The organism is Bacillus sp. MMSF_3328 (genome assembly GCF_030733525.1).
Classification (GTDB): domain Bacteria; phylum Bacillota; class Bacilli; order Bacillales; family Cytobacillaceae; genus Bacillus_AB; species Bacillus_AB infantis.
In genome coordinates this window covers 1-57,671 of sequence record NZ_JASHIV010000019.1, presented here as the reverse complement: position 1 = coordinate 57,671, position 57,671 = coordinate 1, and the positions used below count along the sequence as shown (strand labels likewise).

54 protein-coding genes are annotated in these 57,671 nt (G+C 46.9%); 45 read left to right on the top strand and 9 right to left on the bottom strand.

Annotated features, from left to right (window positions below):
- The first annotated feature begins 68 nt into the window (after nt 1-68).
- Nucleotides 69-995 carry an EamA family transporter RarD gene (rarD, locus tag RBB45_RS21580; protein ID WP_009795338.1) on the top strand — a complete coding sequence of 309 codons (927 nt, stop codon included), beginning with the start codon at nt 69-71 and terminating at the stop codon, nt 993-995.
- A gap of 235 nt (nt 996-1,230) precedes the next feature.
- Here rarD and RBB45_RS21575 read toward each other — a convergent pair whose 3' ends face one another.
- A complete protein-coding gene (locus RBB45_RS21575) occupies nt 1,231-2,034 on the bottom strand; it encodes an NAD kinase (RefSeq protein ID WP_035403221.1) in 804 nt (267 codons plus the stop codon).
- 144 nt (nt 2,035-2,178) lie between these two features.
- On the opposite strand from RBB45_RS21575, the gene sppA reads away from it, so the two are divergent.
- From sppA to RBB45_RS21530, 9 genes are all read left to right on the top strand, one after another.
- Nucleotides 2,179-3,186, top strand: a complete 1,008-nt coding sequence (gene sppA / locus RBB45_RS21570; RefSeq protein ID WP_022544277.1) for a signal peptide peptidase SppA — start codon at nt 2,179-2,181, stop codon at nt 3,184-3,186.
- A 13-nt stretch (nt 3,187-3,199) separates the two neighbouring features.
- Nucleotides 3,200-3,703, top strand: a complete 504-nt coding sequence (locus RBB45_RS21565) for an RDD family protein (protein ID WP_306010327.1) — start codon at nt 3,200-3,202, stop codon at nt 3,701-3,703.
- 146 nt (nt 3,704-3,849) lie between these two features.
- Complete coding sequence (locus RBB45_RS21560) at nt 3,850-4,551, top strand: DUF2953 domain-containing protein (RefSeq protein ID WP_009795334.1); 702 nt, start codon at nt 3,850-3,852, stop codon at nt 4,549-4,551.
- Between the two features lie 18 nt (nt 4,552-4,569).
- Entirely contained in the window at nt 4,570-5,058 is a 489-nt protein-coding gene (gene ytfJ, locus RBB45_RS21555) for a GerW family sporulation protein (RefSeq protein ID WP_022544276.1), read from the top strand.
- A gap of 141 nt (nt 5,059-5,199) precedes the next feature.
- Nucleotides 5,200-5,700, top strand: coding sequence for a thiol peroxidase (gene tpx / locus RBB45_RS21550; protein WP_009795332.1), 501 nt, complete (start codon nt 5,200-5,202; stop codon nt 5,698-5,700).
- Nucleotides 5,701-5,854: 154 nt separating this feature from the next.
- The gene (locus tag RBB45_RS21545) at nt 5,855-6,841 is read left to right on the top strand and encodes a class I SAM-dependent methyltransferase (RefSeq protein ID WP_022544275.1); all 987 of its coding nucleotides are present in this window, start codon (nt 5,855-5,857) and stop codon (nt 6,839-6,841) included.
- A 494-nt stretch (nt 6,842-7,335) separates the two neighbouring features.
- Nucleotides 7,336-8,523, top strand: a complete 1,188-nt coding sequence (locus RBB45_RS21540) for an acetate kinase (RefSeq protein WP_009795330.1) — start codon at nt 7,336-7,338, stop codon at nt 8,521-8,523.
- Nucleotides 8,524-8,661: 138 nt separating this feature from the next.
- Nucleotides 8,662-9,501 (top strand): EcsC family protein, encoded by an 840-nt coding sequence (locus RBB45_RS21535; protein WP_009795328.1) that lies wholly within the window; start codon nt 8,662-8,664, stop codon nt 9,499-9,501.
- Nucleotides 9,501-10,016, top strand: coding sequence for a MogA/MoaB family molybdenum cofactor biosynthesis protein (locus RBB45_RS21530; RefSeq protein ID WP_306010325.1), 516 nt, complete (start codon nt 9,501-9,503; stop codon nt 10,014-10,016). The genes RBB45_RS21535 and RBB45_RS21530 overlap by 1 nt, the downstream gene beginning before the upstream one ends.
- Before the next feature lie 73 nt (nt 10,017-10,089).
- Here RBB45_RS21530 and RBB45_RS21525 read toward each other — a convergent pair whose 3' ends face one another.
- Entirely contained in the window at nt 10,090-10,404 is a 315-nt protein-coding gene (locus tag RBB45_RS21525; RefSeq protein ID WP_094766899.1) for a hypothetical protein, read from the bottom strand.
- Nucleotides 10,405-10,629: 225 nt separating this feature from the next.
- Here RBB45_RS21525 and RBB45_RS21520 point away from each other — a divergent pair, with 225 nt between their 5' ends.
- Both RBB45_RS21520 and argH read left to right on the top strand, forming a co-directional pair.
- Complete coding sequence (locus RBB45_RS21520) at nt 10,630-11,835, top strand: argininosuccinate synthase (protein WP_009791717.1); 1,206 nt, start codon at nt 10,630-10,632, stop codon at nt 11,833-11,835.
- Complete coding sequence (gene argH / locus RBB45_RS21515) at nt 11,832-13,220, top strand: argininosuccinate lyase (protein ID WP_009791718.1); 1,389 nt, start codon at nt 11,832-11,834, stop codon at nt 13,218-13,220. Before RBB45_RS21520 ends, argH begins: the two co-directional genes overlap by 4 nt.
- A gap of 40 nt (nt 13,221-13,260) precedes the next feature.
- On the opposite strand, the gene RBB45_RS21510 is transcribed toward argH, so the two are convergent.
- Nucleotides 13,261-13,713, bottom strand: a complete 453-nt coding sequence (locus tag RBB45_RS21510) for a universal stress protein (protein WP_009791719.1) — start codon at nt 13,711-13,713, stop codon at nt 13,261-13,263.
- Between the two features lie 107 nt (nt 13,714-13,820).
- Between RBB45_RS21510 and RBB45_RS21505 the strand changes: the two genes are divergently transcribed.
- Nucleotides 13,821-13,976 (top strand): hypothetical protein, encoded by a 156-nt coding sequence (locus RBB45_RS21505; RefSeq protein WP_022544273.1) that lies wholly within the window; start codon nt 13,821-13,823, stop codon nt 13,974-13,976.
- A gap of 41 nt (nt 13,977-14,017) precedes the next feature.
- On the opposite strand, the gene RBB45_RS21500 is transcribed toward RBB45_RS21505, so the two are convergent.
- Nucleotides 14,018-15,343, bottom strand: a complete 1,326-nt coding sequence (locus RBB45_RS21500; RefSeq protein WP_009791721.1) for a purine-cytosine permease family protein — start codon at nt 15,341-15,343, stop codon at nt 14,018-14,020.
- A gap of 248 nt (nt 15,344-15,591) precedes the next feature.
- On the opposite strand from RBB45_RS21500, the gene ald reads away from it, so the two are divergent.
- The gene (gene ald, locus RBB45_RS21495; protein WP_022544272.1) at nt 15,592-16,713 is read left to right on the top strand and encodes an alanine dehydrogenase; all 1,122 of its coding nucleotides are present in this window, start codon (nt 15,592-15,594) and stop codon (nt 16,711-16,713) included.
- Between the two features lie 44 nt (nt 16,714-16,757).
- Here ald and RBB45_RS21490 read toward each other — a convergent pair whose 3' ends face one another.
- Nucleotides 16,758-17,852 carry a M24 family metallopeptidase gene (locus tag RBB45_RS21490; RefSeq protein WP_009795445.1) on the bottom strand — a complete coding sequence of 365 codons (1,095 nt, stop codon included), beginning with the start codon at nt 17,850-17,852 and terminating at the stop codon, nt 16,758-16,760.
- Nucleotides 17,853-18,010: 158 nt separating this feature from the next.
- On the opposite strand from RBB45_RS21490, the gene RBB45_RS21485 reads away from it, so the two are divergent.
- From RBB45_RS21485 to RBB45_RS21475, 3 genes are all read left to right on the top strand, one after another.
- Entirely contained in the window at nt 18,011-18,691 is a 681-nt protein-coding gene (locus RBB45_RS21485) for a metal-dependent hydrolase (protein WP_009795444.1), read from the top strand.
- 108 nt (nt 18,692-18,799) lie between these two features.
- Nucleotides 18,800-19,051, top strand: coding sequence for a hypothetical protein (locus RBB45_RS21480; protein WP_022544271.1), 252 nt, complete (start codon nt 18,800-18,802; stop codon nt 19,049-19,051).
- A gap of 131 nt (nt 19,052-19,182) precedes the next feature.
- Nucleotides 19,183-20,502 (top strand): CBS domain-containing protein, encoded by a 1,320-nt coding sequence (locus RBB45_RS21475; RefSeq protein WP_009791760.1) that lies wholly within the window; start codon nt 19,183-19,185, stop codon nt 20,500-20,502.
- Between the two features lie 315 nt (nt 20,503-20,817).
- Here RBB45_RS21475 and RBB45_RS21470 read toward each other — a convergent pair whose 3' ends face one another.
- A complete protein-coding gene (locus RBB45_RS21470; protein WP_022544270.1) occupies nt 20,818-21,129 on the bottom strand; it encodes a YtpI family protein in 312 nt (103 codons plus the stop codon).
- 180 nt (nt 21,130-21,309) lie between these two features.
- Between RBB45_RS21470 and RBB45_RS21465 the strand changes: the two genes are divergently transcribed.
- A complete protein-coding gene (locus RBB45_RS21465) occupies nt 21,310-22,242 on the top strand; it encodes a DHH family phosphoesterase (RefSeq protein ID WP_094766909.1) in 933 nt (310 codons plus the stop codon).
- Nucleotides 22,243-22,280: 38 nt separating this feature from the next.
- Here the strand turns inward: RBB45_RS21465 and ytrI are convergent, their stop codons facing one another.
- Nucleotides 22,281-22,784 (bottom strand): sporulation membrane protein YtrI, encoded by a 504-nt coding sequence (gene ytrI, locus RBB45_RS21460; RefSeq protein WP_009791342.1) that lies wholly within the window; start codon nt 22,782-22,784, stop codon nt 22,281-22,283.
- Nucleotides 22,781-23,116: a sporulation membrane protein YtrH gene (gene ytrH / locus RBB45_RS21455; protein ID WP_009791343.1), complete on the bottom strand. Its 336-nt coding sequence runs from the start codon at nt 23,114-23,116 to the stop codon at nt 22,781-22,783. The genes ytrI and ytrH overlap by 4 nt, the downstream gene beginning before the upstream one ends.
- A 411-nt stretch (nt 23,117-23,527) precedes the next feature.
- Between ytrH and dnaE the strand changes: the two genes are divergently transcribed.
- From dnaE to RBB45_RS21415, 8 genes are all read left to right on the top strand, one after another.
- Nucleotides 23,528-26,887, top strand: coding sequence for a DNA polymerase III subunit alpha (dnaE, locus tag RBB45_RS21450; protein WP_009791345.1), 3,360 nt, complete (start codon nt 23,528-23,530; stop codon nt 26,885-26,887).
- 243 nt (nt 26,888-27,130) lie between these two features.
- Nucleotides 27,131-28,369, top strand: a complete 1,239-nt coding sequence (gene ystJ / locus RBB45_RS21445) for an NADP-dependent malic enzyme (protein ID WP_022544269.1) — start codon at nt 27,131-27,133, stop codon at nt 28,367-28,369.
- 66 nt (nt 28,370-28,435) lie between these two features.
- Nucleotides 28,436-29,002: a FadR/GntR family transcriptional regulator gene (locus RBB45_RS21440; protein WP_263625677.1), complete on the top strand. Its 567-nt coding sequence runs from the start codon at nt 28,436-28,438 to the stop codon at nt 29,000-29,002.
- Nucleotides 29,003-29,200: 198 nt separating this feature from the next.
- Nucleotides 29,201-30,067 (top strand): acetyl-CoA carboxylase, carboxyltransferase subunit beta, encoded by an 867-nt coding sequence (gene accD / locus RBB45_RS21435; RefSeq protein WP_009791348.1) that lies wholly within the window; start codon nt 29,201-29,203, stop codon nt 30,065-30,067.
- Nucleotides 30,061-31,038, top strand: a complete 978-nt coding sequence (gene accA, locus RBB45_RS21430; protein WP_009791349.1) for an acetyl-CoA carboxylase carboxyl transferase subunit alpha — start codon at nt 30,061-30,063, stop codon at nt 31,036-31,038. Before accD ends, accA begins: the two co-directional genes overlap by 7 nt.
- 270 nt (nt 31,039-31,308) lie before the next feature.
- Nucleotides 31,309-32,268 carry a 6-phosphofructokinase gene (pfkA, locus tag RBB45_RS21425; protein ID WP_009791350.1) on the top strand — a complete coding sequence of 320 codons (960 nt, stop codon included), beginning with the start codon at nt 31,309-31,311 and terminating at the stop codon, nt 32,266-32,268.
- A gap of 173 nt (nt 32,269-32,441) precedes the next feature.
- Nucleotides 32,442-34,202: a pyruvate kinase gene (gene pyk / locus RBB45_RS21420; protein ID WP_009791352.1), complete on the top strand. Its 1,761-nt coding sequence runs from the start codon at nt 32,442-32,444 to the stop codon at nt 34,200-34,202.
- 185 nt (nt 34,203-34,387) lie between these two features.
- Nucleotides 34,388-34,774 carry an FxsA family protein gene (locus tag RBB45_RS21415; protein WP_022544267.1) on the top strand — a complete coding sequence of 129 codons (387 nt, stop codon included), beginning with the start codon at nt 34,388-34,390 and terminating at the stop codon, nt 34,772-34,774.
- Between the two features lie 80 nt (nt 34,775-34,854).
- On the opposite strand, the gene ytvI is transcribed toward RBB45_RS21415, so the two are convergent.
- Nucleotides 34,855-35,982: a sporulation integral membrane protein YtvI gene (gene ytvI, locus RBB45_RS21410; protein WP_009791355.1), complete on the bottom strand. Its 1,128-nt coding sequence runs from the start codon at nt 35,980-35,982 to the stop codon at nt 34,855-34,857.
- A 383-nt stretch (nt 35,983-36,365) separates the two neighbouring features.
- Here ytvI and RBB45_RS21405 point away from each other — a divergent pair, with 383 nt between their 5' ends.
- The 19 genes from RBB45_RS21405 to dnaI all read left to right on the top strand — a co-directional run bounded on the left by RBB45_RS21405 (nt 36,366) and on the right by dnaI (nt 57,554).
- Nucleotides 36,366-36,824, top strand: a complete 459-nt coding sequence (locus tag RBB45_RS21405; protein ID WP_009791357.1) for a DUF441 domain-containing protein — start codon at nt 36,366-36,368, stop codon at nt 36,822-36,824.
- A gap of 369 nt (nt 36,825-37,193) precedes the next feature.
- Nucleotides 37,194-38,312, top strand: a complete 1,119-nt coding sequence (gene citZ / locus RBB45_RS21400) for a citrate synthase (RefSeq protein ID WP_009791359.1) — start codon at nt 37,194-37,196, stop codon at nt 38,310-38,312.
- A 240-nt stretch (nt 38,313-38,552) separates the two neighbouring features.
- Nucleotides 38,553-39,821, top strand: a complete 1,269-nt coding sequence (gene icd, locus RBB45_RS21395) for an NADP-dependent isocitrate dehydrogenase (protein WP_224951650.1) — start codon at nt 38,553-38,555, stop codon at nt 39,819-39,821.
- 129 nt (nt 39,822-39,950) lie between these two features.
- On the top strand, nt 39,951-40,889 hold the full coding sequence (gene mdh, locus RBB45_RS21390) for a malate dehydrogenase (RefSeq protein ID WP_009791361.1): 939 nt from the start codon (nt 39,951-39,953) through the stop codon (nt 40,887-40,889).
- A gap of 104 nt (nt 40,890-40,993) precedes the next feature.
- Nucleotides 40,994-41,470 (top strand): MaoC family dehydratase, encoded by a 477-nt coding sequence (locus RBB45_RS21385; protein ID WP_094766914.1) that lies wholly within the window; start codon nt 40,994-40,996, stop codon nt 41,468-41,470.
- A 221-nt stretch (nt 41,471-41,691) separates the two neighbouring features.
- A complete protein-coding gene (locus RBB45_RS21380; protein ID WP_009791363.1) occupies nt 41,692-42,405 on the top strand; it encodes a response regulator transcription factor in 714 nt (237 codons plus the stop codon).
- Nucleotides 42,405-44,168, top strand: coding sequence for a two-component system histidine kinase PnpS (pnpS, locus tag RBB45_RS21375; RefSeq protein WP_009791364.1), 1,764 nt, complete (start codon nt 42,405-42,407; stop codon nt 44,166-44,168). The genes RBB45_RS21380 and pnpS overlap by 1 nt, the downstream gene beginning before the upstream one ends.
- A 242-nt stretch (nt 44,169-44,410) precedes the next feature.
- Nucleotides 44,411-45,379: an FtsH protease activity modulator HflK gene (gene hflK, locus RBB45_RS21370; protein ID WP_022544265.1), complete on the top strand. Its 969-nt coding sequence runs from the start codon at nt 44,411-44,413 to the stop codon at nt 45,377-45,379.
- Nucleotides 45,372-46,307 (top strand): protease modulator HflC, encoded by a 936-nt coding sequence (gene hflC / locus RBB45_RS21365; RefSeq protein WP_009791366.1) that lies wholly within the window; start codon nt 45,372-45,374, stop codon nt 46,305-46,307. Before hflK ends, hflC begins: the two co-directional genes overlap by 8 nt.
- Nucleotides 46,308-46,504: 197 nt before the next feature.
- A complete protein-coding gene (polA, locus tag RBB45_RS21360; protein WP_094766915.1) occupies nt 46,505-49,138 on the top strand; it encodes a DNA polymerase I in 2,634 nt (877 codons plus the stop codon).
- Between the two features lie 87 nt (nt 49,139-49,225).
- Nucleotides 49,226-50,053, top strand: a complete 828-nt coding sequence (gene mutM / locus RBB45_RS21355) for a DNA-formamidopyrimidine glycosylase (protein ID WP_306010324.1) — start codon at nt 49,226-49,228, stop codon at nt 50,051-50,053.
- 336 nt (nt 50,054-50,389) lie between these two features.
- The gene (ytaF, locus tag RBB45_RS21350) at nt 50,390-51,025 is read left to right on the top strand and encodes a sporulation membrane protein YtaF (RefSeq protein ID WP_022544264.1); all 636 of its coding nucleotides are present in this window, start codon (nt 50,390-50,392) and stop codon (nt 51,023-51,025) included.
- A 21-nt stretch (nt 51,026-51,046) separates the two neighbouring features.
- Nucleotides 51,047-51,661: a dephospho-CoA kinase gene (coaE, locus tag RBB45_RS21345; protein ID WP_094766917.1), complete on the top strand. Its 615-nt coding sequence runs from the start codon at nt 51,047-51,049 to the stop codon at nt 51,659-51,661.
- A gap of 235 nt (nt 51,662-51,896) precedes the next feature.
- Nucleotides 51,897-52,928, top strand: coding sequence for a glyceraldehyde-3-phosphate dehydrogenase (locus RBB45_RS21340; protein WP_009791373.1), 1,032 nt, complete (start codon nt 51,897-51,899; stop codon nt 52,926-52,928).
- Between the two features lie 576 nt (nt 52,929-53,504).
- Nucleotides 53,505-53,885, top strand: a complete 381-nt coding sequence (speD, locus tag RBB45_RS21335; RefSeq protein WP_009791374.1) for an adenosylmethionine decarboxylase — start codon at nt 53,505-53,507, stop codon at nt 53,883-53,885.
- 259 nt (nt 53,886-54,144) lie between these two features.
- On the top strand, nt 54,145-54,546 hold the full coding sequence (locus RBB45_RS21330) for a hypothetical protein (RefSeq protein ID WP_009791375.1): 402 nt from the start codon (nt 54,145-54,147) through the stop codon (nt 54,544-54,546).
- A gap of 105 nt (nt 54,547-54,651) precedes the next feature.
- Nucleotides 54,652-55,110: a transcriptional regulator NrdR gene (gene nrdR, locus RBB45_RS21325; protein WP_009791377.1), complete on the top strand. Its 459-nt coding sequence runs from the start codon at nt 54,652-54,654 to the stop codon at nt 55,108-55,110.
- Between the two features lie 107 nt (nt 55,111-55,217).
- Nucleotides 55,218-56,615: a replication initiation and membrane attachment family protein gene (locus RBB45_RS21320; protein WP_035401185.1), complete on the top strand. Its 1,398-nt coding sequence runs from the start codon at nt 55,218-55,220 to the stop codon at nt 56,613-56,615.
- Between the two features lie 12 nt (nt 56,616-56,627).
- Nucleotides 56,628-57,554 carry a primosomal protein DnaI gene (gene dnaI, locus RBB45_RS21315; RefSeq protein ID WP_009791379.1) on the top strand — a complete coding sequence of 309 codons (927 nt, stop codon included), beginning with the start codon at nt 56,628-56,630 and terminating at the stop codon, nt 57,552-57,554.
- The last annotated feature ends 117 nt before the right edge of the window (nt 57,555-57,671 follow it).

Here is a 57,671-nt window from a genome sequence, read left to right as displayed (position 1 = left end):
GGTTGCCAGTTTTTTTCTTTTGGCTTTATAATTATTTCGATATTAGAAAGAATCGAGGCTAACCAACAATGACAGATACTGAAGTAAAACAAGGGGCCCTGTACGCAGGGCTGTCTTATTTGATATGGGGCATCCTGCCGATCTACTGGAAGCTTCTCAATCATGTGAGTGCTGATGAAATCCTGGCCAGCCGGGTTTTCTGGTCCTTCATCTTTATGCTGGCTGTACTTGTCCTGACCAGGAAATGGCCGGATTTTGTCCGGACATTGAGAGGAATACGGAACAACAAGAAGCAAATGCTCGCTCTGACAATTGCTTCCTTGCTCATAAGCTGCAACTGGTTCATATACATTTGGGCAGTCAATTCCGGCCAAATGATTGAAGCAAGCCTTGGCTACTATATCAACCCGCTGGTCAGTGTCCTTCTGGGAATAGTTGTTTTAAAAGAAAAGCTTTCCTCTGTGCAGGCAGTATCTTTCCTGCTGGCTGCAGCGGGTGTGCTTATCATGACCCTCTCTTATGGACGTTTTCCATGGATTGCGGTTGTGCTTGCTTTATCTTTTGGCCTTTACGGTTTGGCAAAGAAACTGATCAAGGTGGAATCTGCCATTGGACTGACGCTCGAAACGATGGTTGTCATGCCATTGGCACTTGGATATCTGATTTATTTATTTGCAGCCGGAAAGCAGTCCTTCCTGGCCATTTCCACAGGAACGGATCTCCTGCTGATCGGTGCAGGAGCAGCCACTGCGATCCCGCTTCTGTATTTTGCCAAAGGGGCACAGAAAATACCGCTTTCCATGCTGGGTTATCTGCAGTATATCGCCCCGACATTGACACTGCTGCTCGGCATTTTCGTATATGGTGAAGAATTCACAAAGACCCATCTGGTTGCATTCTTGTTCATTTGGCTTGCTTTGACCGTCTACTCGCTGTCCAGAACGAAATTATTTGCCAATATGAAATGGAAGCATGGAAAAGGGCTGGGGATGTAAAAAGGAAGAGGCAGCGGCCTCTTCCTTTTTCTAATTTGAACATCCCTCGGCAGGAGCGGCCAAAGAGCCTTTTTGGCTGTGGGACGAACTGTATTTTGATGTTATGGGCTGGAGAAAAAAAGAAAGTCATGTATTCCATCAGGCACCTGGGATACATAAGTGTGAAAAAAAAAGGAAGTCATGTATTCCAACCGGCTCCTGGGATACATGACTTGTTCAGACAATCTTGGCCTTTTTATAGAAAACTCCTCTTTACCTTTTCCCAGAAGGAGTTGTCCTTAAGTTTGACAGTCTTGATTTGTTTGCCGCTCAGTTTGGCTTCAATTTTTTCGACATGCTGGATGCTTAGTGCTTCGTTGTCCATTCCCATTGTCGGATGGTCATTGCCGTCCTGGATGACTCTGAGGGTCAGGCTGCGGCCGCTGCTCAGGATGAATGAAGAACCCAGTGTCCTGTAGCGGTTATTGTTCAGGGATGCCAGTTCGCTGACCTGGAGGCAAGGGAGCATAGGGTCAACGATGGCGCCATTGACCGATTTATTATAGGCTGTACTGCCTGTCGGAGTTGCGACAATCATCCCGTCGCCCCTGAAGGTTTCGAAATGGAGATTATCGATAAATACATCCATAACAAATGTTTTGATGATCGCAGACCGGATGCTGAATTCATTCAGGCAATAGAAGGAGGATTCATCATCCACCTTTATCTCCATCGTCGGGTATCTTCTGACTTCAATCTGCTCATTGGCCATCGCTTCAACCATCTTGGATGTGTCATCAATATGGAAATCGCAGTACATGCTTAATGTGCCGGTCGTAGAGATGCCCGCGTACAGGCAGTCCTCGCGGAAGCCGGTCTTGCGGACCGCCTGAAGAAATGTCCCGTCACCGCCAATGCTCACAATGATATTAGCCTGTTTAAAGTCATTGACTATGGTAAAGCCGTATTTTTCGGCAAGCTCATAAAGATGGCCTGCTTTTTCCATCATTTCAGAATCTTTCTTATGGTAAAAATATAAGTTTCGGCGCGTCACTTTCATTCCTCCCATTCAAAATGATAATATTTGCGTATGATTGGTATTTTGCGGCAATAACGTTTATTGTCATCAGTGTACATGTTTTTGAAACATTTTAAAAGTTATTGCGTATTAACACTTGGAAAAGGAAAAAAAGGAGGAGAAGATATGAATGGGAAAAGATGGGCGGCTCTTGGAATAGCCGCTGCACTGCTGTTTTTCTCCATTATTACTAGTGTGCTGTCGACTTTCGCATTTAGAAATGCCGAAAGCACATTTGCGGATATGTTTCCAGTTGATGAAGCATTTTCTGAAGAAATCATTGAACCGGGCAGCAGTTCAAAGAAAATTGCCGTCCTGAATGTAGATGGGACCATCCAGGATGCAGGAGATGCCAGCTCACTGTTTGCCAGTCCCGGCTATAACCACAAATCTTTCATGAAAAAGCTGGACCATGTTAAAGAGGATGATAGTGTGAAAGCGGTCATTCTTCGCGTGAATTCCCCGGGTGGCGGTGTAGTGGAAAGCTCTGAGATCCATGATAAGATCGTGGAAATCCAGAAGGAAGCGAAAAAGCCTGTGTACATATCAATGGGGTCCATGGCTGCTTCCGGCGGCTATTATATTTCAGCACCTGCTGAAAAAATCTATGCCAGTCCTGAAACCCTGACAGGCTCCCTGGGTGTCATCATGCAGGGATATAATTATGCAGGGCTTGCCGAAAAGTATGGCGTAGAATTTGTCACGATCAAGAGTGGACCTTACAAAGATATTATGAGCCCTTCAAGGGAGATGACGGAAGAAGAACGGGAGATCCTCCAGTCTATGATCGACAATTCTTATGAGGGCTTTGTTAAAGTCATTTCAGAAGGAAGGGGCATCCCGGCAGATCAGGTGAGGAAAATCGCCGACGGACGGATCTATGACGGCCGCCAGGCAAAAGAGCTCAATCTGATTGATGGTTTCGGCTTCTTTGAAGATGTTGTAGATGAACTGGAGAAAGACCATAAGCTTAAGGGTGCACAGGTAGTCAGCTATTCGGAAAATATGGGCTTTGGCTCCTTGTTCAGCATGGGTGCGCGGAAAGTGATGGGCGATGATATTGAAATGGCCGGCATGATGAAGCTGTTGTCACAGCCGAATGCCCCGCGGCTGATGTACATGTATTCAGAATGAGGAGGGATGGCAAATGACCACATTAGACAGCCATTTGGACAAGGATTTGCCTGCTGACAATCATTCACCAGCCAGCCCGTCATATGAAGATCATGCGGCATCAGTCCGTTTTGCCGGTTTCTGGATGAGGTTCTGGGCGTATCTGGCCGATCTCATTGTCATAGGCAGCATTAACCGCATTATCGTGCATCCGATTTTTCGGGCGGCGGATCTTCCCCTTGCCGATTCCGGGATTTTCACTCCCGCAAATATCGTAACAAGCATCATTTTTTATGCCTATTTTGTCCTGATGACAAAGTATTTCAGGCAGACGCTCGGGAAAATGATATTTGGGCTGAAAGTAGTCAGTCTTAAAGATGAAGAAGTGTCCTGGAGCACCATATTGTTCAGGGAGTGGATCGGTCGTTTCATTTCAGCCACTATTTATATTGGCTATGTCATTGTCGCTTTTCTGCCGAAAAAACAGGGGCTTCATGACCTGTTTGCCGATACAAGCGTTATTCACGAAAGAAAATAAGGAATAATTGAAAGAATCGCCTGCCGGCCTGCTGCCGGCAGGTTTATTTTTTTTCCCAAAAGGAAAGCCTAGATTTAGCGTCTGGATATCTTTAGCAGGAGACTAATGCGAAAAAATACACCAGCCTGTTAATAGGGGGTGATCGGATGTGGTGGCTGATCCTTGGAGCAGCAGCGGCAGTCATTCTGCTTTTGCTCATTATTCTTCTTTTCTCAAAGCTAACAGTTTACTTTAACTTTTATCATGGCCAGGACAATGACCATATATCAATAAAGTTCCGGGCCTGGTTGGGGCTTATCCGCTATAACATACAGGTTCCGCTGATAAAAATCGATGATGACTCCCCTTCCATTGTGGTTGAAGAGAAAGTGGAAGCCGGCCGGGAGGAGGAGAAGAAGCAGGAAGACCGGAAAAAGTTCACGCCGGAGGACTTCCTGAACAGTATCAAGGATGCTGAGGAGCTGATACGCCATGTATTTGGCCTCCACACGATCATCCGGCGATTTCTGAAAAAGGTGGCAATCAGGGATATCGAATGGCATACATTGGCCGGAATCGGTGATGCGGCGCACACTGCTGTCCTTGCAGGGATAATCTGGTCTGCAAAAGGAAGCCTGGTCGGCATTCTCAGCCACTATATGAGGATGAGGGACATGCCCGTTTTGTCGGTGACCCCCCATTTTCAGGCTGCAGTTTCCCAAACCCGTTTTTCATGTATGTTTCAATTCCGCATCGGGCAAGCTATGTTGGCAGGAATTAAACTGATTAAATATTGGAAAGGCGGAATGCCGGACTTTAGGACAAAGCCGTTATCCGTGCTATCTGATAATAAAACAAAATCCGTTTAGATGAGGAGGAAGTTTATTATGTCTGATCATCCGATACAAGGCTTGATGACGACCGCAATGGAAAATTTGAAAGAAATGATTGATGTGAATACAATCATCGGGGACCCGGTTGAAACTCCTGATGGAAGTGTGATCCTTACCGTATCAAAGGTCGGTTTCGGCTTTGCAGCAGGCGGCAGTGAGTTCATGCTTGAAGGTTCAGGCCGCGAGGGAGAAGGCAAACCGAAGCATCCGTTTGGCGGAGGAAGCGGCGGCGGAGTTTCCATAACGCCGATTGCTTTTTTAATCGTAAGTTCCCACGGAGTTAAAATGGTCCATCTGGACGAGAGCACACATCTATATGAAAAAATCCTTGATTTGGCCCCTCAGGCTGTTGATAAGATCCAGCAGATGATGTCAAAAAATAACGGATCAGGGAACAGCAGCCAGGATGGAAAGAGCGAAGGCCAAAGCAGCCAGAACCGCTCGAACGAATACAATGGACCAAAGCATGACCTGGACTTCTAAAATGGATGTTTGAAAAGGCTGGTCTTCTTCCCCGGAGACAGCCTTTTCTATTGCCGGAATAAATGGCTTTTCATTGCAAAATGATTTTCCAGGAAGTATGATTGCACTGTACATATATGAAAAATAAGGAGGAAGAAACCAATGGCATCAATTACTTTTAAAGGAAATCCGGTTACTTTGCTGGGGAATGAAGTGAAAGCAGGAGACCAGGCTCCGGAATTCAAAGTGCTTGCCAATGACTTATCTGAGGTAACGCTTGCGGATTCCAAGGGCCAGGTAAGACTGATTAGTGTTGTTCCCTCTATTGATACAGGCGTTTGCGACGCTCAGACGCGCCGATTCAATGAAGAAGCATCAAAGCTTGATAATGTAAAAGTTCTTACAGTCAGCGTAGATCTTCCTTTCGCACAGAAGCGCTGGTGCGCAGCTGCCGGCATTGAAAATGTGCAGACAGTTTCAGACCACCGCGACCTTTCTTTCGGTGAAGCTTACGGAGTAGCAATAAAGGAGCTCCGCCTTCTTGCACGGGCAGTATTTGTTGTTGATTCCAATGACAAAGTGGTTTATGCCCAATATGTGAGCGAAGCAACTGACCATCCTGACTACGAAGCTGCAGTGGAAGCTGCAAGGCAAGCTGAATAAACTTCGAAGAACCCCGGGCAATCGGGGTTTTTGTATGCCTTAAGAATGCCCAGGCTGTATTCCTTAATCTCCTGAATGGCAGGCGGCGGGCTTGTGATCCTGCCGGAACCCCGTTACAATAAGACAATAATATTTTAGCAGGAGGAATGAATTAGTGAGTATCACTCCCGTAGAAGAACTGTTCTCAGTCTTTAATGAAACAGCTATGATCTTGCAGGAAGAGCTGCAATGTACATATTTAGAGGCGCTTGCAGAAACAGGCGATAATATTTTTCAAGAGTCCATTCTCCAGGACGGACTCAGTGAGCTTAATGTAAAAAGGCTGAAAAAAAGCTATGAGTCGCTGAATCTTGACCTATATACAAGCGAGAATATCAGAAAGTCGTTTCAGCTGGCCATTTTAAAGGGCATGAAGGAAAATGTGCAGCCAAACCACCAGATGACACCGGATGCTGTCGGAATGCTGACAGGTTATCTGGTGAATAAATTTGTCGGGGCGAAATCTTTCCGCCTTCTGGATCCAGCGGTCGGGACAGGCAATCTCCTTACGACTGTCATCAATCAGCAGGAAGGAAAAAGCATTGAAGCAGTCGGGTCAGATGTGGACGACCTCCTCATTAAGCTTGCCTACATCAATGCCAACCTCCAGAAGCACCCCATCCAATTCTATAACCAGGACAGCCTTGAGCCGCTGTTCATTGAAAGCGTGGATGCAGTCATCAGCGACCTTCCAGTGGGGTATTATCCAAACGACATAAGGGCGCAGGACTATGAGCTGAAGGCAGACGAGGGCCATTCTTATGCCCATCACCTTTTCCTGGAACAGAGCATGCGCCATGTTAAGGAAGGCGGCTATCTGTTCCTGATTGTGCCAAATGGCCTGTTTGAAAGCGAACAGGCGGACAAACTGAAGGCGTATATAAGCAAGACAAGCATCATCCAGGGCCTGCTCCAGCTCCCGGAAACATTGTTTAAAAATAAAAATGCCGCAAAAAGCGTCTTTATCCTCCAGAAAAAGGGTGAAGGGGTCACAGCTCCAAAGCAAGCCCTGCTTGTAAACATGCCGAGCCTTTCAAAAACGGAACAGGTCGAGAGAATCCTTAAGCAGGTGGATGCCTGGTTCAGGGAAAATAAGATATAGAGTGCAAAAAGCATGGTCCCAAACTGGATCATGCTTTTTCTATTTGAATGAGAAGAAAATATTAATGGAGCTGTCCAGACTTAAAACCTGCTGGCATAAGTCTTCCGGAGAGTGTTAAGAGGATGCTGCCGCATTTAGTCTGGAGTCTTTAATTGGAAGTTCTGTTTTAGCTGAAGAGCCGCAGGGGTAATGGAAAATATGAAACGGAAATCACCGAAATGTCGGAATACATTTAATTTTAACTGTAAACGATACCAATTTTGAATGTTCCTTGAAATCATGCAAGCACAGTGATTAAATGGGGAATTGAGAGATAAAATGATGCCAGTTGCACACAATAAATGTGTACCACATCAGGCATTAGATTAGCATCGGTGTTATATAAAGGCTGGCATCCTGGAGGGAAAAGAGATACATATTTCCCCATGGTCCCCATTGCACTGGTTAAACATACAGGACGTATGCGAGTCCGCATTTAAAAGGAGCGACATATCGTGGCAAAAATTATTGCAATTAATGCTGGAAGTTCTTCATTGAAATTTCAATTATTTGAAATGCCAAGCGAAGAAGTAATCACAAAAGGTCTTATTGAACGAATCGGTCTGAACGATGCAGTTTTCAGTATTTCTGTTAACGGAGAGAAGCAGACGGAAGTAACGGAAATCCCTGATCATGAGGTTGCAGTCAAGCTTCTGCTCAATAAGCTGACTGATCTGAAGATCATCGAATCACTGGATGAAATTGAAGGAATCGGCCACCGTGTAGTACACGGTGGAGAAGAGTTTGCAGATTCTGCGGTTATCACGGAAGAGGTACTGAGCAAAATCGATGCACTTTCCGAGCTGGCACCTCTTCACAACCCTGCAAATATTACAGGAATCAAGGCATTCCAGCAGGTGCTTCCAAATGTACCGGCAGTAGCTGTCTTTGATACTGCGTTCCATCAGACTATGCCTGAAAGCTCATTCCTGTACAGCCTTCCTTATGAGTATTATGAGAAGTTCGGCATCCGTAAATACGGCTTCCACGGAACTTCACATAAATATGTATCAGAGCGTGCAGCAGAGCTTCTTGGCCGTCCGCTTGAGCAGCTTCGCCTGCTTTCCTGCCACCTGGGGAACGGTGCAAGCATCGCGGCCATTGAAGGCGGAAAATCAATTGATACATCCATGGGCTTCACACCTCTTGCCGGTGTGACAATGGGTACCCGTTCAGGGAATATTGACCCTGCTTTGATTCCATTCATCATGGAGAAAACAGGCAAGTCAGCTGACGAAGTGCTTAATGTACTGAATAAAGAGAGCGGAATGCTTGGAGTTTCTGGCTTCTCAAGCGACCTTCGCGACATCGAGGTACAAGCGTCTGAAGGAAACGAAAGAGCAGAGCTTGCTCTCGAAGTGTTTGCAAACCGGATCCACAAATATATCGGCTCTTATGCTTCACGCATGTACGGAGTTGATGCCATTATCTTTACAGCAGGCATCGGCGAAAACAGTGCTGAAATCCGCGAGCGTGTCCTTCAGGGACTGGAATTCATGGGCGTATATTGGGACCCTGCATTGAACAAGGTCCGCGGTGAGGAAACGTTTGTCAACTATCCTCACTCACCGGTCAAGGTTATCATTATTCCGACAAATGAAGAAGTTATGATTGCCAGGGATGTTGTAAGGCTTGCGAAATAATATTTGAATGATTGAAAGGACAAAGAAGCCAAGGCTTTTTTGTCCTTTTGTTTTTCTGCCTTCTCCATCCAATGAAACAGGATTTGCCTGAATCAATATGCTATACTGAACAAAAACACCGGCAAGGAGGATGAAGATATGGCACTAAACGGACGGGAAGAACAGGCTTTATCTGAGATCGCACAATGGGAAGACAAGCTGGCACAGTATGAATCCAATGATTTGGAGCTGACCTATGACAAATATTTAGAAAAGGCGTTCCTGCTGCTTCCCGAGAAAACTCAGCAGCAATTTTTTGCTTCCCTGGATAACTGGCTGTTCCATCTCCATGCCTTGATCCAAAGCTCACAGCTCCAGCTGGATGCAAAGGAACGAATCCTATCTGCAGGCCGCATCTTTGATGCCGGCATTGAAACAGTGGAAGATCTGGCTTCATTGGACATCAATCAGCTGCAATACATAGCCAATCAGCAGATTGCCCGCCACCGCCTTTACTCATTTGCACAGGGAGGGGCATCGGGGACCGGCGGTGTGCTGCTGCTTGGATCCGATCTTCCTGCCATGGCTGTCATCAATTTGCGTGCAGTCCAGCTCATCGCGATGACATATGGGATTGAAGTGAACACACCTTATGAGATGATGGCTTCTTTAAAGGTGTTTTGTGCATCGATCCTGCCGCCGCGGCTTCAGGGGCAGGCCTGGGACCAGCTTCTGGCCGAACTGGAGAATGCGGAAGAAGCTTATTTTTATGAGGGCCAGGAGGAACTGACGGACATTGCCTGGATGGGCCAGCCAATCAAACAGCTGTTTAAAGGCCTGGCTATAACGGCTTTCAAAAAGAAATCCATCCAGGGCATCCCGCTTGTCAGCATGGCCATAGGAGCAGGGGCAAACTATCAGTTTACAAGGAAGGTCACTGATTTTGCCCATAAATATTATCAGTACAGGTATCTGCTGAAGAAACAGGGTGAAGTTTGATGTGCAGCGAGGAACACAAAAAAGAAGCCCCCAAAACAGTCAGATGCAAAATTATTACCATCAGTGATACAAGAAATTCGGAGACCGATAAAAGCGGGAGGCTGATGAAGGAACTTCTTGAAGCAGAGGGCCACAGGGTAAGTTCCTACCAGATTGTCGCCGATGAAAAAGAAAAGATCCGTCAGGCGGTCCTGGAGGGATGTTCAGATCCGGATATCGATGCAGTCCTTACCAATGGCGGGACAGGAATCGCTTTAAGGGATGTAACCATTGAAACGGTGAGTGCACTTTATCAAAAGGAAATTAGCGGCTTCGGGGAATTATTCCGTATGCTGAGCTACCAGGAGGACATCGGCTCTGCTGCAATTCTCTCCCGCGCTTCTGCGGGCATCATCGAGAATACAGCTGTCTTTTCCACACCGGGATCTTCAGGTGCAGTAAGGCTGGCCATGAATAAATTGATCATCCCGGAGCTGGGGCATGTTATAAGGGAAGTAAAGAAAGATCTTGTATAAAAAGGGGGCGGGGCGCCATCATGGCGCCCCGCCTTTTTGCTTTGCCTGAATAATATTCTCTATAGAGCTTAAATCAGCGATGCAGCTTTCCCCCGATTTCCTGATTAGCCCTGTACCACAGCCAAAGATCGTTGATGATGGAAGCAAGATCAGCGATCTCACTGTTCAATTTGCATGAAAGCTCAAAATTCTCTTCATCTGCGAGCTGGTCCTGTCTGCGGTTTATCTGCGTCTCAAGCTCTGATATCCTGTCCGGGATCCCCCCGCGTATCTTCTCCCATGTATACAGAATTTCCTGGCGCTCTTCCTGCGGGTACTCTTCCCACTCGCCATCCAGCACAGGAACAGCAATCCCCAGGCGCTTATCCAAAATGAAAACATCCTCCATCTCATCCGTCCCCCAAAAATAGGCTGCTTTTATTGTACATGGTGACAGGCACCTATACCAGTCGGCCGGACTGGTACAGGTGCCTGTCACCATAAAAATTTATACATTTTAACGAATAACTATTGAATTAATCCTGGAATATTGTTAGAGTATTAACTAGTTAATTGTATAAAAACATAATTTAAATGAATATTTATTCGTTCATCTATAGAGGAGGAAATTTTCATGTCAAATCAAAAAGTTGTTTTAGCATACTCAGGCGGACTGGATACTTCTGTGGCGATCAAATGGCTTGGCGACCAGGGATACTCAGTGGTTGCGTGCTGCCTTGACGTTGGGGAAGGCAAGGATTTGAAGTTCATCCAGGAAAAGGCGCTTAAAGTGGGAGCAGTCCAGTCATATGTACTGGATGTGAAAGAAGAGTTTGCGAATGAATATGCACTTGCTGCCCTTCAGGCGCATGCTCTTTATGAAGGCAAATACCCGCTTGTATCTGCTCTTTCCAGGCCTCTTATTGCTAAAAAGCTTGTTGAAGTGGCTGAAAAGGAAGGCGCCGCTGCTGTTGCGCATGGCTGTACAGGAAAAGGAAATGACCAGGTAAGATTCGAGGTATCGATCCAGGCACTTAATCCAGACCTCAAGGTGCTCGCGCCTGTAAGGGAATGGAAATGGTCCAGAGAAGAAGAAATCCAATATGCAAAGGATAATAATATCCCGATTCCGATCAATCTGGATTCTCCGTTCTCAATAGACCAGAACCTTTGGGGCCGCAGCAATGAGTGCGGGATTCTGGAAGATCCGTGGGCGGCTCCGCCTGAAGAGGCCTACGACCTGACAACAAGCCTTGAGTATACGCCTGACACACCTGATATCGTAGAAATCGAATTCAGCAAAGGGGTGCCGGTAAGCCTGAACGGCAAAGCTTATCCGTTATCCGAGTTGATTCTGGAGCTGAATCTGATGGCAGGCAAGCATGGAGTCGGGCGCATTGACCATGTTGAGAACAGACTTGTCGGCATTAAATCAAGGGAAGTCTATGAGTGTCCGGGAGCCATGACGCTGATCAAAGCGCATAAAGAGCTTGAAGACCTCACGCTTGTTAAAGAGCTTGCCCATTTCAAGCCTGTCATCGAGAAAAAACTGACTGAGCTGATCTATGAAGGGCTTTGGTTCTCGCCATTGAAAAAGGCTTTAACGGCTTTCCTTGAGGAAACGCAAAAGCATGTGACAGGAACTGTAAGGGTGAAATTGTTCAAGGGGCACAGCATCGTCGAAGGCAGAAAATCTCCTTTTTCCCTTTATGATGAAAAATTGGCCACATATACATCTGAAGATGAATTCGACCATAATGCCGCGGTTGGTTTTATCCAGTTATGGGGCCTGCCGACCAAGGTTCAAAGCATTGTCCAGAATAAGAAGGTGACAGTGTGAAAAAGCTTTGGGGAGGAAGATTCACGAAATCGGCAGAAGAATGGGTCGATGAATTCGGAGCCTCCATCTCCTTTGACCAGGAGCTTGTTGAGGAAGATATAGAGGGAAGCCTTGCACACGTGGAAATGCTGTCCCGCTGCGGGATTATTGAACAGGAGGAAGCAGCTCAGATCCAGAAGGGACTCAAGCTGTTAAAGGAAAAGTCCCAGGAGGAAGGGCTTCCTTTCTCTGTAAAGCTGGAGGATATACATCTGAACCTGGAAAGCTTGCTTACGGACGAAATCGGGCCTGTCGGCGGCAAGCTTCATACAGGCAGAAGCAGGAATGATCAGGTAGCAACAGATATGCACTTGTATTTAAAGAAACAGGCAGCACATGTTATCAAGCTGATTGAAGAGCTCCAGGCAGCTCTGCTTTCCCAGGCAGAGGAGAATGTGGAAACCCTCATGCCGGGCTATACTCATCTTCAGAGAGCACAGCCCATTTCATTTGCGCATCACTTGATGGCTTATTTCTGGATGCTGGAAAGGGATAAGGAGAGATACAGCGAGAATCTGAAAAGGATCAATGTTTCTCCTCTTGGTGCAGGCGCCCTTGCCGGTACAACCTTTCCAATCGACCGCGAGCTGACAGCCAGTCTGCTTGGGTTTGATGACATCTATGAAAACAGCATGGATGCTGTAAGCGACAGGGACTTTATCCTTGAATTCCTTTCAGCAAGCAGCATTCTGATGATGCATCTGTCCCGTTTCAGCGAGGAAATCATTCTCTGGTCGAGCCAGGAATTCCGGTTCATCGAGCTCGATGACAGTTTTGCTACAGGAAGCAGCATTATGCCGCAAAAGAAAAACCCAGACATGGCAGAACTGATACGCGGAAAAACCGGCCGCGTCTACGGCAACCTTGTCGGCCTGCTCACAGTGCTGAAGGGGCTGCCTCTTGCTTATAACAAAGATATGCAGGAAGATAAAGAGGGAATGTTTGATACAGTTAAAACGGTTATTGGCTCACTTAAAATTTTTTCCGGCATGGTTGGGTCCATGACGGTTAACAGTGAAGTAATGGAAAAGGCCACGAAAAGCGATTTTTCCAATGCGACAGAACTGGCTGACTATCTTTCCGGTAAAGGCTTGCCATTCAGGGAAGCCCACGAAATTGTCGGGAAGCTTGTCCTTGATTGTGTGAACAGAGGCTGCTTCCTTTCCGGCCTGCCGATGGAAGTGTATAAGGAGGCAAGCACCCTTTTTGAGGAGGATATTTACGAGGTCCTTGACCCGCGGGCGGCTGTTGCAAGAAGGAACAGCCAGGGCGGAACAGGGTTTGCCCAAATAAAGAAGGCGCTGGAAAAAGCAAAAGGGCGCCTGAAGGATAAAGCCTACTCATAACAATAAAGGCCGCTGCAGGGAAGCAGCGGCCTTTTAACTATTATTCCGGGTCCTTTTCGGTCCTGACCACAAGCACATCACATGGGGCATAGCGGGTGATATGTTCGGAAACGCTGCCGATCAGGAAGCGTTCAACTGCATTCAAACCAGTTGCCCCGCAGACAATGAGATCTGCATGCTGGACCTTGGCAATTTCCTTGGGTATCTTTACTTTCGGAGAACCATAATCTGTCACATATTCCACATTTTCTACTCCAGCCTCCACTGCTTCCTGCTGATATTTTTTAAGCAGCTCGGCTGCAAACATGTCAGCCCTTTCAGCAATCGTCCTGTCATAGGCTTCGACAGTTGCGAAGGTGCGCGTATCGATAATGTGGGCAAGGGTCAGCCTGGCTTTGTTCCTGACTGCGATCCCGACCGCCTTCTTGAAGGCCCATTCCGCTTCCTTGGAACCGTCTACTGCTACTAAAATATTTTTGTACGTGAGCGTCATTTGCATCTCCTCCTTTACCTTTATTATACATTACCCCAAAATGCATAACTGTTACAGAAATTCGAAAGATAGTATAGATGAAAAAAATCGATAAGGGGGAAATGAAGATGCCAAAAGAGCCGAAAGGGCAGTCTCATTATATCTATGACGACCAGGGACACAGCCAGGTAAGTGCACAAATCATGGATTCGTACAACAGCGGTGTCATCGATCAGGAAAATGGAAGAGTCGACACTTACAGCAGCGAAGAGGAAACAAAATAAAACATTGAAAAAAGTGCAGGGCGCTGTCCTGCACTTTCTCGTTATTGCCTTCCTTTTCGCAGCTGAAGACAAATGTAAAGGGAAGCGGTGGCTATAAATGAAACAAAACCTGGAGAAGCATTTTCAGGCAGGAGGCTGTAAGAGATGATCCCGAAAGCCATGCTGATGATTGCCTGCTTATTGACAAAACCAGGCTCCCGCAGGACCAGCAGATCTGCCTCAGTCAGCTTCCGCCTTTTTATGAAAAGAAAATCTGCTGCAATAACCGCAGAAATGGGAATGACAAAGGTGCCGAGCAGAGAGATGTATTTCTGCGCTGATTCAACGATATCAGGAAAGCAGCTCAGAATGACCGCAGCGAGCCCGAACAGGCATGCACTCTTTATCCTGCCGAGCCCCTGGAATGTATTCAGCAGACTGAATCCGCCTGTATAGGCGTTGTTCAGGTTGATGGAAATCATCGACATCATGGCACAGGCGAAAATCAGCACCAGTACGGAAACAGAAGATGTGAGGGTGCTTGCCGACACAAATGGATTCAGCTCTCCCAGGAGGCTTGCAGACAATGCCCCTAAAACGGCTGTGATGGCAAAGCCGGCTGTGTTCCCGGAAAAAAGCCCCCAGAAAGCGCCGCGTTCAGACTTCGCGTACCTTGCCATATCAGAAGAAGCACTTAATCCTGAAACGTATTGGACAAAAGCCAGGCTTGAATAGAACAGGAATGAAGAAAACTCCCAGCTGCCATGGGTTAAGATTGTGCTGTGATCAGTCTGATTCGCTTTTTGGATCAGCAGGACAAACAGTGCAGCCTGGCCGATCAGCAGAAATGGCATAAAATAGCGGGTTGCTTTTTTCACCGCATCAAAGCCGACAAGCGCTAATATGGCCATGATCAGGGCCAGGCAGACCGACACTGCCAGAAAAGGCAGCCTGACAGAAAAAAGCCTGCTGCCCAGCTCGGTCAGTACAGCAGTTCCGCCGATCGTCTGGACAGCAAACCAGTATAATGAGGTCAAAGTACGGATCGGAGACGAAATATATCTTGCCGCCCCTGTGCCAAGCATGCTTCTGATCGCATATTGGGCAGGCAGCCCGTAGCGGGATCCGGGCAGCGTCAAGAAGGACACAAACAGAAAGGCGAAAGCCGCCCCGATCATGGTGGATGCTGCGGCAGCATAAAAAGAAAGGCCCCCTGAAATCACGGCAAGTGCAGGGACAAGGAAATTCCCCGAATTTACCGAAAAGGCCATCTGCAGAATCATGAAATCATACCAGGGTGTCTGTTTAAGATGGGAGGGAACGGCCTCCAGCCCAAGCTGCTCAATTTTACCCCGGCTGTCTTTTTGTATGTTGGCAGTTGACGCCATACTTGCATCAGCTCTCTTTCTAAATACATTTTACAATAATCGGTGGAACTGAAGGATATTTTTTTGTCCCGGGCATGGAAAGCAGTCATCTTAACCGAATAACTCAGCATTTTAACAAAGAGCGTATCATCACGGCAATGTAAGGGTTTGCAGGCGATAAAAAAATTTTACTTTCTTCTTTTCCTATAAAGGTGTTATAGTAGTATCGGTTCTATCCTATTTACTATATTTTGCAGGAGGTATGCAGCATGCGTATCGGAATACCCAGAGAGATAAAAAACAATGAAAATCGTGTCGCAATGACACCGGCTGGCGTTGTCAATTTGCTGAACTTTGGTCATGAAGTATTTATTGAAACCCAGGCTGGCATGGGATCCGGTTTCACTGATGAAGATTATACAGCTGCTGGCGCGAAAATTTTAAACAGTGCAGAGGAAGCATGGTCCATGGAAATGGTCATGAAGGTAAAAGAGCCCCTGCCTAGTGAATATGCTTATTTCCGTGAAGGCCTGATTTTATTTACATACTTGCATTTAGCTCCAGAGCCGGAGCTGACGAAGGCTCTGATTGATCATAAAGTGGTTGGGATCGCTTATGAAACGGTCCAGCTTGCCAATCATGCATTGCCTCTCTTGACCCCAATGAGCGAGGTTGCCGGAAGGATGGCTTCCCAGATCGGGGCGCAGTTCCTGGAGAAGGTCCATGGCGGCAAAGGGATCCTGTTATCCGGTGTGCCTGGCGTGCAGCGCGGAAAAGTAACAATCATCGGCGGCGGTGTAGCCGGTACGAATGCAGCTAAAATGGCAGTAGGACTTGGTGCAAAGGTGACAATCATCGACCTGAGCCCGGAACGCCTGCGCCAGCTTGATGATATCTTCGGCAATGATGTGACAACATTGATGTCCAATCCTTATAATATTGCAGAAGCGGTCAAAGATTCTGATCTAGTGATCGGTGCCGTTCTCATTCCGGGAGCAAAAGCGCCAAAGCTTGTGACAGAAGAAATGATCATGAGCATGAACCCAGGCTCAGTCGTGGTTGATATTGCGATCGACCAGGGAGGGATTTTTGAGACAACTGACAGAATCACTACCCATGACAACCCGACTTACGAAAAACACGGTGTAGTCCATTACGCGGTTGCCAATATGCCTGGCGCCGTGCCGCGCACTTCAACGATTGCCCTGACGAACGTGACTGTGCCGTATGCAGTCCAGATCGCCAATAAAGGGTATAAGCAGGCTTGCGCTGATAATGAAGCTCTGCTGAAGGGAATCAATACTCTTAACGGCTATGTTACGTATAAAGCTGTAGCCGAGGCACATGGCCTTGACTATTCTGATACAGCGACGCTGCTTGAGCAGCAGTAAATAGAAAAGATCCGGAGCCGCTGCTCCGGATCTTTTTCCTTCAATCAGACAAATTGAAGTTCCTTCGGGAATTTCGTTAAAATCTCAACACCGTTTTCTGTTACGGCCAGATCATCCTCTATCCGGACGCCTGCCACACCAGGAACATAAATGCCAGGCTCAATGGTAAATACCATGCCTTTCTCAAGCTGAAGGGAGTTGGCTGAAGTCAACGAAGGATACTCATGTACACTTACTCCGAGACCATGGCCGAGGCGGTGAGGGAAGTATTCCCCGTAGCCGGCCTCTGCAATGATATTCCTTGCCGTCATATCTATTTCAGAGCAGGCAGCCCCCGGCTTTGATGCGTCCACGGCGGCCAGCTGCGCTTTAAGGACTGTATCATATATTTCTCTCTGCTTCTCGCTGATCTCACCGTATGCGACAGTGCGGGTGATGTCTGAGCAGTAGCCGTCGACTACGACACCTAAATCAAAAAGGACAAGATCGCCTTTCTTGATTTTGGTCATTCCCGGTGTCCCGTGGGGGGAAGCGCCGTTTGCGCCGGTCAAGACCATCGTGGAGAAGGACATTTCATTGATGCCCTTTTTCTTCAAGGCATACTCGACCGCAGCGAGGACATCCATCTCGGTCTTTCCTTCCTTAATTTCTTCACAGCCAGTCTGGATGGCAAAGTCGGCCAGGGCGCATGCTTCACGGATGATTTTCAGCTCCTTGTCATCCTTCACCATCCTGAGCTTTCTCAGCTTTTCTTCTGCAGGAACGAATGCCGCGCTGGAGAATAAAGCAGAAATTGCTTCATAACGCTCTACATTCATATGTTCTTTTTCAACTGCAGCCCTGCTGACTTTTTGATTTCTTTTCTGGATGGCCGAAGAGATGAATTCCCATGGATTATCCGTATCGCTGTAGCCGATGATTTCATAATTCCATCCGGCATTCTTAGCATCATTTTTTTCCATCCCGGGGCAGACAAGGAAAGGCTCTTCATCCTGGAAAACGCCAAGGCCAAGGAGGCGTTCATGCGGATCGCTTAGGAACCCGCTTAAGTAAAAGACATTATCGGGAGAAGTGATAAAGCTGAAGTCAATATCCTCTTCCTTCATCCATTGTGATAACTTGCTGATTCTGCTGTCCATGCAAAAACCTCCTAAATCGTATGTAAGTGCAATTTGCTTCATGTTAATTGTAAACTTTTAATTGTGAATTAGAAAGGGTATAGGACTATATCAGGGAGGAAATCCTGTATTTTTGTTGAACATTGAATTACATAAGAGTTTGAAGGGAGAAGATAGCGATGAAGGTTTCATACCATGGGCATGCTGTCGTAAAAATTGAAACAAAAGGCAAAGTGATTTTATTCGATCCATTCATCACAGGGAATGAACTGACAGACCTGAAGGCAGAGGACGTCAAACCGGATGTCATCATCCTGACACACGGCCACAGCGACCATCTTGGGGATACAGTGGAATTGGCAAGGAAGAATGATTCTCTTGTTATTGCAAATGCCGAGCTTGCTGCTTATCTTGGCTGGCAGGGCATCAGGACGCATGCGATGAGCATCGGAGGCGCTTATGAGTTCGACTTTGGAAAGGTAAAGCTCACACCTGCCATTCATGGCACCGGGCTGATGACAGAAAATAAAGAGATTATCTATCTTGGCATGCCGGCCGGCGTCCTTTTCACGGCTGAGGGAAAAACGGTTTATCATGCAGGAGATACTGCATTATTTTCAGATATGAAGCTGATCGGCGAGCGCCATCCGATTGATGTTGCATTCCTGCCGATTGGCGATAACTTCACAATGGGGCCTGAAGATGCCGCATATGCAGCTGAGCTGCTGAAGGCAGGGGTGACAGTACCGATCCATTTTAATACTTTCCCCCCGATCAAACAGGATCCGCAGAAATTTATTGAAATGCTTCCTTCAGGCAAAGGCAAGGTGCTTGAAGCAGGGGAGTCCATCGAACTATAAGTGCAGCTGCGGCTGCACTTCTTTTTTTCTGCAGCCGCCCCCTCCTTATCTAAAGGTCTTTTTCAGGCATGTCCGCATAGATATAAAATAGAAAAAGGAGGAGTTGCAATGAAAAACAATCGGTATTTACTGTGTATCCTGCTGTGCGGGATGATGCTGTACTATGCGGTCCCCAAGCTGTCGATTGAAAGCCCGGGGGCGGAAGGCATCTTTGCCGGGGCCTGGCTGCTGCTGGCCCTGTTTGTGGTGGCCGGCAATCTATCCGGCCTGCTGTTTTCGCAGGCCAAAGCGAAGGCAAGGCTTTCTGCGGGAGCAGCAGCCAGAAGGAAAAAGAGGCCGGCCAGGAGCTTCAGCAAATAACCTGAGGGCTCCTGTCCTGCGGATATGTGTTATAACATCAATCGTAAATTGAATCGGCCGGGAATTCACCTTATAATAAAATAAGAAAAATTTACAAGACGAACAGCAATTTTAAATAAAGGGTGAAGGTTTTGGCTACTAAGCATGAACAAATTCTGCAATATATAGATGAGCTTCCGATCGGCGAGAAAATATCTGTCAGGCAGATAGCAAAGGCCTTGTCGGTCAGTGAGGGAACGGCTTACCGTGCAATCAAGGATGCTGAAAATAAAGGATATGTTAGCACGATTGAAAGAGTCGGCACCATCAGGATCGAAAGGAAGAAAAAAGAGAATATTGAAAAGCTGACATTCGCTGAAGTGGTCAACATTGTAGATGGGACTGTCCTTGGAGGCCGCGACGGCCTCCATAAAACCCTTAATAAATTCGTGATCGGCGCCATGAAGCTGGAAGCCATGATGCGCTATACAGGCGCCGGGAACCTGCTGATCATAGGAAACAGGACACGCGCCCATGAGCTTGCACTTAAAGCAGAGGCGGCGGTCCTGATTACAGGCGGATTCGATACGGATGATGAGGTCAAAAAGCTGGCAGATGACCTTCAGCTGCCGATCATCTCGACTAGCTATGATACGTTTACTGTTGCCACGATGATCAACAGGGCCATCTATGATCAGCTGATCAAAAAAGAGATTGTCATGGTAGAGGATATTTTGACCCCACTGCAGGAAACGGTGTTCCTTTATTCCTCTGAAACTGTTTCAGAATGGCATGGCCGCAACAGGGAAACCCTTCACAGCCGCTTCCCTGTCGTGGATCAGAATATGAAAATACAGGGCATGATCACTTCAAAGGATATAATGGGACATGCTCCGGAATCAGCTATCGATAAGCTGATGACCAAAAGCCCGATGACTGTAAACGGGAAGACAAGTGTAGCATCAGCCGCCCATATGATGGTCTGGGAAGGCATCGAGGTTCTTCCAGTTGCCGATGAAGCCAATCGGCTCCAGGGGATCATCAGCAGGCAGGATGTACTCAAGGCGCTGCAGATGATCCAGAGGCAGCCGCAGGTGGGAGAGACAATTGATGATACTGTAACAAGCCAGCTGGTCCTGTCGCGCGGAAAGGCGAGGGGAGAAGATGTATACCGCTGCGAGGTCAGCCCCCAGATGACCAATCCCCTCGGCACAATCTCTTACGGCGTGTTCACAACCATTGTCACCGAAGCAGCCAACAGAGTCCTGAGAAGCTATAAAAAAGGGGATCTTGTTGTTGAGAATATGACTATCTACTTCCTGAAGCCTGTCCAGATCGACAGCGTACTCGAAATCGTTCCAAAAATACTTGAAGCCGGTCGCAAATTCGGCAAAGTAGACGTCGAAGTTTTCAGTGAAGGCATTCTCGTAGGAAAAGCCATGATGATGTGCCAGCTCATTGACCGGCATTAAGAAATGCAGAAAAGCTTTGCTATATTAAAGAACGCAGGCTAAGAACGCCACGTCCTGTGGCAACGCCTGCATGACCCACATCCTGTGGGCCCAGCATAAGACAAGAAGGGTGGAAGGTTGTTCTTTAACCTTCTGGCCTGATTAGCTTATGACTCGAGGGGCTAGCGCCCGGAACTGGACTGTTTTCCAAGACCGAAGAGGAATAACTATAAATGATAAAAGCGGAGGCGGCTTGCCCATTAGGCAGCTTCCGCATCTTGAACCAAGCCATAAATAAAAGCCGCTTCCATAAGGAACGGCTTTTTGAAAAAGGCTTTAATTTTGCTGTTTGCGGAGATCTTCTGCTTCCTTAGCGGCATAAGGAAGATAATGCTGGTAGGCTTTAAAACCTGCCCAGACATTGATTCCGCCGAGAATAATAAAGACGGCAGCGACAATATAGGTGACAGTTGTGCTGTAAAGGAAAAGCTGGTTGATGCCGAATAAGGCGACAAACAGTCCCAGCGCGATGCTTGACTTGGCAGACAGCCACTTTTTTTCCGCAGGCCTCCGGCTTCTCACAGTCTTTATTTTATAGAATACATAGAATGCAATGGAAATAACAATCAGTATGACTAAAACAGGCATTTGAATTCCTCCGGGCATCATTCTCTTGGGATTAATATAAGTGTCAGCCTGATTATGAGCCGGCACCTATATTATTTTAACGATAATCAGGAGGAAAAGCCATAAAAAGAGCAGGCCGTTTCTTTTTCTTTTGATTCTTTTATGCTAATAATTAGATATTCTTTCTAAAAGGAGACCACAATGAAATCAAAAATTCTTGATGAAATAAAAAAATATGATACCATCATCATCCACCGCCATGTAAGGCCTGATCCTGATGCATACGGCTCCCAGGGCGGGCTGGCGGAAATCATTAAAACATCTTTCCCGGAAAAAACGGTATATACGGTCGGGAAGGAGGAAGAGTCGCTGAACTTTATGAGGCGGCTTGACAGCATCCCGGATGAAGCCTATAAAGGGGCTTTGGTCATTGTGTGCGACACAGCCAATCAGGAGCGGGTCTGTGACCAGCGATATACGATGGGCGATAAGCTCATTAAAATCGACCATCACCCGAACGAAGATCCTTATGGCGACATTATGTGGGTTGAAACCGATGCCAGCTCTGTCAGTGAAATGATCTATGAGTTCTACCTGGAGGGGAAGGATGCAGGATTAAAGATGTCTGATGAGGCAGCCAGGCTGATATACGGGGGAATTGTCGGGGATACGGGACGATTCCTGTTTCCGAGCACAACGGAAAAAACCTTTGAAATTGCTGGTGAATTGATCCGCTATAATTTTTCACGGACAGATCTTTACGACAAAATGTATGAGCTGAAGCCGAATGTCGTCAAACTGAACGGATATGTTCTGCAGAATTTCGAGGTTCTTGCCAACGGCGCAGCATCTGTGACAATCAGCAGGGAGCTTCAGGAGCAATATGGACTTAAGGCTTCAGATGCATCCCTTCTTGTAGGGGTACTTGGCAATGTCCAGGGAATCAAAGCATGGGTATTCTTTATCGAGGAAGAAGATCAGATCAGGGTCCGCCTCCGTTCAAAGGGGCCGGTCATCAATGGCCTGGCCAAGAAGTATAAAGGCGGGGGACATCCCCTGGCAGCAGGAGCTTCCATCCATTCATGGGAAGAAAAGAAGGATGTTATCAAAGATTTGGAGGAAATCTGCCTGTAACAGGCTGAAAGGGCGCCGGTATAATGGGCGCCCTTTCCTTAGTCTTCAAAAGATATCTTCAAGGAAATCGTCAATGTTGTAAAAATGACCATTTCACTTACTTCCAGGCGGTATCTTTTATCATTGATGCGGAATGTCCGGTTTTCAATGACCTTCCTGATCAGTCCTGTGCTTTTCGATACGCTTTCCATATCCTTTGCCACCAGAATTCTTATATCCTCCTTGACGCTGTCCTCGACCTGAAGCACACTCAATGTATCAAGCTTATATTTATCGGCGTTGGTTATTTTTACTTTTATGTCCTGTACAGTCATCTGTTTAAGGCTTTTCTTATTCTGTTCCTTGAAGCTCTCCTGCCAGAGCTTGATATCATTTCTTAGCCCTGCAATTGTTTCTTCCTGTTTTTCTATCTTAAAACTGTAGTCCTCCTGCCATACGCCAAAAATGAACAAAAAGATGAACCAGCTGACGGCGCCGCCAATGGCCATGCCGGCAAACAGCTGCTGCCATGCCGGCTTCCTGTAATAAGGAGGGATCCTCATGATATATGCTCCTGTGTGAGCCAGCTGATGATCAGTGCCCCCGTTTGTGCTCCGCCCAGCGCGGAAAGAATGAGCATGAACTGTTTGAAAATATCTTTTGTCTCTCCCTGGAACAGCCCTCTTTCAAAGCTGTATACAGCATCGAAAGTGCCCCCGATCGCGGCGACGATCGCCCAGATCCTGATCATATTGGAGAGGCGGAACACCTCAGTCAGAGGCGGCTTGCCGGTCAGGAAAGCTGCAAGCCCCCCGATAATCGATCCGCCAATCAAAACACCCAGTGCAATAAAATAGCTTTCCATCATTGAAGCAAAAAATGGCTGGTGTTTCATAGTGTAATCCTTCCTTATCGAGATAGTCGCTCGTTTAAAAGATTCATAAATTTCCCCTATTCCATCTTATGGACAAACTTCAGCTATTATGTTCAGGATCAGGAAAGTTTGGAGGGATTTTTAAGGCAGATGAGCAAGGCTTTTCCGCATTTCGTATTGTCCAGCTCCAGCGGCTAGAGACTCGAGTCATAAGCCAATCAGGCCAGAAGGTTAAAGAACAACCTTCCGTCCTGCTCGTCTTATGCTTGTCGTCTCTGGGCAAGCCGCTTCCGCATTTCTTATTTTCTTTTTGGAAACGGACGTTCTATAATTGATATTATAAAAGTTTCTTTCTAGTGCGGGGCCGGCGGGAGAGGTTGAAGACCCCTGCCAGGCTTTGTGCCCGGAACGACGGATTAAGGGTGTGAGTTAATGTCATTTATTCACCTTCATGTATATAGTGCATACAGCCTGCTGACAAGTACGGTTTCGGTTGAACAGCTTGTTGCGCGGGCAAAGCAGAAAGGCTTCAGCGCCATTGCCTTGACAGACCGGAATGTAATGTATGGTACGGTTCAGTTTTACAAGGAATGTCTCAAGCATTCTATTAAACCGATCATCGGCCTTTGTGCAGATATTGAATCCGCGGGAGGGGAAAAGGGGCCGAGCCCTTTAGTGCTCCTGGCCCAAAACCAGGACGGCTTCCAGAACCTCCTGAAAATATCGAGCACTCTTCAAACGAAAGCGGACGGGGGGATCCCGGTAAAATGGCTGAAGCATTATTCCTCAGGGCTTATTGCCCTTACACCGGGCCTGGAAGGAGAAATCGAACAGTATATTGCCGGCGGTGAAGAAGAGAAGGCGCTTGAAGCCATTCGCCTCTATACAGAGATTTTCGGAAAAGACCGGTTTTATCTGGCCTATCAGGATCATGGCCTTCCGGAAGAAAAGAAGATAAACAGAAAGCTGAAGGAATTGTCTGTAAACCATGGCTTTCAGACCGCTGCGGCAAACCAGGTGTTTTATGCCGAAAAAGAAGATGCTTTTGCCCAGGAATGCCTTCTGGCCATTAAAAATGGCGATAAACTCCAGGACGAAAACCGCTTCCGTCTTCAAAGCGATGAATATTATCTTAAGACAGCAGAAGAAATGTCAGAGGTTTTTACAGAAAGCACTGAAGCACTGGAGAACACCATTAAAATTATGGAGCAGTGCAATGTCATGCTGGAGCTTGATAAGAAGCATCTGCCAAAATACCCTGTCCCGGAGGGGGATGCGGATACACTGCTGGAAGAGCTGTGCTGGAAGGGATTTGCGGAGCGCTATCCCGAGGCTTCGGAAGTCCATCGCCAACGCCTTCTATATGAGTTAGGCATCATTAAAAAAATGAAGTTCAGCGATTATTTTCTGATTGTCTGGGATTTCATCAAATTCTCCAGAGAAAACGGCATCCTAACTGGCCCCGGCCGGGGATCTGCGGCCGGATCCATGGTGTCTTACGTCCTTTATATAACCGATGCTGACCCAATTGAGCATGAGCTCCTGTTTGAGCGCTTTCTTAATCCGGAGCGGATATCCATGCCAGATATTGATATAGACTTTCCGGACCATAGAAGGGATGAGGTCATCAGATACGTCGCAAAAAAATACGGAGAGCTCCATGTGGCCCAGATTATCACTTTCGGCACGCTGGCAGCCAAAGCGGCAATGCGGGATACCGGAAGGGTATTCGGCCTGAATGCAAAAGAGCTTGAGCAGGTTTCTCGCCTGATCCCGTCCCGACCAGGCACAAACCTGAAAACAGCCTACAAAGAATCAGAACAGCTGCGGGCGTTTACGGCTGAATCCAGCCTGAATAAGAGGTTATTTGAAACAGCGCTGAAAATCGAAGGGCTTCCAAGGCATACATCCACACACGCTGCAGGTGTGGTTATCAGCGAATTTCCCCTTGTTAATGTGGTTCCAATCCAGCAGGGCCATGAAGGAGTCTATTTGACGCAATACTCAATGGAGCATCTGGAGGCTGCCGGCCTTTTAAAAATGGACTTCCTGGGGCTGCGCAATCTTTCCCTTATTGAAACGATTTTATCCTCCATTCAGCGGAAAACAGGAAAGAAACCTGATATAAAAAAGATCCCCCTGGATGATGAAAAGACATACCGGCTTCTTAGCTCCGGGGAGACGACAGGTGTCTTCCAGCTTGAATCTGATGGGATGCGGAATGTACTCAAGAAGCTGAAGCCGACCCGCTTTGAAGATATTGTGGCGGTCAATGCACTATACAGGCCGGGACCGATGGAGAATATCCCATCCTTCATTAACAGGAAGCATGGGAAAGAGCCGATTTCTTACCCGCATCCGGATTTGAAGCCGTATTTAGAAAAAACTTACGGAGTCATTGTCTACCAGGAGCAAATCATGCAGATTGCTTCCAAGATGGCCGGCTTCTCTTTGGGAGAAGCAGATTTGCTGAGAAGGGCTGTGAGCAAAAAGCAGAAGGATGTGCTGGACCGGGAGAGGGCCCATTTTGCATCAGGTGCTGTGAGCAGCGGCTATGACGAGAAAACAGCTCAGGAAGTTTATGACCTGATTGTGCGATTTGCAAATTACGGCTTTAACAGAAGCCACGCTGTCGCCTACAGCTTTATCGCTTACCAGCTTGCCTATTTGAAAGCTAATTATCCTTTGAACTTTATGGCTGCACTCCTTTCACAGGCTTCAGGCAATGAAGATAAGCTTGCCCAGTATATTCGTGAGCTGAAGCATCTGGGGCTCACGCTTCTTCCGCCATCAATCAATTCGAGCGGCTATTCCTTCCAGGCAGAAAGCGGCGGCATCCGCTACAGCCTTGCAGCAGTGAAAGGGATAGGCGCCTCTGTCCTGAAGGATGTCTTTCACGCCCGAAGGCAGAAGCGTTTTGAGGATTTGTTTGATTTTTGCATCAGGGTACCTGCAAAATCAGCCACACGAAAAATTCTGGAGGCATTTGTGCATTCCGGCAGCTTCGACGAATTCGGGGAGGACCGCGCTGTTTTGCTTGCCACTCTGGATATAGCGATTGAGCATGCAGAACTGGTTAAGCCGGATGAGTCCGGCCAGGAGGATTTCTTCTCTGAAGATGAATTTTCCATCAAGCCGAAGTACGCGGAAAATGACCCCATCCGCATTGAAGATAAGCTTCAGTATGAAAAAGAGTATCTCGGACTTTATCTGTCAGACCATCCTGTTTCCGTTTATGCTGCCAGTTTTGCCTCCCTCGGTGTCACACAGCTGGCAGATATGGAACCTGGCAGCCGGAATATAAGAACTGCCGCTTATCTTTCAGAAGTAAAAAAAATCAGGACGAAGAAGGGAGAGGCCATGGCTTTCCTGTCCCTGAATGACCAGAGCGGAGAAATGGAGGCAGTTGTATTCCCTGCGGTATATAAAAGGGATTCTGCACTTCTGAAGCAGGGAGCTATCCTTCTCTTGGAAGGCAAAGCCGAGGAGCGGGATGGAAAGAGGCAGTTTATTGTGAACCGTGCCGCAGATATGGGACAGGCAGCAGCAGAAGCAGGCAAGCATGAGAGGACCTTATATTTGAAGGTCCCTGAAGATATAGAAACACCTGAAGGCCTGAAAGAGCTCAAAGCTATCCTGGGGAGGAATCCTGGATCAGTTCCGGTCGTCCTTCATTATGCAGGATCTCAAAAGACGATCCGCCTGGCAGAAGGAAACGGAGCAGATGCCACAGAAAAGCTGCTCAAAGATCTGGGCAGCGTGCTCGGCACTGAAAATGTAATTATAAAATAGTGGGATTCTTGCCTGTTTCAGGCAGGAATTTTGCTTCTTCCGGCAGAAAGGTTACAGCAGCAAGTCGTCCTGAAATTAGGCAGAAACGGACGAAAATACGTCATTTGGACCGGTTGTTTTGTCTTTACATCAAATCAGGATATGTTATATTGGTAAATAGATTGACTGGTCTGACCACTAAAATAAGTCATTTAATAATATAGCAAATGAAACCTTTCTGCATAAACGAAGGAGTGAGCCGTTTTGACACTAAGAGAAGAAGCTTTGCATATGCACCGCGAAAACCAGGGAAAGCTGGAGTCGAAATCCAAGGTCCAGGTACGTAATGCCAAGGATCTGAGCCTTGCTTATTCGCCGGGAGTGGCTGAGCCGTGCAAGGCGATATATGATAAACCGGAAACAGTATACGAGTATACAATGAAGGGCAATATGGTTGCTGTAGTATCAGACGGTACAGCCGTGCTTGGACTCGGCAACATCGGCCCGGAGGCTGCGCTTCCTGTAATGGAAGGGAAAGCGGTCCTTTTTAAAAGCTTTGCAGGCGTTGATGCTTTTCCCATCTGCCTGAATACAACCGATATTGATAAAATCGTTGAAACTGTAAAGCTTCTTGAGCCAACCTTCGGGGGCGTCAATTTGGAGGATATTGCGGCTCCTAATTGCTTCGTGATTGAAGAAAGGCTGAAAAAAGAAACCAATATACCAATCTTCCACGATGATCAGCATGGCACAGCTATTGTGACAGTTGCAGGGATGGTCAATGCCCTTAAGCTTGCAGGAAAGAAGATGAATGAGGTCAAAGTTGTAGCTAATGGTGCAGGCGCTGCCGGAATTGCCATCATTAAGCTGCTGTACAGCTATGGCGTCAGGGACATTATCATGTGCGATACAAAAGGCGCCATTTTCGAAGGCCGTCCGCAGGGCATGAATGATATTAAAAATGAAGTGGCGAAATATACGAACCGCGACAATAAGCAAGGAAGCCTGGCAGATGTCATTGTCGATGCAGACGTATTTATTGGAGTTTCTGCAGAAGGAGCTCTGACAGCAGACATGGTCAGGTCGATGAAGCAGGATCCTATTATTTTTGCGATGGCCAATCCTAATCCGGAGATCATGCCTGAAGAAGCAAAAGAGGCAGGCGCAATGGTTGTGGGCACCGGAAGGTCGGATTTCCCTAACCAGGTGAATAATGTCCTTGCTTTTCCCGGAATCTTCCGCGGAGCCCTGGATGTGAGGGCAACACATATAAATGAGAAAATGAAAGTGGCTGCGGTCGAAGCAATTGCAAGCCTGGTCAGCACAGAAGAGCTGACTGCAGACTACGTCATTCCGGGACCGTTTGATCCGAGGGTTGCGCCGGCGGTGGCTGCAGCGGTAGCGAGGGCAGCCATGGAGACGGGCGTAGCCAGGATCAAAGTGGATCCTGAAGAAGTAAAGGCAAAAACAAGCAGACTTGCAGTCATTGGAAAAAGTGAGTGATCAGAGAGCGTGAATTTGTCGGAAGGCTCCAAAGTATATGTTGAAATCGTGAAAGAATTAAGATCGATGATCCAGGAGGATGGCTTGAAGCCTGGGGACAAATTGCCTTCTGAACGGGAACTGACAGAGCGCCTGAATGTCGGGCGCTCTTCCGTCCGGGAAGCGCTGCGGGCGCTTGAACTGCTTGGCCTTATTGAGACAAGGCGCGGGGAAGGGACATTCATCCGTGACTTCAGGGGGCACCAGCTTGTACAATTATTGAGTACATTCATCCTGCAGGATGAAAGATCAAAGCATGATGTCAGGGAAACCAAGTACCTGATTGAGATGGACTGCCTGTGGCTGGTCATGCGCAAGGCAGAAGATGACCAGCTTCTGGAGCTGCGGAAGTGGGTGGATTCATCTGCTTTTGCAGATGATGATTTTTTTTACAAAATTGTCAGCCTGGCGGATAACCATCTGTTCATCAGAATGTGGCTGATCCTGAAGGATTATTACAATTCACTGCATCTGCAAGGAGCCGATGCCACACTCGAAGAGTATACAAATCTTATCGACGCTCTTTCAACCCGGAAAGAATCAGAAGTCAGAAGAGTGTACCGGGATTTGAGGAAATTGTCGATTCAGCGGTGACAGTTTTTTGCAGATTCTGCAAAGCGATTGTTCTATATTGATAGGGACAAACATACGAAGCGCCTGAAAAGGCTTCGTTTTTTAGATCGGTGGTCTGACCACTGGATCTTAAGCAGTATTTAAGTATATTGGGGCTGATAGTTCCTGAGGCATTTGCCTGATATTAATTGCTTATGTAACGAATGGGGGAGGTTCACCTTGCTTAAAGATATATTCAGTAAACCAAAAAAGAAGAAATATGCAACCATACCTTCGGAAACCGCAAAGCATGATGTTCCAGAGGGAATTATGACGAAATGTCCTAATTGCAAAAAGATCATGTATACGAAAGAGCTGTCCAAAAATTTAAAAGTGTGCTTCCATTGCCAGCACCATCATTCCATGAATTCCCGTGAGCGGCTTAACAGCTTCCTCGATCCGCATACTTTTGAAGAGCTTAATGCTAATATGATTTCTGAAAATCCGCTTGGCTTTCCGGATTATGTAGAGAAGCTGGAGAAAGACCGCAAAAAGACAGGCATCAATGAGGCTGTCGTAACGGGGACTGGTGAAGTAGAAGGCATGAAAGTTTCTGTGGCTGTAATGGATTCGACTTTCCGGATGGGAAGCATGGGATCTGTAGTCGGGGAGAAGATCACCCGGGCAATTGAAAAAGCGGATGAGCTGGCTGTTCCGTTCATCATTTTCACTGCTTCCGGCGGGGCAAGGATGCAGGAAGGGGTACTCAGCCTTATGCAGATGGCCAAGACCAGCGTTGCGCTGAAACGCTTCAGCGATAATGGCGGCCTGATTATCTCGATCATGACCCATCCTACTACAGGAGGCGTTTCAGCAAGCTTTGCCTCACTGGGGGATTACAATTTGGCAGAGCCTGGAGCACTGATCGGCTTTGCGGGCAGGAGGATCATTGAACAGACGATAAGGGAAGAACTGCCTGAAGATTTTCAGACGTCTGAATTCCTGCTTAAGCATGGCCAGCTTGATGCAGTGGTTTCAAGGACGGAGCTGAAGGAGAAAGTAGCCAACATACTCAGCATTCATCAAGGAGGTGACTTCGAATGGTAGGAGAACTTGAATTTGAAAAGCCGGTCGTCGAACTGAAAAAGAAAATTGCCGAGCTGAAGGATTTTACAAAAGATGCAGAAGTCGACCTTTCTGCCGAAATAACCAAGCTTGAGAACCGCCTTGAGAAGCTGGAGAAGGATATTTATGAGAATCTGAAGCCTTGGGACAGGGTGCAGATTGCACGCCATCCTTCCCGGCCAACGACGCTTGATTATATATCCCACATCTTTACTGACTTTTTTGAGTGCCATGGAGACAGGGCCTTTGGGGATGATGAAGCCATTGTTGGAGGTATTGCAAAGTTCAGGGGACTTCCTGTCACGGTAATCGGCCAGCAGCGCGGCAAGGATACCAAGGAAAATATACGCAGGAATTTCGGGATGCCTCATCCTGAAGGATACCGCAAGGCACTCCGTTTGATGAAGCAGGCGGAGAAGTTTGGCCGTCCGATCATTTGCTTCATTGACACGAAAGGCGCTTATCCCGGGAAGGCAGCAGAAGAGCGGGGACAGAGCGAAGCCATTGCCCGAAATCTATTTGAAATGGCTGGCCTCACGGTGCCCGTCCTTTGTGTCGTCATCGGTGAAGGCGGCAGCGGAGGTGCCCTGGCATTGGGAGTCGGGGACCGCATTATGATGCTTGAAAACTCCACCTACTCCGTCATCTCACCAGAAGGGGCAGCAGCAATTCTCTGGAAAGATGCAGCCCAGGCGAAAAGGGCGGCAGAGTCAATGAAAATCACCGCTCCGGATCTGAAAGAGCTTGGAGTTGTAGACGAAGTGATCCCGGAAATCAAAGGGGGAGCTCATAAAGATGCGAGAGGACAGGCCTTCGAAATCGAAAGCATCTTGTACTCTGCACTGAAGGAGTTGAAAGGCTTGCCGGTGGAGCAGCTTGTCAGCCAAAGATATGAAAAATATAAGTCGATCGGTGAATACTCGTTTTTGAATGACTATATTGGGGTAAATTAAAAAACGTGCTTCCAGCACGTTTTTCTTTTACTCCACATGGGAAAAGTCGTCCGGCTAAAGGTTAAACGCTTTCATTTTAGCGATAATTCCGTCTTTTGCTGTTTCGTGCAGGATTAAGTTGAGATAGACCATTCTTCATGGTATTTTAGAAATATTCCCTGCTATTATGTTTATAATAAGAGGGTATGAACTATCCTCTCAAATATAGATCTTTCCTATTTTATCCATTTACATAGTTTATTGCTATTGACAATTAATGAGGTGATTATGTTGAAACGAATTGGCGTATTAACAAGCGGAGGGGACGCTCCCGGAATGAATGCAGCTGTGCGTGCCGTAGTCCGAAAGGCGATCTTCCATGAAATTGAAGTATATGGCGTTTTCGGCGGATATGCAGGCTTGATCAGCGGAAATATCAAGAAACTGGAGCTTGGTTCAGTCGGCGATATTATTCACCGCGGCGGCACAATGCTTTATTCAGCAAGATGCGAAGAGTTCAAGACAAAAGAAGGACAGCAAAAGGGGATCGATCAGCTCAAAAAGCATGGCATTGACGGCCTTGTCGTAATCGGCGGGGATGGCTCCTACATGGGCGCCAAAGCCCTGACTGAGCAAGGATATCCTTGTGTAGGGGTGCCGGGCACAATCGACAATGATATCCCTGGTACAGAATTTACAATCGGCTTTGACACGGCTTTGAATACAGTTATTGATGCGATCGACAAAATCCGCGATACAGCTACATCTCATGAAAGAACCTTCATCATTGAGGTTATGGGCCGGAATGCAGGAGATATCGCCCTTTGGGCTGGCCTTGCAGGCGGAGCAGAAACCATTCTGATCCCAGAAGAAAATTACGATATGAATGATATCGCAGATCGTCTGCAAAAAGGGAATGAACGCGGCAAGAAGCACAGTATCATCGTGGTAGCTGAAGGTGTATGCAGCGGGCATGAGTTCGGAAAGCAGCTGAAAGAAGCCACCGGCACTGATAACCGGATTTCAACACTGGGCCATATCCAGCGCGGTGGATCTCCGACTGCTTTTGACCGTGTGCTGGCAAGCAGGCTCGGCGCCCGTGCTGTGGAATTGCTGCTGGATGGCAAAGGCGGCCGTGCAGTAGGCATGGAGCAGAATAAATTGGTTGATTATGATATTATTGAAGCATTGGGCAGAAAGCACACTGTTGACCTTGACTTGTACAAACTGTCACAGGAGCTTTCCATTTAAAGAAAATGGCGGAGGCTTGCGAGGAAGCCTCCCCGCCTTTTCATCAGGGCCGGCTCATGATCGGATTAAGGAGCCGGAACGCCCTGGATTTTGAACGCAATGGCTTGCAGAAGCAAGCACAGGTACAGTAGGAGGAATCTGACTGTGCAAATATATCAGGAGGTTTGTGAAATATGCGCAAAACGAAAATCGTTTGTACGATTGGCCCTGCCAGTGAAAGTATTGAGAAATTGACACAGCTGATTGAAGCTGGAATGAACGTTTCCCGTCTGAATTTTTCCCATGGAGATTTTGAAGAACATGGAGCAAGGATCAAAAACATCCGCGAGGCTTCTAAAAGCACTGGCAAGACGGTCGCGATCCTGCTTGATACAAAAGGACCTGAAATCCGTACAAACAATATGGAAAACGGGGCAGTCGAGCTGGAAGCCGGAAACAATATCATTGTTTCAATGAATGAAGTTCTGGGAAATGCCGATAAATTTTCAGTTACATACGCTGGACTGATTGACGATGTCCATACTGGTTCAAAAATCCTGCTGGATGACGGCCTCATCGGATTAGAAGTAACAAAGATTGATAAGGCCAACAGTGAAATCCATACAAAGATCCTCAACAGCGGAACTTTGAAAAATAAAAAAGGCGTTAACGTTCCAGGCGTTTCTGTAAAACTTCCAGGAATTACAGAGAAGGATGCAAATGATATCCTTTTTGGAATTGAGCAGGGAGTAGACTTCATTGCTGCATCATTCGTGCGCCGTGCTTCGGATGTTCTTGAAATCAGGCAGCTGCTTGAAGATAATAATGCTTCACATATCCAAATCATCCCTAAGATCGAAAACCAGGAGGGCGTCGACAACATTGATGAAATCCTTGAAGTATCTGACGGTCTGATGGTAGCCCGCGGCGACCTTGGTGTTGAAATCCCTGCAGAAGAGGTTCCTCTTGTGCAAAAAAGCCTGATCAAAAAGTGCAATATTCAAGGCAAGCCTGTTATTACCGCTACACAGATGCTTGATTCCATGCAGCGCAATCCGCGCCCGACGCGTGCAGAAGCAAGCGATGTGGCCAATGCGATCTTTGACGGCACAGATGCCATCATGCTATCCGGCGAAACAGCAGCAGGCACATACCCGGTAGAAGCAGTGCAGACGATGCATAACATCGCTTCCCGTGCAGAATCAGCGCTTGATCATAAAGAAATCCTTTCTAACCGCAGCAAGGATAACGAACATAATATCACAGATGCGATCGGCCAGTCTGTGGCACATACTGCTTTGAATCTCGATGTTAATGCAATCATCACTCCAACGGAAAGCGGCCATACAGCAAGGATGATTTCAAAATATCGTCCAAAGGCACCGATTGTTGCGGTAACTTCCCAAGAATCTGTTACACGCCGCCTTTCATTGGTTTGGGGTGTATATCCTCAGGTCGGACAGGAAGCTTCAACGACGGATGATATGCTCGATTCAGCTGTACAGGAAAGCATGAACAGCGGACTAGTCGGTTCAGGCGACCTGGTTGTCATCACTGCAGGCGTCCCTGTTGGCGAGGCAGGAACAACGAATCTGATGAAGATTCACGTGATTGGCGATGCAGCACTGAGAGCACAGGGCATCGGCCGCAAATCAGCGTTCGGGAAAGTGGTTGTCGCAAAGGATGCAAAGGAAGCGATTGAAAAGGTCACGCAAGGTTCCATTCTTGTCACAGTCGGCTCTGACCGTGATATGGTTCCTGCCATTGAAAAATGCAGTGCCTTGATTACGGAAGAGGGCGGATTGACAAGCCATGCAGCTGTTGTCGGCCTTAATCTTGGAATTCCTGTTATCGTGGGTGCGGAAAACGCTACTTCCATTTTCAAGGATGGCCAGGAAATCACAGTCGATTCGCGCAGAGGCATCATCTATAATGGACATGCCAGCGTCCTGTAATTAAGAAAAGAAGAAGGGTTTTGCCGCCCTTCTTCTTTTTTGTCAAAAATCAATTTTATGATGTGCTGTTCCTGCATAATTGGTCTTTTAAGCCATACAGTTTTATAATAGGGACAGGCACGTATTTTAGAAAAAGTGTCTTCTGGCATGTAATCCATCACCTGTTCAAGACTGGAGGAAAAGAAATGCGCTATATTCTTCTGCTGTTGATCGTCATCCCGGCAGCTGAAATAGGAGTTCTTCTGCTGTCAGGAAAGGTCATCGGTGTATGGCTGACCATCCTGCTCATCATTTGTACAGGCCTGCTGGGTGCTTACCTGGCAAAGAAGCAGGGGCTTGAGACAATCCGCAGGGTACAGGAACAGCTCGGCCGCGGCCAGCTTCCGGGAGATGCGGTCCTGGATGGCATCTGCATCCTAGTCGGCGGCACGCTGCTCTTGACGCCCGGGTTTATTACAGATATAACTGGTTTCCTTCTGCTGCTGCCCCCTTCAAGGATATTCTTCAAAAATATCCTGATGAAAATTTTCAGGAGCAGGATTCAAAGAGGAAACATTAAGATTATCAGATAGAAAGAAAGTCTGCCCTGGAGCAGCGGGTTCCTTATTCCCCCGCTTCCTGCATGGCAGACTTTCTTCTTTTCATTGCCAGTTCATACAGGCTTTCTTCTGTCATTACCTTTAATGTAAAGCCATAAATCCCTGAACACGCCTGCCTTATGGAGGGTCGTGATGATGACAAGGACTACAGGGCCGGCAATGAGGCCAAGAAAACCGATTGTCTTAAAGCCGACAAACAAAGCAACCAGGGTAGCGAGCGGATCCATGCCTATGCTGGAGGAAAGCACCTTCGGCTCCATGATCTGCCTTTGTACAAGGACGATGACATATAGGACTCCCAGTCCGACTGCGGTGCTCATTTCTCCTGCAATGGCCTCGTAAATAATCCAAGGGACAAAGATCAGGCCTGTGCCCAGGTAAGGGATGATGTCAACGATCCCTGTAACGAGGGCAATCGTGATGGCATAATCTACACGAAGGATGAGCAGCCCGATTAATATGATGATAGCAGTGATAGAGACCAGGGTAGCCTGTGCTTTGACAAACCCGAATAAGGCCTTTTTCAGATCGGTGAAAACTGTTGCGCTGCTGGCTTTTGCTTTTTCAGGGAGCAGCCTGTTCCCCAGGATGGAAAGCCTGTACCAGTCTTTGCTGATGAAAAAAGTGGCCAGAAGGGAAAAAATCACGACGGTTGCAGCATTAGGGAACCAGGAAAGGATATTTGGGATTTTTTCAAAAAACGATTGTATAAAAGATCCTGCGGTCGCTCCGAATCTGGAGCCTACATTTTGGATATTGGCGAGGATGGTATCCTTTTGTCCCGTATCCAGGCTGTTGAACATACTGGTGAGCTGATTGTAAAGCGGGATCAGCTGTCCTGCAAAAAAGTCTTCGGCATATGTAATCAGCGTTTCAAGATGATTCGGGACCACCTGTGCCAGGTAGTCTGCACCAGAGACGATCTCGGCAATCAGCAGAGTAATAAGACCGGCAAAAAAGGCAAAAATAAGAATCAGGCTGATAAGAACGGCGAGAGCCCTTGGCATCCTCCCTTTCCTGACGAGGAAATTGACAAGCGGATTCATCAGAAACGCAATGGCGAATCCGATTATAAACGGATAGGTTACCTTTGAAACATAAAATAAACCAGCCAGGAGCAGGAGGACTGCTCCAATAACTACAATAAATCTCAGGGATCGATTCAGATAAACAGTATTCAAAACCGTTTTTCCTCCTTGGGATATTCAAATTTGCGCCGGGTGCTGCCCTCTGCCGTACTGCACTGCTCAGCAGGCATCACTTCATATTTACGTTCCCCGCTGGAATAAGATTCGGCACTGCCGGAAAAAAGATGATTTTTTGGGGCAGGCGCTAAAGCAGCCAGGACCAGCATATAGTGACATATTCGTTGAAGACGGTCCATTGTCCTGCTGCAAATGTTTCAAAAGAAAAAGCGATTAAGCAGCTTCAATAGCATCAGAATCAGGAGGAAGACCAGACTGAAAAGCAATGTGGCAGCATGTGCGCATTGTCAGGCAAATCAATAAAAAACCTTAATTATATTATGTTAAAATAATGAAAGTATGAAGGAAGGAAGAATAATATGTCCCAGTCGCTTATTTTTTTGATCCTGCTGCTGGCCATCGGGCTGGCTGCGAAAAATAACTCTCTTGTCCTCGCTGTCATGGTGCTGGTGGCTATAAAAGCCATTGGTGCTGATTCAAAGATATTTTCCGTGCTGCAGTCAAAAGGAGTCAATTGGGGAGTCACGGTCATTACCATCGCAGTACTGGCCCCGATTGCAAGCGGAGATATCGGTTTTAAGGAACTGACAGCAGCTTTTAAATCGCCGTACGCCTGGATTGCCCTGATTTCGGGAATGGCAGTCGCGCTGATTGCAAAAGGCGGATTGACACTGCTGACCGAGGATCCGCATATTACGGCAGCGCTTGTTCTTGGGACCATTCTGGCCGTATCCCTGTTTAAGGGGGTTGCAGTCGGGCCATTGATCGGAGCTGGAATCGCTTACATGGCAATGAGACTATTTGAATTTCTAAAATAGTTTTCTCCAAAAATAATAATTTTTTCACATTTCGAGTGCCTTTTCATTCACAAATATCAGATAATTGTTTATAATAGGACTTGTAAGCGTAACCTTTTTACAATTTCCTGCCACCAGAATCAGTAAAAGGCGGCAACGAAAAAATGAAAGCATTTTCTTTTTTTTAATACTGGTTCCGAGCAAGCGCTCGATATATCAGGCTTGCGGAGCTTTGTTCAAAAACCTGCAGCATCAGCTCTGCAGTCTATTACACAACAGGCTCGGTCGGGCTGAACAGAATGATCTTTTACCGGTGCTATTTTTGGACATGCCGGCATGTTTACAGGCATACCGGCAAGGGGAAAATCAATTTGTAAAGGAGAGGTTCATATGACAGCAACACGAGGACTTGAAGGGGTAGTGGCGACTACTTCCTCTATCAGCTCGATCATCGATGATACGCTCACTTATGTGGGATATAATATCGATGATCTGGCGGAAAATGCAAGTTTTGAAGAGGTAATCTATTTATTGTGGCACAGGAAGCTTCCGACTGCCAAACAATTGGAAGAGCTTAAGAACCAGCTGGCAGAAGATATGGAACTTCCTCAGGAAGTGCTTGAACATTTCAAAATGTATCCGATTGATAAGGTGCATCCTATGGCTGCGCTGAGGTCAGCTGTGTCCCTGCTTGGCTTATATGATGAGGAAGCAGATGAAATGAATGAAGAGGCCAATTACCGCAAAGCAGTCCGCCTGCAGGCCAAAATGCCTGCGATCGTTACGGCATTTGCACGTGTGCGCAAAGGGCTTGATCCGATCGCCCCTAGAAAGGATCTCACTTTTGCTGCCAACTTCCTTTATATGCTTACTGGCAACGAGCCGGAAGATATCGCAGTTGAAGCTTTCAACAAGGCGCTTGTCCTGCATGCCGACCATGAGCTGAATGCATCCACTTTCACTGCCCGTGTCTGTGTAGCGACATTATCTGACGTTTATTCCGGTGTCACTGCAGCCATCGGCGCTCTTAAAGGGCCTCTCCATGGAGGAGCAAACGAAGCCGTCATGAAGATGCTTACAGAAATCGGCGAATTGAATAATGTAGATTCATATATTCGCGAGAAGCTGGACAATAAAGAAAAAATCATGGGCTTTGGCCACCGCGTATACCGTAAAGGCGATCCGCGCGCCAAACACCTGAGGGAAATGTCTGAAAAGCTGACTCATCTGACTGGTGAGCCGCACTGGTATCAGATGTCAACACAGATTGAGGACATTGTGACAGGAGAGAAAGACCTTCCGCCAAATGTTGATTTTTATTCTGCATCTGTTTATCACAGCCTGGGAATCGACCATGACCTGTTTACGCCGATCTTTGCCGTAAGCCGCGTATCCGGATGGCTTGCCCATATTCTGGAGCAATACGAAAACAACCGCCTCATCCGTCCGCGCGCCGACTATACAGGTCCGGGTATGCAGACATATGTTCCGGTTGCTGAACGCGGATAATATAGTAAACAATTTTACTTTTCAGTAAAAAATTGATGTAATAGAAGAAGGGAATTCGGATGCCTCTTTTTAAAGAGGATAGGATGGCAGCATGATAGAATGATAGGCTGCACTTTTAAACTTCCGTTTCCTGGAGAAAACCGCGCACCGATCGGCATTTCCGGCCAGCTTTTTCCCGCTGGTCTCTGCTGCCGGGGTGATGTGTGACGGCCTATGCTTAAGAATTTGGAGGGAGAAACCATGCAAGGTGAAAAAATTACTGTAACGAACGGCGCTTTAAACGTGCCTAACAATCCTATCGTCCCATTTATCGAGGGAGATGGAACTGGACCGGATATTTGGGCTTCAGCATCAAGAGTATTGGATGCTGCAGTTGAGAAAGCTTATAATGGCGAGCGCAAAATCGTCTGGAAAGAGGTTCTTGCAGGTGAAAAGGCATTCAACCAGACGGGCGAATGGCTTCCATCTGAAACGCTTGAACAGATCAACGAATACCTGATTGCGATTAAAGGTCCGCTGACAACTCCAATCGGAGGCGGGATCCGTTCATTGAACGTTGCCCTTCGCCAGGAGCTTGACCTGTATGTCTGCCTGCGCCCTGTACGCTGGTTCGAAGGTGTCCCATCTCCAGTCAAGCGTCCTCAGGATACTGATATGGTTATTTTCCGCGAAAATACGGAAGATATCTATGCAGGGATTGAATATGCAAAAGGCTCTGATGAAGTGAAGAAGCTGATCACTTTCCTTCAAAACGAAATGGGCGTCAATAAGATCCGTTTCCCTGAGACATCAGGAATCGGCATCAAGCCAGTGTCTGAAGAAGGCACAAGCCGTTTAGTCCGTGCAGCTATTGATTATGCCATCAAAGAAGGCCGCAAATCAGTAACGCTTGTACATAAAGGCAATATCATGAAGTTCACAGAAGGCGCATTCAAAAACTGGGGCTATGAGTTGGCTGAGAAGGAATACGGCGACAAAGTATTCACTTGGGCCCAGTATGACCGCATCAAAGAAGAGCAGGGGACAGAAGCTGCCAATAATGCACAGGCTGATGCAGAAGCTGCAGGCAAAATCATCGTCAAGGATGCCATTGCCGATATCTTCCTTCAGCAGATCCTTACACGTCCGCGCGAGTTTGATGTAGTGGCTACAATGAACCTGAACGGAGATTATATCTCTGATGCACTGGCTGCACAGGTAGGCGGCATCGGAATCGCTCCTGGAGCAAACATCAACTATGTAACAGGACATGCAATCTTTGAAGCAACCCACGGCACTGCACCTAAGTATGCCGGTCTTGATAAAGTTAATCCATCTTCAGTTATCCTGTCAGGCGTATTGCTGCTTGAGCATCTTGGCTGGACTGAAGCTGCGAACTTAATCGTCAAATCCATGGAAAATACAATTGCATCAAAAGTTGTGACTTATGACTTTGCGCGTCTGATGGACGGTGCGACAGAAGTGAAATGTTCTGAGTTCGGCGATGAGCTGATCAAGAACATGAAGTAAAACCAGCAGGAACTTTTCAGGAGGCCTGTTCTCATCCGAGGACGGCCTCTTACATAATCGGAGATATCCGGCCGCTGCCCTGCCAGCTGCAGGCTGCGTACCAAACCATTCCTTAAGGGGGAACATGTCATGACATTGAAACGCAAAAAGATTTCTGTAATCGGCGGAGGATTTACCGGAGCAACGACAGCTTTCCTGCTTGCCCAAAAGGAGCTTGGGGATGTAGTCCTTGTGGATATTCCTCAAATGGAAAACCCTACAAAAGGAAAAGCGCTTGATATGCTTGAAGCAAGTCCTGTACAGGGGTTTGATGCCAATATAACAGGCACATCCAGCTATGAAGATACGAAGGATTCCGATATCGTGGTGATTACAGCCGGAATTGCACGCAAGCCTGGCATGAGCCGCGACGACCTTGTTCAGACCAACCAAAAAATCATGAAAAGCGTCGCGCAGGAAATTGTAAAATATTCTCCTGAAAGCTATATCATTGTCCTGACAAACCCGGTTGATGCCATGACCTATACGGTCTTCACAGAGTCAGGCTTCCCGAAAAACCGGGTAATAGGCCAGTCAGGCATCCTTGATACGGCGCGTTTCCGCACCTTTGTCGCCCAGGAGCTTAACCTTTCTGTTAAGGATATTACAGGCTTCGTCCTTGGCGGACATGGAGATGACATGGTGCCGCTTGTCCGTTATTCTTATGCAGGGGGCATTCCGCTGGAAACATTGATTCCGAAGGACCGCCTGGATGCAATCGTTGAGCGGACACGCAAAGGCGGAGGAGAAATCGTTAACCTTCTTGGAAACGGAAGCGCTTATTATGCTCCGGCTGCTTCTTTGGTGGAGATGTGTGAAGCAATCCTTAAAGACCAGCGGCGGGTGCTGCCTTCCATTGCTTATCTTGAAGGGGAATATGGTTATGAAGGCATTTATCTTGGCGTTCCAACCATTCTTGGGGCGAACGGGATCGAAAAAATCATTGAACTGGAACTGACAGACGAAGAAAAAGCTGCGCTGGATAAATCGGCGGAAGCTGTCCGAAATGTGATGGATGTGCTTGCTTGATAAACATCAGATCGGGGGGAATACCCCCGATTTTTTTGAAAATAAATAACTGAATTATCAAACTTATAAATGAAAACGATTACAATAATTGGAGGTGCTCTTCCTTGCTTCTAGGAAAAAAGCGCAAACTGGGCAGGAGAATTGAAGAAATAACAGCAGGGGAAAAGCTGACATTAACAGAAAAAATAGAGGATAAGGATCTGCTGCTTTATCTTGGCTTGACCAATGATGCAAATCCTCTTTATATCCAGCATGACTATGCTTCCCAGACGCCTTATAAAAAACCGATAGTACCCAATATCATGCTGAATGGCATCATATCTTCGGCGGTTTCCAAGTATTTGCCTGGTCCGGGTTCTCATATTCTTAAACAGGAGATTGAGTATCATAAACCTGTGTTCCATTATTCTGTCATCGAATTTTTATTTTTGGTGGATGACGTAAATCAAAGCAGCCATACAGTAACAATCAAAGTGGAGGCCATCACGGAAGAAGGCGAACTCGCATTAAGCGGTTCTCTCCTTGTATGCCCTCCACACCGCCTGGAAGGAATGGAAGGCAGCGCATTGGATAACTTTTAAATAGACAATATTTAGACCCGGAATGGAAGCATTCCGGGTCTTTTTAATCTTTTTTAGCTTAAATCTCATGCTCCGACTGTCCACCGGTTGTGAGACATCCTGTAAATCATATTTCTTATCCCGGAATATTCCTTATTGCTTTTCCTCCGGCCCCATATATTATAATAGAGCTGTGGTACTTGGGGTTTTTACAGGGGTAATATAGATTATTGGAGGCCTTTATGGATAAAAAAGTGCTAGTAGTTGATGATGAACAATCCATTGTCACCCTTTTGGAGTATAACCTGAAACAGGCAGGATATGAGGTAATCACTGCAATGGATGGAGAGTCCGGCAAGGATTTCGCCCTGCAGGAAAGGCCGGATCTGATCGTGCTGGATCTAATGCTGCCAAAGCTCAATGGCATAGAGGTCTGCAAGCAGCTTCGCCAGGAAAAAATACATACACCCATCCTCATGCTGACTGCAAAGGATGATGAATTTGATAAGGTGCTTGGCCTGGAGCTTGGCGCTGATGATTATATGACAAAACCTTTTAGCCCGAGAGAGGTTGTTGCCCGGGTAAAAGCAATCCTGCGCAGGACTCAGCTGACGGCCGGGCAGCAGGAGCAGGCTGAAGAGGATTCTGATTCTATCCGGATAGGCGGGCTGAAGATCTTCCCGGAGCATTATGAGGCATTTTTCTCGGAAGAACTGCTGGAACTGACACCGAAGGAATTTGAACTCCTGCTTTACCTTGCCCAAAATAAAGGCAGGGTGCTGACGAGGGACCAGCTGCTGAGTGCTGTATGGAATTATGATTTCGCAGGCGATACAAGAATCGTGGATGTACATGTCAGCCATCTGCGGGAAAAGATTGAGGAGAATACGAAAAAGCCGGCTTATATAAAAACAATCAGGGGGCTGGGCTATAAACTGGAGGAGCCGAAGGGCTGATGACCAAATTCCGCACAAGGCTTCTTTTTGCCCTGATCACGCTTATCATTGCTGTTTTGGTAGGTTTGGGCCTCCTGCTGGGCCAGCTGTTTAAAAGCTATTATCTTAAGTCATTCGATGAAAGGCTCATCAAGGAAAGTGAGATGCTTTCTACATATATTGAAGACAGCGGGGGGATTGATGCGCTGAGCCAAAAAACCATCCTCGATTTTGGGGAAATGCTGGGTGTCCGTGTCACCATTGTCAATGATGACGGCACCATCCGTTATGACAGCAAAGGTGAAAGAGAAAGCATTGATAGCAGGCATGAAGGGATTATACAGGGAATCCTAAGCAAAACAGGCAGAGATGAGGAGGTCTTCGAGGTTGAAGGCGGCTTTGATCTGCATTATTATTGGAAGCCGATTATCCAGGATGGAGCAAATGAAGGCTATATATTTCTCAGCTCACAGATGACAGAGCTGAAAAAAGCCTACAGGCAGATTTGGTGGATATTGACTGTCAGCCTCGGGCTTGCACTTGCAGTCATCATCCTCCTGGGCTCAAAGATTGCTGCGAGATATACGAAGCCAATTGAATCAGCTACTAACGTCGCCATTGAACTTGCAAAAGGAAATTACCGTGCAAGGACGTATGAGGATAATATAGATGAAACCGGTATGCTCAGCTCCTCGATCAATGTCCTTGCCAGAAATCTGCAGGATATGGTTAAGGCCCAGGAAATGCAGCAGGACCGGCTGGGAACCCTGATTGAAAACATGGGGAGCGGCCTTATTTTAATTGACAGCAGGGGCTATATCAGCCTTGTGAATAAGCCATACTATGAAATCTTCGGCCTGGAGCCTCACGGCTATGTCGGCAATCTTTATTATGAAGTGATTGAACAAAAAGAAATAACCGACCTGGTTGAAGATATCTTCATGACAGAACAGAAAACAAGAAAGCAAATGGTGATCCCGGTTGCAATTGAGCGCAAGCATTTTGAGGTGTATGGAGTCCCGATCATCGGAACGAATGATGTATGGAAAGGTATCCTGCTTGTTTTCCATGATATAACGGAATTAAAAAAGCTCGAACAGATGAGAAAGGACTTTGTCGCTAATGTTTCTCATGAGCTGAAGACACCGATCACCTCTATTAAAGGTTTTTCAGAAACACTGCTTGACGGTGCTATGCATGATCAAGCAGCGTTATCGGCTTTCCTGGACATAATATTGAAAGAAAGCGACCGCCTCCAGTCGCTCATCCAGGATCTGCTGGATCTCTCCAAAACAGAACAGCAGGGGTTCAGGCTTTCTGTCCAGGAGATGGATCTTTCCAGCCTGCTTGGCGAATGCCTGGCGATACTGAATGGAAAAGCAAAGGATAAGGCTATTGATATAGAGTATTCAGATCAATCGGGAAATGGGTGGATCAAGGGAGATCCTCACCGTCTGAAGCAGGTGTTCATCAACCTGCTGACCAATGCCATTACTTATACTCCGCAGGGCGGAAAAATATCCGTATCGCTGGAGGAAAAGGAAGATAAGGTCCAGGTTGAGGTTAAGGATACAGGCATGGGAATTGACCAGGATGAAATTCCCCGGATCTTTGAACGGTTCTACAGGATCGACAAAGCAAGGAGCAGGAATTCCGGAGGCACTGGCCTTGGCCTTGCAATCGTTAAGCATCTCGTTGAGGCCCACAAAGGCAGCATTACGGTTGAAAGTGAAGTGGGGAAGGGGACAACTTTTAAAGTGCAGCTGCACAGGGAAATTTCATAAAATGCGTACATATGGATTTAAGTTTACACATTCTTTACATGGTGTTTATTGTGCCTTAATATTCCATTGATACAATCATTTATGAAAAACCCCTTCATCCAAGGAGCCAAACCAGAAAGACGAAAGCAGACCCCGCTTTCGTCTTTCGCCATTTATTCAGCTTTTTTGTAATCATATTGAAACCTTTCTGTTATACAGCCGTATTAAGAGGCAGAGATAAAAACAGAAAGGGGAGCAGGGGAATGGTCAGTTTAAAAAGGATTTATACGATATTAGGCCTCGCGGTCCTGATTATCATACTGAGCATTGCAGCATTCACGACCTGGTATACAGTCGACGAATCTGAACAGGCTGTCATATTGACATTCGGTGAAGTGGAACAGGGCATCAATGAGCCTGGACTGCATTTTAAAATGCCATGGCCAATTCAATCAGTAGAAAAGCTATCGAAAGAAACCTTCAGCCTTCAATTCGGTTATGAAGAAAAAGATGGGAAGGTAAAGGAACATCCTCAAGATACAAAGATGATTACAGGGGATGAGAACATAGTCCATGCAGACCTTGTGGTGCAATGGAAAATTACAAATCCTGAAAAATTCCTTTTTAATGCTGATAATCCTGAGGAAGTCATGTATGATGCAACTTCTGCCTCATTAAGAAGCATCATAGGCAATTCCAAGATCGATGACGCCTTAACCTCAGGCAAGGCGCAAATCGAAGGGGATGTCAGAGAGATGCTGACTTCTTTGATTGAAAAATATGATATTGGCATATCGATACTGGCAGTCAAACTTCAGGATGTCGAACTTCCCAATGATGAAGTCCGCAAGGCATTCACCAATGTAACAGATGCCCGTGAGACGATGAATACTAAAATAAATGAAGCCAAGAAATATAAGAATAAGAGAATGAATGAGGCAGCCGGTGAAGAGGATGCCATGATTTCCAAGGCAAAAGGAGATAAAACTGCAAGGATCCAGGGAGCGACTGGTGATGTAGCCGTATTCAATAAGCTGTACGCGGAATATAAGAACAGCCCTGATATCACAAGGGAGAGGCTGGTGCTCGAAACGCTTGAGCAGGTTCTTCCCGGTGCTGAAATCTATATCATGAATGATGACGGGAATACCATGAAATATTTCCCGATCAGGCCTCTTGAGAAGGAGCAGCCTAAGGCACCGGCAGAGGAAGGAAGTGAAAGCAATGGATGATCAGAATGTAGTGAATATAAATGAGCGCGGAAACGGGTTTCAATGGCGAAACTATATTAAAGCAGGAATTTTTCTTGTAGTTGTCATCGCAGCACTGATTCTGGTCTTTGCCAACCTCTTTATCGTGAAGGAAGGCGAGTACAGGGTTATCCGCCAGTTTGGAGAAGTAGTCAGGATTGAGAAGGATCCCGGACTCAGCTATAAACTTCCTTTCATCCAGAGTGTCACTTCCCTGCCTAAGTATCAGATGACCTATGATGTCAATGAAGCGGAAATTAATACGAAAGATAAGAAAAGGATCATTATTGATAATTATGCCGTTTGGAGAATCGAGGATCCCAAGAAGCTGATTGCAAATGCCCAGACGATGGAAAAAGCAGAGTCAAGGATGGAAGAATTCATCTACTCGGTGGTAAGGGCAGAGCTTGGAAATTTGGAATATGAGGACATCATCACTGATGAAGAAGCCTCTTCCCGCGGTTCAATCAATGACAGGATCACTGAACAGGTGAATGAGATGCTGTCCAGGGACCAGTATGGGGTCGTTGTGACGGATGTCAGGATGAAAAGGACCGATCTGCCAAGCGAAAATGAGCAGTCTGTATACACAAGGATGATTTCCGAGCGGGATACAAAGGCACAGGAATATCTTTCACAGGGTGATGCGCAAAATAACAGGATTGTAGCAGAAACAGACATGAACGTTAAAGAGATGCTTTCAAAGGCACAGGCTGAAGCAGAAACGATCCGGGCGGAGGGTGAGGCAGAAGCTGCCCGCATCTACAATCAGTCGTTTTCAAAAGATCCTGATTTCTACTCTCTATACAGAACACTTCAATCTTATAAAAAGACGATCAATGGGGAGTCTGTTATTGTGCTTCCTTCCGATTCGCCGTATGCCCGCCTGTTGATGGGGTATACAAACTAGCAGGCAAATAGCTGCGCGCCGTTATTTTTCTTTCTTTATCCAGTCGTGATAAAATGAAAGAAGAATAACGGTTTTTTTTTGTTAAGCTACTTTTCTGCCAGGGTGAGGGTTATTTTGACTGGCTGAAGATGCGGCAGCGCTGAACAAGAGTGCGCTTCCGGGCTTTCAAAGAACTACGCTGCAAGGAGGATGGACCAATGGCTAAAAAGCTTGTATTGATTGATGGAAACAGTATTGCATACAGGGCCTTTTTCGCGCTTCCGCTGCTGAATAATGACAAAGGCATACATACAAATGCAGTTTACGGTTTTACGATGATGCTCATGCGCATCTTGGAGGATGAGGATCCTTCTCATATTCTGGTTGCTTTTGATGCAGGAAAAACAACATTCCGCCATAAAACATTCACTGAATATAAGGGAGGCAGGCAAAAAACTCCGCCGGAGCTGTCTGAACAATTCCCCTTCATCCGTGATCTGCTTGATGCTTATCAAATTCCGCGCTATGAGCTTGAAAATTATGAGGCGGATGATATCATCGGCACACTTTCCCTCCAGGCAGAGCAGGAGGGCTTCGAGGTAAAAGTCATTTCCGGGGATAAGGATTTGACCCAGTTAAGCTCTGAACATACTACCGTCGGAATCACCCGCAAGGGAATAACGGATATAGAAGAATATACTCCGGAACATATCCGGGAAAAATATGGCCTATCGCCTGGCCAGATCATTGATATGAAAGGCCTGATGGGGGACAGCTCAGACAATATCCCAGGGGTGCCCGGTGTAGGAGAGAAAACAGCCATCAAGCTGCTGAAGGAATTTGAAACGCTTGAGAACCTGCTTGGATCCATCGATCGTGTGAGCGGCCAGAAGCTGAAGGAAAAGCTTGAGGAGCACAAAGATCTGGCAGTGATGAGCAAGGAGCTTGCCACCATCACAAGGGAAGCGCCTGTTGAAGTGAAGGTAGAAGATGTGGGCTATTCAGGCTACGACCAGGCCAAAGTCGTTTCCCTTTTCAAAGATCTCGGATTCAACTCGCTACTTGAAAAGATTGGCGGGGAATTACCAGAAGAAACTGCTGCGCCCCTTGAAGATATCCAGTTTGAAACAGCAGAAAACATCCTGGACGATTTATTTGCAGACGAAACTGCTTTTTATGTCGAGATGCTTGAAGAGAATTATCATACCGCCGAAATAGCCGGCTTCTCGGCTGCAAGCGGAAATGGGGTCTATTTTATTCCCGCTGAGCTTGCACTAAGCTCTGAGACCTTTAAGAAATGGGCCGAGGACGAATCTAAAACGAAGATTGTCTATGATGCCAAGCGAACGGAGGTTTCCCTGCGCCATCACGGCATCCACTTAAAAGGAGTGGAGTTTGACCTTCTTATCGCTTCCTATATCATCAATCCGTCAGAATCAATCGAAGACTTTGCTTCTGTTGCCAAACGCCATGGGTACAATGGTGTACAGACGGATGATGCTGTCTACGGGAAAGGTGCGAAAAGAAAGATTCCGGCACAGGAAGAGCTGGCAGGGCATCTTGCCAGAAAAGCTGCAGCCCTGGAAGCCCTTAGGGACAAGCTTGAAGATGAGTTAAAGGAAAACAGGCAGTATGAGCTTTTTTATGATCTGGAAATGCCGCTTTCGCTTATTTTGGCTGATATGGAGTCGCAGGGCGTCAAAGTCGACCTTGAAAGGCTTCAGGCGATGGGAGAACAGATCAATCAGAAGCTGGGCGATATTGAAGAGCGCATCCACGAGCTCGCGGGTGAGGCTTTCAACATTAATTCTCCTAAACAGCTTGGGGTCATCCTCTTTGAAAAGCTCGGCCTGCCTCCTGTCAAAAAGACAAAGACAGGATATTCTACTTCTGCTGATGTTCTGGAAAAGCTGGAAGATAAGCATGAGATCATCAGGGAAATCCTGCAGTACAGGCAGCTCGGCAAACTGCAGTCGACTTATATTGAAGGGCTGCTGAAGGTGACGGACAAGAAAACAGGGAAGGTTCATACCCGCTTTAATCAGGCACTCACACAAACGGGGCGCCTCAGCTCTACGGATCCGAACCTGCAGAATATCCCGATCCGGCTGGAAGAGGGCAGAAAGATCAGGCAGGCATTTGTACCTTCTGAAAAAGGCTGGGTCATTTTTGCAGCCGACTATTCCCAGATCGAGCTAAGGGTCCTTGCGCATATTGCTGGCGATGAAAAGCTGATCGAGGCTTTCCGTGAAGATCAGGATGTCCATACAAAGACAGCTATGGAGGTATTCCATGTTTCAGAAGGCGAAGTGACTTCGAACATGAGGCGCCACGCTAAAGCAGTCAACTTTGGAATTGTATATGGAATAAGCGATTATGGATTGTCGCAAAGCCTGGGGATTACGAGGAAGGAAGCCGGGCAGTTCATCGACCGCTATCTGGAAAGCTATCCCGGAGTCCGCGAGTATATGGACGATATCATCCAGGAGGCGAAACAGAAGGGATATGTTTCGACACTTCTTCACAGAAGAAGATATCTTCCCGAGATTACGAGCCGGAATTTCAATCTAAGGAGCTTCGCAGAGCGGACAGCCATGAATACGCCCATTCAGGGCAGTGCTGCCGATGTTATTAAGAAAGCCATGATTGACATGGCCGATCGGCTTCGGGAAGAAGGACTGCAGTCCCGCCTTCTTTTATCGGTGCACGATGAATTGATCTTTGAGGCGCCTGAGGAAGAAATTGAGATACTAAAGAGAATTGTGCCCGACGTGATGGAAAATACAGTAGATCTGGATGTCCCGCTAAAGGTCGACTTCTCATACGGCCCGACATGGTTTGATGCAAAATAGAAGGAAGAAGCAAGCGCTTGGGTACAGCCGGGCGCTTTCTTCCTTCCCGACAGCCCGGGCTGAAGAAAGAAGAAAGGAGAATGAATCATGCCTGAATTGCCTGAAGTAGAAACAGTCAGGAAAACATTGAAAGAGCTTGTCACCGGCAAAGAAATCGGGCAAGTGTCCATCCATTGGCCGAAGATGATCAAGCAGCCTGGTGAAGCTGAGCAGTTTGCCGATGCGCTTGCCGGACAGACTATCCTGGATGTCGGAAGGCGCGGAAAGTTCTTGATCATTTATACAGACGATTATGCTTTGGTTTCCCATCTCCGCATGGAAGGCAAGTATGCTCTCTATTCAAAAGAAGAGGACAAGGATAAGCATACCCATGTTATCTTCCATTTCACAGACGGTTCTGAACTCCGCTACAGGGATGTAAGGAAGTTCGGGACAATGCACCTGTTTGCCAAGGGAGAGGAGTTTGCGAGTCTGCCCCTTTCCCAGCTGGGGCCTGAGCCGTTTTCGGAAGAATTTACTCCCCAGTTTCTGCAGCAGCGGCTGGCCGACACCAATCGAGCGGTCAAAACTGCCCTTTTAGATCAGAAAGCAGTCGTCGGACTTGGGAATATCTACGTGGATGAGGCGCTTTTCAGAGCAGGCATCCACCCTGAAAGGCTGGCCAGTTCTCTTTCTGATGATGAAATCGGCAGGCTGCATAAGGAGATTGTCGCCACACTTTCTGAAGCAGTTGAGAAGGGGGGCAGCACCATCAGGTCTTATGTGAATTCACAGGGCCAGATCGGCATGTTCCAGCTCGAGCTTTTCGTCTACGGGCGAAAAGGAGAGGAATGCAAAACATGCGGCAGCACACTCGAAAGAATCATCGTCGGCGGGCGGGGCACAGTCTTCTGCCCTGTGTGCCAGGTGAAGTAGAGGGACTTTCGCCCTCCGCATTTCGATTGTCCAGCTGCAGCGGCTAGGGACTCGAGTCATAAGTCACCCAGGAATTAAAGGCAAAGAACGCCTTTTATTCCTGGGCGCCTTATGCTTGTCGTCCCTGGGCAAGCCGCTTCCGCATTTCGATTCAGCTGCGGCTCCTAGGTGCTCGAGTCATAAGCCGCGCAAGAATTAAAGGCAAAGAACGCCTTTTATTCTTGCGCGTCCTATGCTTGTCGGCTCTGGGCAAGCCGCTTCCGCTTTTCTAATAACATTGGATTGGCTTCTTCCATATACTATCCTAGCGATTTACAGGAGGAAGGAGCATGATCCATGGTACACACACTCTCACTTCTTATGCTTGCATTTGCTGTCAGTCTTGACAGTTTCAGTGTTGGCTTGACATATGGGTTAAGGAAAATGAGCATACCCTTAAAGTCGATTTTAATTATTGCCTGCTGTTCGGCTATAACGCTTATAACAGCAATGACCATCGGCCATGTGATCGAGAGTTTTCTGTCACCTCAAGCTGCCGAGAGTCTTGGCGGAATTCTTTTGATTCTCCTTGGAGCCTGGGTCTTGTACCAGTTTTTCCGTCCGGAAAAATCAAAAGATGTTCTTCCCCATGAGAAAACGATTGTCAATTTTGAAATTAAATCATTAGGCCTTGTTATAAACATCCTGCAAAAGCCCATGGCTGCCGATTTTGATAAATCAGGCACGATTACAGGGATTGAAGCATTTATGCTGGGCCTTGCTTTATCTTTGGATGCGTTTGGAGCAGGGATAGGAGCCGCCATGCTGGGATATTCTCCCGGCTATCTGGCCGCTGCGGTGGCTGCGATGAGCTCGCTATTTGTTTTTGCCGGAATGAAAATCGGCACCATTTTCAGCCACAGCAGCTGGGTGCAGCGCTTTTCTTTTATTCCTGGGCTTTTGCTGATTGTCATCGGAATCTGGAAAATATAACGAGTCCGGAAAGGACAGAATATGCCGTTAGTAATAGGATTGACTGGAGGCATCGCCAGCGGGAAAAGCACCGTATCCTCCATGCTGATAGAAAAAGGGGTTACGGTCATTGATGCAGATTTGGAAGCACGGCTTGCAGTGGAAAAGGGAGAAGAAGCATATAACGGTATTGTCAGCCGCTTTGGAACCGGGATTCTGCAGCCTGATGGAGAAATTGACCGGGCAAAGCTCGGGGCCATCATTTTTCATAATGAAGAGGAACGGCTGGCTCTTAATGCGATTGTCCATCCTGCAGTCCGCAAGAGAATGCTGGAAAAAAAAGAGCAGGCCATCCAAAAAGGGGAGCAGCTAGTAGTGCTGGATATACCGCTGCTGTTCGAAAGCAAGCTGGAACATTTGGCAGATAAGACATTGCTTGTTTATACAGATGGGGAAACTCAGCTGAGGCGCCTGATGAACCGTAATTCATTAAGTGAAAAAGAAGCGGAGGCCCGAATCAATTCTCAAATGCCTCTTACTGAAAAAGTCAGGCTGGCAGATGCGGTTATTAATAATAATGGCACCATTGAGGAGACGAAGGAGCAGTTATCCGGGCTGCTTGATCTATGGCTGCCGGAGGAAAAGGGGAAGAGCTGATGCCTTCCTCTTTTTTATGTTTAAAAAACAAAACATTTATAGTATGTGCTTTGTTATTTCCGTTCATAAAAGGCTTAAAGCTGACTATATTGAACTGAAGTCTAAAAATGTTATTCTGAATAATTAGACTTTTTGAAAATGTTCACAATCAGGAGCACAAAAGGTTTTATATATGTTATACTAATAGCAAGGGTAAACAACATAAGTATAACACTTATTCGGAAGGGGCCGTATAATGATGGCGAGAATAGCGATTAATGGTTTTGGAAGGATCGGAAGAATGGTGTTCAGAAAGGCAATTATGGAGGAAAACCTTGAAATTGCAGCAATCAACGCCAGCTATCCTGCTGAAACTCTGGCTCATTTAATTAAATATGATACGAATCACGGGATGTTTGAAGGCGAAGTGATTCCTGAAAATAATGCAATTGTCGTAAATGGGAAGCGCATCAGGCTGCTGGCAAGCAGAGATCCCCTTGAACTCCCATGGAGGGACCTGGAGATTGATATTGTTATAGAAGCAACAGGCAAATTCAATTCCCGCGAAAAAGCAGCGCTCCATTTAGAGGCAGGAGCTAAAAAGGTTATACTCACTGCTCCGGGTAAAAATGAGGATGTCACCATTGTGATGGGAGTAAATGAAAGCGCATTAAATATTTATGAGCATGACATCATTTCTAACGCATCATGCACAACAAATTGCCTTGCGCCCGTCGCAAAGGTGCTTGATGAAAAATTCGGGATCGAAAATGGACTGATGACGACTGTCCATGCTTACACAAACGATCAGAAAAATATCGACAATCCGCATAAGGACCTGCGCCGCGCACGGGCATGCGGACAATCGATCATTCCGACATCGACAGGCGCTGCCAAAGCCCTTTCCCTAGTGCTGCCCCAGCTGAAGGGCAAGCTTCACGGAATGGCCCTCCGTGTCCCGACGCCAAATGTATCGCTGGTTGACCTTGTGGTGGACCTGAATAAAGAAGTGACTGCCGAGGAAATCAACGATGCCTTTGAAGCTGCAGCCAGAGGAAGCATGAGGGGCGTCCTGGATATTACAGAAGAGCCGCTCGTATCTGTCGACTTTAATACCAATGAACACTCTGCCATCATAGACGGCCTCTCAACCATGGTCATCGGCCCCAACAAAGTAAAAGTGCTCGCCTGGTATGACAACGAATGGGGCTACTCCTGCCGAGTCGTCGACCTCGTCAACTTCGTTGCCGGAAAAATGGCAAAACTAACAGAAGTAAAAGCAGGCTGACACACCGGAAAATTGTAAGCCAATGCTTGTTTATTAAAGCACGCTGAATTTAGACATAAGGGGTACGGAAGAATTCTTCCGTACCCTGTTTTTATTTTTTATTTTTTATTTTTTTGTATTATGATTTTGCCTTTTAAAATTTCCAAAACCAGTTGATTGCAGTGGAAGGCACGAAGACTCCTGCGGGATTGCAGCGGCAAAGCTGAGACCCCGCAAGAGCTTGCTCTGAGGAGGCTCAGCGCCGCCCCGCGGAAAGCGAAGTGCCTGGAACGGAAATCAACACTCCATTATTAGAGGATAGTCCTTTAAGTAAACCAGTTTTGTCCTGATTTATTTCAATGGTTGACCATCTAATGATGAGGAAAATAGCCATCTAAAAAAATCAAAAACTCCTGTTGCAAAAAAAATATAAACAAAGTATACTATTCCTCGTGAACTTCTTGAATTTTGGCAGTGATGGCTACTTAAAGGGTTAGGACCTCTCTGGACTAACTTTCCCCCGTGGTAGTTGTTGGCCAGTAAAAATGAAGAAGCTCATTAATTCGTTTGTATTTTTAAAAAGGGGGAAATTTGAATATGGAAACAATGGGCCGTCATGTTATTTCAGAGCTATGGGGCTGCGATTTTGAAAAGTTGAATGATATGGAATTTATTGAGCAGACATTTGTAGGGGCTGCATTAAAGTCTGGTGCAGAAATCCGCGAAGTCGCATTCCACAAGTTTGCGCCGCAGGGTGTAAGCGGAGTGGTAATCATTTCCGAGTCTCATTTAACTATCCACAGCTTCCCGGAGCATGGCTATGCAAGCATTGATGTATACACATGCGGAGATCTTGATCCTAACATTGCTGCAGACTATATTGCGGAAGAGTTAGGCGCTCAAACGCGTGAGAATATCGAAATTCCTCGCGGCATGGGTCCTGTTCAAGTTAAGCAAGCTCAAGCAAACGCACTATAAAAATGACAAACTGATAAACTGACAAATCAAAGGGGTGTATCCGTACACCTCTTTTTATATTGGCCGGAAGAAAGGGCAGGCAGCATGATCTTCTATAAAGATTAGATACTTTTTTCAGCTATGGCAGCTGTACAGCCCCAGCTCCTGCCCCTCAAGATCACAAGACGCTGCCGCAGGACGCAGCGTCCCGTTTTTGACAAGGCGCTGGCGCTTTTCTTGTGTTAAAATAGAGAAAAGTGATAACTCGGAGGATGAATGAATGTCAATTTTTCGGACAGTTTTCGGCCGCTTTCAAAAACAGTGTGAAACAAGCGAAAGCCATCGGGATGAGAATCTGCGCACAAGATACTATAAGGCCAGCTTTAATAAGGCTTTTGAAACCGCGGAAAACGTTCTGCGGAAGGACCCCAGCGTGAAAATGATCAGCTCTGCCAAAGAGCATGGAGAAATGGCTGCGGAAATTACCCGCGGCAAAAAGTACTTTGCCATTATCACCATTGTGTCTGTAAGAGGAATGGAGTCTGCCATTGATGTAAATATATCGACTGAGCAATTTTCTCCTGCGGGAGCATTACCTTCCCTGAAAAAGGAAATCACAGGTTTCTACAGCAGACTGGATAAAGAACTTACATATCTTGGTTCCGGCAGGAATGCTGAATAGCGGAAGCTTGTACAGCTGATGTGTTTTTTATATGATAGAAACAGAATGGCCTTCGTGCAGAGAAACGGCCAGCAAGTACATGAATGAGGATACGGAGCTGATTGTATGAAATGCCCTTCATGCCAGAATAACAATACACGCGTCCTTGATTCCCGTCCGGTCGATGACGGCCGTTCCATTCGCAGAAGGCGGGAGTGCGAGAAATGTGGCTATCGCTTCACCACATTCGAGAAGGTGGAGGAAATTCCGCTCATTGTCGTAAAGAAGGAAGGCACACGCGAGGAGTTCAGCCGCGATAAGATGCTGAGGGGCCTGATCAAGGCCTGCGAAAAACGTCCTGTTGCCCTTAAGGAGCTTGAAGAAGTGACATCTGAAGTGGAGAAGGAGCTTCGCAGCCAGGGGGTTTCTGAAATAAAAAGCGAATTTATCGGTGAAATGGTCATGGACAGACTGGCCAAAATCGATGAGGTTGCTTATGTCAGGTTTGCCTCTGTTTACCGTCAATTCAAGGATATCAATGTATTTATCGATGAGTTGAAAGAATTAATCAAAAAAGAACAATGATCTTTTGGAAGTGATGCATTGAGGTGCCTCCAGCCAGAGCCGAGCTAAAGACTGTCTTTGGCTCTTTTTTGGCTGGTTTCCTGAAGATCGTAGAAAGGTTGGCAGCTATGGCCCAGCATTGGCAAGAAATGCTTCCGATTGACCGCTATGCAGTGGCCGCGAGCGGTCTTTTGCATGATTATGACAGAAAAGTTCTGACTTTGTTGTATCAGCCCTTAATCGGGGCGGCCTGCCTCAGTCTATATATGACGTTATGGGCTGAACTGGAGGAAAACAGGCTCTGGTCTCAATCTAACAGCCATCACAGCTTGATGAATTTCATGGGGATGAACTTAAAGGAAATTTATGAAGCAAGACTGAAGCTTGAAGGAATTGGTCTTTTGAAGGCTTTTGTGAAAAATGAGGAGGGCAGCCGCTCTTTTATATACGAACTGCAGCCGCCGCTGAGTCCGGAGCAGTTTTTCCTGGATGGGATGCTTAACATTTATCTATACCGCAAAATCGGCAAAAATCAGTTTCTGAGGCTCAAGCGCTTTTTCTGTGACCATGATTCCGGCGTGATGCAGGGTTATGATGAAGTGACTAAAGCCTTTCAGGATGTATATGAGTCAGGCCATCCTGCAGCTTTCTCCCCTGACCAGGATACAGGAAGGGATCTGTCTCTTGAAGAGGGATTTACCTTCATAGGGAGAACAAGCCCTGAAGAGATAAAAATCGGAGGTTCATCCTTTGATTTTGAGCTGCTGGCAGCGGGGTTGAATGAATCTCTTCTCCCCAAGTCGGCCCTGACCCCGAAGGTCCGGGAAGCCATCAGCAACCTGTCCTTCCTTTATGGGATTGATGCCCTGCAGATGAAAAACATCCTGATTAGTGCAATGACGGAAGATAATGATATCAATATTGAAGAACTGCGGAAATCGGCACGTGACTGGTATCAATTTGAGCATCAGGACCAGCTGCCTTCCCTGATAGACCGGATTCAGCCAGGCATCCATCAGGTTCAAGCCGCTGAGCCGAAAACACAGGAAGAAGAATTGATCAGATATATGGAGATCACTTCCCCGCGCCAGCTGTTAAAGGATATTTCCGGCGGGGCAGATCCCTCTAAAGGTGATCTGCAAATTATTGAGGACGTTATGTTTCAGCAGAAACTGCATCCAGGCGTTGCTAATGTTCTCATTCAGTATGTTATGCTAAAAACAGATATGAAGCTGACGAAAGCATATGTAGAGAAGATTGCCGGGCATTGGGCAAGAAAACAGATTAAAACGGTTAAAGAAGCTATGATGCTGGCCAAGAATGAACACCGCCAGTATCTGGAGTGGGCAGAAGGCAAAAAGGCGAAGCCTGCTTCAGCGAAAAAGCCGATCAGAAAAGAAGCATTGCCTGACTGGTTTGATGAGCAGCAGGAAGAGCAGCCGCAAAAAGCAGCTGCCGCCAATGACTCAGAATATGAGGCAAAAAGGCGGGCCTTAGAGGAAAGGCTTAAAAAGTATCGGAAATAAGGAGGTGGCAGCATGGAAAGAATCAATGAGACATTGAAAAAACTTGCAGGTAATGAAAGCTTTCAAAAGAGGTACGAGCAGCAAAAGAAGGAAGTTTTCTCCCATCCTGATGTAAAAGCTTTTTTGCAGGAGCACCGCGCAGAAATTACAGCTGAAATGGCAGAAAGGAGCATGATCAAGCTTTCGGAGTATGCCCAGCAGAGCAAGGAATGCAGAGAGTGCCCAAGCCTTGGGGAATGCAAGAATATGATGCAGGGATATCATCCTGAACTGGTCATCAGGCGGGGGATCATTGATGTCCAATACAACCGCTGCCCGCGCAAGGTGATTCATGATGAACGGAAGAAAAATGAGAAGCTGATCCGGAGCCTGTATATCCCAAAAGAGATTGTCAACGCCTCCTTCGCTGATGTTTACCTGGATACAAGACTGGATGCGGTGGATAAAGCGGAAAGCTTCGTCGAAAATTACCAGCCCGGGACAAGGCAGAAGGGGCTGTATTTCTATGGGAAGTTCGGAGTCGGCAAATCATTTCTGCTTGGTGCAATTGCCAATGAGCTTGCCAAGAAGAAGATTTCGTCCATGATCGTCTATGTCCCGGAGCTTTTAAGGGAAATGAAAAGCAGCATCGGAGATTCGACCTTAAATGAAAAGCTTGAGGCCATCAAGCGCGAGCCGATCCTGATGCTCGATGATATTGGCGCCGAAACGATGTCCAGCTGGACAAGGGATGAGGTATTAGGACCGATCCTGCAGTTCAGGATGCTGGAGAACCTGCCAACCTTCTTTACGTCCAATTTTGATATGCAGGGGCTGGAGCATCATCTGACCTACAGTCAGCGCGGTGAAGAAGAAAAAATGAAAGCGCGCCGGATCATGGAGCGCATCCGCTACCTGTCTGAGCCTGTCCTGGTTGACGGTCCGAACCGCCGTGTATAAGGAATGAATCTGAAAACTGCCTTGGGAAAGGCAGTTTTTATTTGTGTGCCGGGCATGTTCATCAACTAGGCGGTGCAAGTCCGCTATGGGCGTTGGGATATGCGAACCATTAGCTGA

Bases quoted from the DNA above. Each gene is read 5' to 3' on its own strand.
- icd (WP_224951650.1), top strand. From the start codon at position 38,553: ATGCAAGGTGAAAAAATTACTGTAACGAACGGCGCTTTAAACGTGCCT.
- RBB45_RS21380 (WP_009791363.1), top strand. From the start codon at position 41,692: ATGGATAAAAAAGTGCTAGTAGTTGATGATGAACAATCCATTGTCACC.
- pyk (WP_009791352.1), top strand. From the start codon at position 32,442: ATGCGCAAAACGAAAATCGTTTGTACGATTGGCCCTGCCAGTGAAAGT.
- RBB45_RS21560 (WP_009795334.1), top strand. From the start codon at position 3,850: ATGTGGTGGCTGATCCTTGGAGCAGCAGCGGCAGTCATTCTGCTTTTG.
- RBB45_RS21320 (WP_035401185.1), top strand. From the start codon at position 55,218: ATGGCCCAGCATTGGCAAGAAATGCTTCCGATTGACCGCTATGCAGTG.
- RBB45_RS21465 (WP_094766909.1), top strand. From the start codon at position 21,310: ATGAAATCAAAAATTCTTGATGAAATAAAAAAATATGATACCATCATC.
- speD (WP_009791374.1), top strand. From the start codon at position 53,505: ATGGAAACAATGGGCCGTCATGTTATTTCAGAGCTATGGGGCTGCGAT.
- RBB45_RS21490 (WP_009795445.1), bottom strand. From the start codon at position 17,852: ATGGACAGCAGAATCAGCAAGTTATCACAATGGATGAAGGAAGAGGAT.
- accA (WP_009791349.1), top strand. From the start codon at position 30,061: ATGGTAGGAGAACTTGAATTTGAAAAGCCGGTCGTCGAACTGAAAAAG.
- sppA (WP_022544277.1), top strand. From the start codon at position 2,179: ATGAATGGGAAAAGATGGGCGGCTCTTGGAATAGCCGCTGCACTGCTG.
- mutM (WP_306010324.1), top strand. From the start codon at position 49,226: ATGCCTGAATTGCCTGAAGTAGAAACAGTCAGGAAAACATTGAAAGAG.
- citZ (WP_009791359.1), top strand. From the start codon at position 37,194: ATGACAGCAACACGAGGACTTGAAGGGGTAGTGGCGACTACTTCCTCT.
- polA (WP_094766915.1), top strand. From the start codon at position 46,505: ATGGCTAAAAAGCTTGTATTGATTGATGGAAACAGTATTGCATACAGG.
- RBB45_RS21415 (WP_022544267.1), top strand. From the start codon at position 34,388: ATGCGCTATATTCTTCTGCTGTTGATCGTCATCCCGGCAGCTGAAATA.
- RBB45_RS21520 (WP_009791717.1), top strand. From the start codon at position 10,630: ATGTCAAATCAAAAAGTTGTTTTAGCATACTCAGGCGGACTGGATACT.
- pnpS (WP_009791364.1), top strand. From the start codon at position 42,405: ATGACCAAATTCCGCACAAGGCTTCTTTTTGCCCTGATCACGCTTATC.
- RBB45_RS21440 (WP_263625677.1), top strand. From the start codon at position 28,436: ATGATCCAGGAGGATGGCTTGAAGCCTGGGGACAAATTGCCTTCTGAA.
- RBB45_RS21480 (WP_022544271.1), top strand. From the start codon at position 18,800: ATGAAAAACAATCGGTATTTACTGTGTATCCTGCTGTGCGGGATGATG.
- hflK (WP_022544265.1), top strand. From the start codon at position 44,411: ATGGTCAGTTTAAAAAGGATTTATACGATATTAGGCCTCGCGGTCCTG.
- nrdR (WP_009791377.1), top strand. From the start codon at position 54,652: ATGAAATGCCCTTCATGCCAGAATAACAATACACGCGTCCTTGATTCC.
- RBB45_RS21525 (WP_094766899.1), bottom strand. From the start codon at position 10,404: ATGGAGGATGTTTTCATTTTGGATAAGCGCCTGGGGATTGCTGTTCCT.
- ytrI (WP_009791342.1), bottom strand. From the start codon at position 22,784: ATGAGGATCCCTCCTTATTACAGGAAGCCGGCATGGCAGCAGCTGTTT.
- dnaE (WP_009791345.1), top strand. From the start codon at position 23,528: ATGTCATTTATTCACCTTCATGTATATAGTGCATACAGCCTGCTGACA.
- mdh (WP_009791361.1), top strand. From the start codon at position 39,951: ATGACATTGAAACGCAAAAAGATTTCTGTAATCGGCGGAGGATTTACC.
- ytaF (WP_022544264.1), top strand. From the start codon at position 50,390: ATGGTACACACACTCTCACTTCTTATGCTTGCATTTGCTGTCAGTCTT.
- RBB45_RS21535 (WP_009795328.1), top strand. From the start codon at position 8,662: ATGGCACTAAACGGACGGGAAGAACAGGCTTTATCTGAGATCGCACAA.
- hflC (WP_009791366.1), top strand. From the start codon at position 45,372: ATGGATGATCAGAATGTAGTGAATATAAATGAGCGCGGAAACGGGTTT.
- RBB45_RS21500 (WP_009791721.1), bottom strand. From the start codon at position 15,343: ATGGCGTCAACTGCCAACATACAAAAAGACAGCCGGGGTAAAATTGAG.
- rarD (WP_009795338.1), top strand. From the start codon at position 69: ATGACAGATACTGAAGTAAAACAAGGGGCCCTGTACGCAGGGCTGTCT.
- RBB45_RS21530 (WP_306010325.1), top strand. From the start codon at position 9,501: ATGTGCAGCGAGGAACACAAAAAAGAAGCCCCCAAAACAGTCAGATGC.
- ald (WP_022544272.1), top strand. From the start codon at position 15,592: ATGCGTATCGGAATACCCAGAGAGATAAAAAACAATGAAAATCGTGTC.
- RBB45_RS21470 (WP_022544270.1), bottom strand. From the start codon at position 21,129: ATGCCTGTTTTAGTCATACTGATTGTTATTTCCATTGCATTCTATGTA.
- ytfJ (WP_022544276.1), top strand. From the start codon at position 4,570: ATGTCTGATCATCCGATACAAGGCTTGATGACGACCGCAATGGAAAAT.
- tpx (WP_009795332.1), top strand. From the start codon at position 5,200: ATGGCATCAATTACTTTTAAAGGAAATCCGGTTACTTTGCTGGGGAAT.
- RBB45_RS21405 (WP_009791357.1), top strand. From the start codon at position 36,366: ATGTCCCAGTCGCTTATTTTTTTGATCCTGCTGCTGGCCATCGGGCTG.
- RBB45_RS21575 (WP_035403221.1), bottom strand. From the start codon at position 2,034: ATGAAAGTGACGCGCCGAAACTTATATTTTTACCATAAGAAAGATTCT.
- RBB45_RS21485 (WP_009795444.1), top strand. From the start codon at position 18,011: ATGAAGGTTTCATACCATGGGCATGCTGTCGTAAAAATTGAAACAAAA.
- ytrH (WP_009791343.1), bottom strand. From the start codon at position 23,116: ATGAAACACCAGCCATTTTTTGCTTCAATGATGGAAAGCTATTTTATT.
- RBB45_RS21505 (WP_022544273.1), top strand. From the start codon at position 13,821: ATGCCAAAAGAGCCGAAAGGGCAGTCTCATTATATCTATGACGACCAG.
- RBB45_RS21340 (WP_009791373.1), top strand. From the start codon at position 51,897: ATGATGGCGAGAATAGCGATTAATGGTTTTGGAAGGATCGGAAGAATG.
- RBB45_RS21565 (WP_306010327.1), top strand. From the start codon at position 3,200: ATGACCACATTAGACAGCCATTTGGACAAGGATTTGCCTGCTGACAAT.
- dnaI (WP_009791379.1), top strand. From the start codon at position 56,628: ATGGAAAGAATCAATGAGACATTGAAAAAACTTGCAGGTAATGAAAGC.
- RBB45_RS21510 (WP_009791719.1), bottom strand. From the start codon at position 13,713: ATGACGCTCACGTACAAAAATATTTTAGTAGCAGTAGACGGTTCCAAG.
- RBB45_RS21330 (WP_009791375.1), top strand. From the start codon at position 54,145: ATGTCAATTTTTCGGACAGTTTTCGGCCGCTTTCAAAAACAGTGTGAA.
- coaE (WP_094766917.1), top strand. From the start codon at position 51,047: ATGCCGTTAGTAATAGGATTGACTGGAGGCATCGCCAGCGGGAAAAGC.